Genomic DNA, 55,872 nt, shown 5'->3' on the forward strand with positions numbered 1-55,872 from the left:
TCGGCCAGGCTGCGTACCCAGGTGATGTGCGGCGGTGCCTCGGCCTGCTTCAGGAGCTCCTCGACGAGGAACGCGTCACCGGCGTCGTCCTCGATGAGGAGCAGCGTCAGCGTTTCGTTGAGAGTTGCCGTCACACGCGCCTCTTCATAGAAGTCGGGCTGTTGGGGATTATTCTGCGATGAGCTCTACCCCTTGCGGAAGCGTGCGCTCATGACCCGCTTCGACGACGAAGGAGAGCAGGGTCGTACGGAAGGCCTGCGCCGCCCTCGTCGGCTCCACATCCTTGCGGTGGGCCAGTGCGATGGTGCGGCTCAGCCCCGGTGGCGCCAGAGGAGTGCCGGTCAGCCCCGGCCGTCCGTCGAGCACCATGGACGGCACCACGGCCAGCCCCAGCCCCGCCTCCACGAACCGCAGGACGGCGTCCATCTCGCCGCCCTCCACCGCGAACCTGGGCTCGAACCCGGCCTGGCGGCAGGCCGCCAGCGTCGCCTCGCGCAGGTCGTAGCCGCGCCTGAACATCACCATCCCCCTGCCGCGCAGATCCTCCATACGCAGGTACGGCTTGCGTTCGGGCTTGTGCGAGGGCGTCACCACGACCAGGTTCTCGCGCAGGATCTCCTCGGTCACCAGGGACGGGTCGTCGCCCTGCAGCGGCGTGATGATGAGGGACAGGTCGAGCTGCCCGCGGGCCAGCGCCCTGACCAGGTCGCGTGAGCCGTCCTCCTCGACCAGCAGCTCGATGCCCGGATAGGCGAGGTGGAAGCGGGCCAGGGCGTCGGCCAGCAGTCCGGCGCACAGTGACGGCGTGGCGCCGAGCCGGACCCGGCCCCTGCGCAGTCCGGCGAGCTCGGCCACCTCCTGCCTGGCGGTGCCGGCGTCGGCCAGCATGCGGCGGGCGAGCGGCAGCAGCGCCTCTCCCGCCGGGGTCAGCGTGACGTTGCCGCGCGCCCTGGAGAACAGCGGGGCGCCGAGGTCGCTCTCCAATGCCTTGATCTGCTTGCTGAGTGACGGCTGGGCGACCCGCATCCGTTCGGCGGCCTGGGTGAAGTGCCTTGTCTCCGCGACGGCGACGAAGTAGGCGAGCTGTTGCAGCTGCATGTGATTTTCCTCGCACCGGCTCGTGGGATTTCCTTACGCCGGCCGTACAAACCAAGCATCATAGCCGAAGGCTATGGAAACCAGACCCGTCATGACTTGGACGGATCATGGCTGGATATCTAGCGTCGGAAGACGTGACAGCCACGATTGAGCGAGGCGCCGCTACCGCGCCAGTCTTGAAGCCCACGCCGAAAAAGCCGACCCCCAGCGGAAAGCGCGGCGGATTCCTGCGCTCGTCCAACGGCAAGAAGGCCATCATGGCCGTCACGGGCGCCGCGATGGTGCTCTTCTTGATCCTCCACATGCTGGGCAACCTCAAGATCTTCCTCGGCAAGGACTCCTTCAACGAGTACGCCGAGGCGCTCCGCACACTGCTGGAGCCGCTCGCGCCGTACCGGACGGTGCTGACGATCCTGGAGGCCGGCCTCGTCGTCGCGGTGGTCCTGCACATGTGGGCCGCGATCTCGCTGGCGCGGCGGGCCCACCACGCCCGGCCGGTGAAGTACGTGGCCAAGAAGTCGCAGGCCAAGGGCTACACCACGCACATCATGCGGTGGGGCGGCGTCACGATCCTGCTCTTCCTGGTCTGGCACCTGCTCGACCTGAGCTTCGGCGTGGTGAACCCCAAGGGGTACGACTCCGCGCCGGCCGACCGGATGATCGCCGGGTTCGACCTGTCGCGCTGGTGGGTCACGCTCTTCTACGTCGTGGCCGTCGTCATGGTCGGCCTGCACCTGCGGCACGGCATCTGGAGCATGTTCCAGACCCTTGGCTGGGCCACCCGTTTCAAGGCCCTTCGCCCGGTCGCGGCGCTGGTGTCCGCGGTCCTGGTCATCGGCTTCCTCGCGCCGCCGCTCGCCGTCACGTTCGGAGTGATCAAGTGAAGTACACCGAAGGCCCGGAGATCAAGGACGCCAAGGCGCCCGCCGGCCCTATCGAGGAGCGGTGGGAGAAGCGGAAGTTCGCCGCCAAGCTCGTCAACCCGGCCAACAAGCGCAAGCTCAACGTGATCGTGGTCGGCACCGGCCTGGCGGGCGGCTCCGCCGCCGCGACGCTGGGGGAGCTGGGCTACAACGTCAAGTCGTTCTGCTACCAGGACACGCCGCGCCGCGCGCACTCCATCGCCGCGCAGGGCGGGATCAACGCCGCGAAGAACTACCGCGGCGACGGTGACTCGATTTATCGCCTTTTCTACGACACGGTAAAGGGCGGTGACTTCCGGGCCCGCGAGTCGAACGTCTACCGCCTCGCCCAGGTCTCCGTGAACATCATCGACCAGGCGGTCGCCCAGGGCGTCCCGTTCGCCCGTGAGTACGGCGGGCTGCTGGACACCCGCTCGTTCGGCGGCGCGCAGGTGTCGCGTACGTTCTACGCGCGCGGCCAGACGGGCCAGCAGCTGCTGCTCGGCGCCTACCAGGCCCTGGAGCGGCAGATCGCGGCCGGGACGGTGGAGATGTTCACCCGGCACGAGATGCTCGACGTGATCGTCGACGACGGCCGGGCGCGCGGGATCATCGTCCGCGACATGGTCACCGGGGAGATCGAGCGGCACGTGGCCGATGCCGTCGTGCTGGCCTCCGGCGGCTACGGGAACGTGTTCTTCCTGTCCACGAACGCCAAGGGCTGCAACACCACGGCGATCTGGCGGGCACACGAGCGCGGCGCGTACTTCGCCAACCCCTGCTACACGCAGATCCACCCGACCTGCATCCCGGTGTCGGGCGAGTACCAGTCGAAGCTGACGCTGATGTCGGAGTCGCTGCGCAACGACGGCCGCGTGTGGGTGCCGCTCGTGGGCGGCGACTCCCGGGCGCCCGGCGACATTCCTGAGGACGAACGCGATTACTACCTGGAGCGGATTTATCCGGCTTTCGGGAACCTCGTCCCCCGGGACATCGCCTCCCGCGCCGCCAAGAACGTCTGCGACGAGGGTCGCGGCGTCGGACCCGGGGGGCTCGGGGTCTACCTGGACTTCGCCGACGCGATCAACCGTCTCGGCCGGGACGCCGTGGAGAAGAAGTACGGCAACCTCTTCGAGATGTACGAGCGCATCACGGGCGAGAACCCCTACGAGGCGCCGATGCGCATCTACCCGGCCGTCCACTACACCATGGGCGGCCTGTGGGTGGACTACGACCTGCAGTCCACGATCCCCGGCCTGTTCGTGATCGGCGAGGCCAACTTCTCCGACCACGGCGCCAACCGCCTCGGCGCCTCGGCGCTGATGCAGGGCCTGGCCGACGGCTACTTCGTGCTGCCCACCACGCTCGGCGACTATCTGGCGGCCGGGCCGTTCGGTGAGGTCTCCGAGGATGCCGTGGCCGAGGCCGAGATCAAGGTACGTACCAAGATCGACAGGCTGCTCGCGGTGAACGGCACGCGTACCCCCGACTCCTTCCACCGCGAGCTCGGCAAGCTCATGTGGGACTACTGCGGCATGGAGCGCACCGAGGAGTCGCTGCGCAAGGCGCTGGAGCGCATCCCGGAGCTGCGCGAGGAGTTCTGGCGGGACGTCAAGGTCTCGGGCACCGCCGAGGAGCTGAACCAGGTCCTGGAGAAGGCCGGGCGGGTCGCGGACTTCTTCGACCTGGCCGAGCTCATGTGCCTGGACGCGCTGGTCCGCACCGAGTCGTGCGGCGGCCACTTCCGCGCCGAGTCGCAGGACGCCGACGGCGAGGCCCTGCGGGACGACGAGCACTTCGCACACGTGTCGGCCTGGGAGTACTCCGGGGACGGACCGGTGCTGCACAAGGAAACGCTCGAGTACGAGTACGTCAAGATGACCCAGCGGAGCTACAAGTGAACTTGACTTTGAAGGTCTGGCGCCAGAGCGGCCCGTCAGCTCCCGGCAAGATGACGACTTATCGGGTCGAAGACGTCTCCCCGGACATGTCCTTCCTGGAGATGCTCGACGTACTCAACGAGCGCCTCATCCTCTCGGGCGACGACCCGGTGGCCTTCGACCACGACTGCCGCGAGGGCATCTGCGGCATGTGCGGCATGGTCATCAACGGCGTCGCGCACGGCGAGCAGCGTGCCACCACCACCTGCCAGCTCCACATGCGCCACTTCGAGGACGGCGCCACCATCACCATCGAGCCGTGGCGCGCGGCGCCGTTCCCGGTGGTGAAGGACCTGGTGGTGGACCGGTCGGCGTTCGACCGCATCATCCAGGCGGGCGGCTTCGTCTCGGTCCCGGCGGGCTCGGCGCCCGACGCCCACAGCATCCCGGTACGCAAGGAGGACGCCGACTCGGCCTTCGACGCCGCCACCTGCATCGGGTGCGGGGCCTGCGTGGCGGCCTGCCCGAACGGCTCGGCCTCGCTCTTCACGGCCGCCAAGATCACCCACCTCTCGCTGCTTCCCCAGGGCCAGCCGGAGCGGCTGACGCGGGCCAAGGCGATGGTGGACCAGATGGACGCGGAGGGGTTCGGGGGGTGCACGAACACGGGTGAGTGCACCGCCGTGTGTCCCAAGGGGATCCCGCTGGACACCATCGCGCAGATGAACAGCGACTACCTGAAGGCGAACGCCAAGTAGGGGGCTGCGGGCCGTACTACTTGTTTTTTGTACGGCCCGCCCGTGCCGGCTGGCGGGGCTGCCAGGCGTTGACGCCGTCAAGGTGCGTCGGCCACCACCATGAACAGCGGGCAACTGACCAGGAAGGGCCCGGAGCCGAGGTCGGCGGAGTCCTCCAGGTAGCCCGCCTGCACAGCCCTGGAGAGGGTGCGGCGCAGGCCGAAGAGCTGCTCGGCCGTCTCCAGGTCCCGGATCACCGGGCTGAACACCGTCACCGTCCGTACGGTCAGTCCGGCCTGGTCGGCCAGGCGGGCGAGGCTCCGTCCGATGGCCGGGTTCCTGATCACCTCTGTGGTGATGTATCGGACGAGGCCCGGGCCGGCCGGTGAGTCGATCAGCAGGCCGTGCCAGTCGGGTTCGGCCATGGCGATGGTGGCGCCCGGCCGGGCCACGCGGTGGAACTCCGCCAGCACCCGCCCCGGGTCCGGCACGTGCTGCAGCACCCGGTCCGTACGCGCCCGGTCGACGGTGCCGTCGTCGAGTGGCATCGCGTGGGCGTCGCCGACGCGGATCTCCACGTTGGTACGGTCGGCCAGCCGTAGCCGGGCCTGGTCCGCCATGGCCGGGTCGTGGTCGAGGCCGATCACCGTACCCTCAGAGGTCACGCCGTCGGAGAGGCCGGCCAGGTCGGTGCCGGGGCCGCAGCCTATGTCGAGGACGGTCTGGCCGGGCCGCAGGTCCATCATGGCCAGCAGGTCCCGCTTGTACGCGCGGCCGGGGGCGCTGGCGGCGAGTTGGTCCAGGTACGCGATGGTCGTCATGACCATGAGCCAAGCAGGTCGGTGTGCGGTTTCCGGGGAGAGCGTGTAAAGATCCGGTGCACGGGCATCTTCAGGTCATGGGCGTAGCGGCTATCCCCAGGTCATAGGCGTTGGCCGATGGTGAGGCCGACCGACCAGTGGCGGACGAGTTGTCCGTCCGGGCGTGTGGCGAGGAGGCGGCGTATCTCACGGTAGAGGCGTTCACGTTTGGCCGGGTCCATGGCGATGTGGCCGGAGAACGTGTCGAGCAGAGCGATGTATTCGTCTACCGTGTAGCGCAATCCCCACACGTAGAGTCTCGTTCCGACCACTGTGAAGTGTCCGGAGGCATCGAACTCGGTGGCGATGGGGTCGGGCTGGTTCTCAGGCGGTGGCGGCGGCCACGGGCTGCCATCACCTTCGCCGATTTCGTCGTATACCTTCTGGATTTCGGTGAAGAACGGGTCGAAATCTGCCGGGAACGCGTGGTCGGCGTTCCACACGGCCAGATGGCCGCCTGGGGCGAGCAGTTCGGCTGCTTTCGCGTACTTGACCTTCGGGTCCACCCATTTCCATGCTGTGGCCGCGTACGCGAGATCGAAGCTGGCCCCTGTCGGCGGCTCCCAGTCTTCGAAAGACGACGCGATCACGGAAACGTCGGCGAATTCGGCGAGGCGGCGCCGTGCCTCCGCCGCCAGGGCATCGCCGAGTTCGACCGCGGTGATCCGGAAGCCCATCCGTGCCAATGGCAGCGTGGCTTTCCCCGGACCGCATCCGACTTCGAGCAGGTGCGCGGGTGGCGTGATCGACGTGATCGCCAGCAGGTCGGAATACAGCTCGGCCGGGTAGTCGGGGCGGGCGTCCTGATAGGAGTGAGCGGCGCTGTCGAAGGTGGCTCTCATCAGCCGAAGATCGCGGGACATTCTCCGATGCTGACAGTGCGGCGACGATGCTGTCATCGAGGCACCCAGCTCTGATCGAACGCCGCGTTGCTACGAGGTGACGGCGGTACGCCCGACTTAATGGGAGGCGTTGCGACCGCGTTCCTGCTTACCCTCGGGCGTCATGGACTACCTGACGACCAACCGGGCCAACTGGAACGCACGGGTCCCGATCCATGTCGACAGCGACTTCTACGATGTCGAAGGTTTCAAGGCCAACGGCCGGAGCGTCCTGAGGCCGTTCGAGGTCGCGGAGGTCGGCGACGTGTCCGGCCGCCGCTTGGCGCACCTGCAGTGCCACCTCGGCCTGGACACGCTCTCCTGGGCCAGGCTCGGCGCCGAGGTGACCGGGCTCGACTTCTCCGACGCCGCCATCGAGCAGGCCAGGGCCATCGCCGCCGACTGCGGCCTGCCAGCGAGGTTCGTCACCGCCGACGTGTACGACGCGGTCGAGGCGCTCGGCGAGACCTACGACATCGTCTACACCGGCCTCGGCGCCCTGGTGTGGCTGCCCGAGCTCACCCGCTGGGCGGAGACGGTCGCCGCGCTGCTGGAACCGGGCGGATTCCTCTATCTCGCGGAATTCCACCCCTTTCCCCAAGTCCTTGATGAGGAGACCGGCACGACGATCGCCTACGACTACTTCGACCGGGGTCCGCACATCTGGGAGGAACCGTACACGTACACCGGCGGGCGGCTGATCGAGTCCCACACCTCCGTGCAGTTCCAGCACAGCATCGGCGACGTAGTCAGCGCTGTGGCGGCGGCGGGCCTGCGGGTGGAGTTCCTGCACGAGTACGACCACACCCTCTTCCGCCGCTTCGCCACGATGTCCGGCGACCACACTGGCTACCGCCTGCCGGAGGGCGCGCCCAGGGTCCCGCTCATGTACTCCTTGCGAGCCTCAGCCGGTGGTGCACCTCCTCCGGCGGCGGGTCCGGCCGCCCCAACGATGTGACCCGGAATCGCTCGCAGAACCGTCGCGCCCGCGGGTCGTCGGCCGACACCGCAGCCCCACCTCGGCGCATCCCGACGCCAGATGATCGAGACCTCCTTCGGCCGCCGCGGCAACATCGTCCTTCGGCCGCCGCGGCAACACCGTCGCGATGCCGTAGGAGCGTCCTCAATGCTCCCGTCGGCGGAGGTAATCCGAACACGGCACGGTCATTCGCAGGATGGGTCTGGACGTCGCAAGGTTCGCGCGGTGATTGTCAGACTCGTTCAGTACCATCCGCGGGATGGAGATACCTTTTGTCCGACTTGAGCCCTGGTCGCAGGGTGACCTTGGGTTGCTGCGCCGCCTCAACGCTCCTGAGATGACCGAGCACCTGGGCGGTCCCGAGACCGAGGAAGAGGTGGTCGGGCGGCACGAGCGCTATCTCAAGCTGAATGATCCGGGCTTGGGCGCCATGTTCAGCGTGGTCGTCGAGCCTGAGCTGGAGACGGTCGGCTCGATCGGTTTCTGGGAGCGCGAATGGCAGGGTGAGACCGTTTATGAGACGGGATGGGGGATTTTGCCGGAGTTTCAGGGGCGGGGCATCGCGACGGCGGCCGCCATTGCCATCGCGACCAAGGCTCGGGCGGAGGGCAGGCACCGGCACCTGCACGCCTACCCATCGGTGGAACATCCGGCGTCCAACGCGATCTGCCGCAAGGCCGGGTTCACCTTCGTCGGGGAGGTCGACTTCGAGTACCCGGTGGGTCATCCGATGCGCTGCAACGACTGGCGACTGCGACTGCTCTGATCGGTCGCCCGCCGCTCTGGTGCCCGCCTGCATCGGCATCAGGCTGCGCTGGCTCAGGAAGCGGTGATAACGACTGGCGACCGTGATCGCGCTGATCGGTCGCCCGCCGCTCTGATGTCCGCCCGTATCGGCGTCAGGCCGCGTCGGTCCAGGAGGCGGTGACGTCGAGGCGCTCGCGCCACAGTTTCTCGCCGTCGCCGCCCGGCTCCCACCGGCCGGTGAAGTCGAGCAGGGCACGGCAGCGCGCCACCATGGCCGCGTGACGGTCCGGCCAGGACGGCACCGGGCCGCCGTACGCGTCGAAGAAGGACGACAGGAGCGGTACGTGCTCCGCGTGGTGCATGCGTACGATCCACTCGCACCACGCGAGGTCCTCGATCGGCTCGCCCGGGTGCGCCCACTCCCAGTCGAGGATCGCCGCCGTCTCGAACGTGGCCGGGTCGAACAGCAGGTTCTGCGGCCCGTAGTCGCCGTGCACGATCCCCAGCTGGTGGATGCGGGCGAGCGTCTTCCCGCACCCGGCGAGGACCTCGGTCACGCGGCCCTCGTCGAGCAGGTCCTGGCCGTGCGCCCCGCGTACGTAGCGAGTGGTCACGCTCGTCGGGGTCACCCGGTGTACGGCGGGCACAGGCAGCCGCCCGCGCAGTCGGCGCAGGAACCTGCTCTCGGTCTTGAGGCGGATAGCCGCGTCAGGGCCTTCATAACACTTGACGACCCATGTGTCGTCGCCGACCGTGCTGTTGGTGTACCCGTGCTTCACAGGGATCGATTCTGGCGTACCGGGAAGATCCCCGGAATCACCTGAGCCAGCCTCGATACACGGTGTAAGACCGGGTCGGCGGTAGAATAGTAGGGAAACCGCAGGCACCGGGCGGCTGAACGGCAAAAGCACGACGATGTGTCAGCCCGATGCGAACATGCGTCCTGTAAAGCGCTTCGGCGTGTCCCCGCAGCGCGCTCCCTGCTACCTGCTTGGGGCCAGGCGCAAGGACAGTCCGGCGGCAGCCGTCCGCCCGGATGATCGGCGGGAGCCGTCCGCTGGATGATCGGGTGCCGGACCGTGCCTGCAGGGCCGCCGTGGCCGGAACCGGCCGACCAGGCGGGACCGCCGTGGCACGCCGACACGCCGCCTGCAGCAGGCGCGGGTTGAGCCGCCGGTGCGCAGCCGCTGCATCCGGCAGCCGGCGCGCGGCCGACGCTCGGCGCGGCGGGAGCGCCTCCGCCAGAACGCCTTGGCGGAACGCCTTCGCCGGGAGTGCCGTGGCCGGAACCCCGATCTGGCAGGGGTCGGCGATCCAGGTCGGTGCGGTTCGTCGCGGGCAGGTCGTACACGCAGCCGGCCGCCACGACAACGGACCGGTGGATCCGGTCGGTGAGCACCGCCAAGGTGCTCAGGTCGGAAACCGCTGCACTTGGTCGGTCGGCACCGGTGTGGTGTTCAGGTCGGAGATCAGCGGGTCTGGTCGGTGAGCGCCGCTATGGGTGGTGAGGTCGGAGACTGGTGGACCTGATCGGTCAGCACTCGTTGCGGTGCTCGAGTCGGAAAATGGTTTGCCGGGTCAGCCGGCGCCTTGTCAACCTTGATGAGCTATGCGATCCCTTCCAGAAGCCGATTTCGGCATGCCCGACATCCGCAGCCCGCTCCGGTACCTGTGGTGGAACGCGCGTGCCCAGGCCCCGGCATTGCTGGGCGGCATCGGCTTCGCCACCGCCTGGTGGCTGTTGCAGGCGCTGGTCCCCGCTGTGCTCGGCAAGGGCATCGACGCCGTCACGGCAAAGGACACCGACGCGCTGCTGACCTGGTCGGCGATCATGCTCGTGATCGGCATGCTGCAGGCGTTCACCGGGATCATGCGGCACCGGATGGCGGTCTACAACTGGCTGGCCGCCGCCTACCGCACCGTACAAGTGACCGCCAGACAAGCCGCGCGGCTCGGTGCCACGCTGCCCAAGCGGGTCTCGACCGGCGAGGTTGTCAGCGTCGGCAACTCCGATATCTCCCACATCGGCAACTCGATGGAGATCCTGCCGCGTGGCACCGGCTCCGTCGTGGCGATCATCGCGGTCACCGTGATCCTCATCTCCACTTCGCTGCCGTTGGGGCTGCTGGTGATGTTCGGCGTGCCGCTGATGGCCGTCGCGATCGGGCCTCTGCTCAAGCCGCTGCACAGGCGGCAGAAGGCCCAGCGCGACCTGATGGGCGAGCTGTCCACCAGGTCGGCCGACATCGTGGCGGGGCTGCGGGTGCTGCGCGGCATCGGTGGCGAGCAGGTGTTCGCCGCGCGCTATCGCGAGGAGTCCCAGCGTGTACGGGCTGCGGGCGTCAACGTGTCCAAGGTCGAATCGCTGCTCGAAGGCGCGCAGATCCTGCTGCCCGGAGTGCTCATCGCGGTCGTTACCGGGATAGGCGCCTCGTTCGCGATCGGCGGCGAGATCACCGCTGGTCAGCTCGTCGCCTTCTACGGCTACGCGGTCTTCCTGATCGGCCCGATGCGTACGCTCACCGAGGTCGCCGACAAACTGACCAAGGGCCATGTCGCCGCCCGTCGCGTGGTGCGCATTCTGTCCGTCGAACCCGAGGTGTCAGGGGGCACCGGCACCAGTGAGGGCGGCGTGCTGCGCGACTTCTACAGCGGCGTCACCGTCCAGCCGGGCGTCATGACCGCGATCGCGGCCGCTCTGCCGGAGGACGCCATCGCCATCGCCGACCGGCTCGGCCGCTACGCCGACGGCGACGTCACCTTCGGTGGGGTCGACCTGGCGACACTGCCGATGGCCGAGATCCGTACGCGCATCCTGGTCGCTGACAACGGCGCCCGCCTGTTCACCGGGAGGCTCCGCGACGAGCTCGACGTCCGTGGCGACTCTTCCGGCGAGCTGGACGTCCGTGGCGACTTTTCCGGCGGGCTCGGCGTCCGCGGCGACTCTTCCGGCGAGCTCGATGTCCGTGGCGACTCGTCCGGTGAGCGGGTGGAGCAGGCGCTGTACGCCGCCTGCGCCGAGGACATCATCGAGGCCCTGCCCGACGGGCTCGACGCTCTGGTGGCCGAGGCGGGACGGGAGTTCTCCGGCGGGCAGCAGCAGCGGCTCCGGCTGGCCAGGGCGCTGCTCGCCGATCCGGAGGTGCTCATCCTGGTCGAGCCGACCAGCGCCGTGGACGCCCACAGCGAGGCCCGCATCGGCGAGCGGCTGGCCAAGGCCCGCGTCGGCAAGACCACGTTGGTCTGTACGACCAGCCCGCTGGTGCTCGACCGCACCGACCACGTGATCTACGTCGAGAACGGCAGGGTGCTCGCCGAAGGCACGCACCGCGACCTGCTGGCGACCTCGCCGGAATACACCGCGACCGTGACGAGAGGGGAGGACTGACGATGGCCCGCGAGATCCTGCCGGTCGCCGACCAGAGACAGGTGCGCGCCTACGCCAGGCGGCTGACGCTCAAGTATCCGCGTCAGCTCACTGTCGTGCTCGCCCTGCACGGGCTCGCGGCGATCGTGGGCCTGGCCGTGCCCTGGCAACTCGGCAATCTGGTGCAAAACGTCCAGGACGGCGGCCACGTCAACGTGCTGCTCTTCGCCGTCGGCATCGGCGCGTTCCTGTTCGGGCAGGGCGCTCTGGTGCGTTACGCGGTGCTCGCCTCGGCCAAGCTCGGTGAGAAGGTCCTCGCCGAGCTGCGTGAGGAGTTCGTCGACCGGGTGCTCGGCCTGCCGCTGTCGACGGTGGAGCGGGCCGGCTCCGGCGACCTGATCACCAGGACCTCCCGCGATGTCGACTCCCTCTCCCAAACCGTTCGGCACGCCGTGCCCGAGACGCTGATCGCGATCGTCACTTTCACGATCACCGTGGGCGCGATGGTGCTGGTCAGCCCGCTGCTCATGCTGCCGATGCTGATCGCGGTGCCGCTGCTCTGGATCTCCACCCGCTGGTACCTCAACCGCGCCCGCGACGGCTACCTGCGCGAGAACGCCGCCTACGCGGACATGACCGAGGGACTGGCCGAGACCGTCGAAGGCGCCAGGGCCGTGGAGGCGCTCGGCCTCCAGCGGCGGCGGGAGGCGCGGACCGCGAACGACATCCGTGGCTCCTTCGCCGCCGAACGCTACACGCTGTGGCTGCGCACGATCTGGTATCCCGCCGTTGAGCTGGGCTACGTGATCCCGGTCGTCTCGACCCTGTTCATCGGCGGCCTGTTCTACGCCAACGGCTGGGTGTCGCTGGCTCAGGTCACCGCCGCCACCTTGTACGCGCAGCAGCTCATCGACCCGCTCGACCGGTTTCTCATGTGGATCGAGGAGTTGCAGGTGGGCGGGGCCGCCATGGCCCGGCTGCTCGGCGTCGCGAACGTGCCTGACGACCGGACCGCCTCCACCGCGCGGCCCGAGGGCGAACTGCTGGAGGCCGACGACGTCCGCTACGCCTACCGCGAGGGCCGCGACGTGCTGCACGGCGTGTCGCTGACCGTCCGGCCGGGGGAGCGGCTGGCCATGGTCGGCCCTTCCGGCGCGGGCAAGTCGACGCTCGGCAGGTTGCTGGCGGGCATCCACGGGCCGCGTACGGGCGCGGTGTCGGTGGGCGGTGTGCCCCTGGTCGACCTGCCCCTCGACGACCTGCGCGGCCACGTCGCGCTGGTCACCCAGGAGCACCACGTCTTCAAGGGCACACTCCGTGACAACCTGCTGATCGCCCGTCCGGACGCCGACGACACCGCCGTGCGCGCGGCCCTCACGGCGGTCGACTCGCTCGACTGGGTGCTCGCCCTGCCCGACGGACTCGACACGGTCGTCGGGTCCGGCGGGCTGGCCATCTCTCCTGCCCACGCCCAGCAGCTGGCGCTGGCCCGCCTGGTGCTGGCGGACCCGCACACGCTGGTGCTGGACGAGGCCACCTCGCTCATCGACCCCCGAGCCGCCCGGCACCTGGAGCGGTCGCTGGCGGCGGTGCTCGACGGTCGCACGGTGATCGCCATCGCCCACCGCCTCTACACGGCGCACGACGCGGACCGGGTGGCGGTGGTCGAGGACGGACGGATCAGCGAGCTCGGGTCGCACGATGAGCTGGTGGCGGAGGGCGGCTCGTACGCGGCCCTGTGGAGTAGCTGGCACGGGACCCCGGCCAGCACCCGCTCCCTCGCCACGGACGAGTCGTCAGAGTGGCTGGCACAGCACTCCTGACCGCCGACTCCTGGTCACCGACTCTGGTGACCGGCTACCGGTCATCGGCTCCCGATAGGCGGCCTTTGAGAGTCGATGAGTCGGCTCCGGATGGGCGGCCTTTGGGGGTCGATGAGTCGGCTTCCGGGGGTGGTCAGCACTTCGCTTCAGGGGACGGCAAGGTGCGGTCCGTCAAGTAGCGGAACATGTGGTTGCGGGCGCACTCGTTGAAGGCGAAGAGCGTGTGTCCTGGGCCCTCGTGGCGGATGGTGGCGCTGCCTTGCACCTGCGTGAGAATCCGGGCGACCGCGTCGGACTCGCGCCAGGCCCCAGCGCCCAGCATCGGTGGCAGGCCCTTGGGGAGGGGTGCGGGCGGGTTGGTCACTGATACCGGCCAGCCGATGCAGCCGAGCGTGCCCGTCGCCAAAGTGTTGGCCGCGCCCGCGTTGGGGGCGATCTTGCGGAGTCGGGCGATCGTCTTGTCGAGCTCGGCGCGGCCGGCGGGGCGTGGCCAGTCGGTGCATTCGGTGACGCCGGTCGACTGGTCGGGGTAGCGGGAGCCACGGGCGGGGACGAAGCCGGAGGCGTCGCCGCGTACGGCCTTACGGAGGGCCTCCGCCAGCTTGGGATAGCCGTCGGGACCCTGATGGGCGAACCCCATGGCGAGGGATTGCAGGTCGCCCCCCGTATAGGCGATCCCTGCAGACTTGGCCGGGACCGGGGAGCGGTCGGCCTTGGCGACCAGGCCGCGCCACTGGGCGGACAGCTCTCGGCACTTGCCGGCACCGGCGCACCAGGTGAAGAAGCGGTTGAAGGACGTCTCGTTGTCCTTGGCCATGTTGACCATGTCGGTGGTCCAGTCGGTGCCGCTGTGGCTGATCGTGCCGTCGAGCACCATGGTGCGCACCTGGCCGGGGAAGAGCCGGGCGTAGTCCTGCGCGTAGATCCCGGCGTAGGAGGCGCCGTAGAAGTTGAGCTTGCCGTCGCCCAGGGCCTTTCTGATGGCCTCCATGTCTCTGGCGTGGTCGGCCGAGCTCATGTTGGCGAACAGCTCGGGGTCCTTGTTGCGGCAGGCTTCCGCGTAACCGCGGTTGGTGTCGGAGAGCCGTCCGAAGTCGGCGTCGTTTTTGGGGAGGTCGGGCAGCGGGATTCGGGTCCAGGTGCAGGCCAGCCCGGTGCTGAGGCCGCTGAACTGCGCGCCGTAGCCGCGGGTGTCCCAGGTGATGACGTCCATCCGTTCGCGCAGCTTGGCCCAGAGGTCCGCATAGGTCTGGGTCAAGGCGATGCCGGGGGCACCGGGGCCGCCGTAGGCCACCAGAACCGACCCTTCGGAGGAGGTGCCGGTGGCCTTCAACCGGCCCAGCTTGAGGGTGATCTTGCGGCCGTCGGGTTTCTGCCAGTCGGCGGGGACCTGGAGGTCGGCACAGGTCATCCCGACTTTGTCGTTGGGGCAGGCGGACCAGTCGAGGGTGGCCGCCTGCTGGGACTGGACGCCGGAGCCGAGGAGGGCCATGGCGATGGAGAGGGAGATGTGCTTGAGCATGCGCACGACGATCCCGCAGCGGGGGTTGCGGGCACATCGGACCAGGGGCTGGTCTGGGGGGAGGCGAATCAGCCCGTGGCATGTCATGCCACGGGCTGATGACACCTGCGACGCGGCCCACCCCGAGAGGTCGACCGACGAGTGTCACCTACAGCGCAGGAAGCCGGGCCACGGCCCGCCCCAGGCGGTCACACGCCCAAGGACCTCTTCAGGAACTCCACCTGCAGCAGCAGCAAGTTCTCCGCCACGACCTCCTGCGGCGTCATATGGGTGACGCCCGACAGCGGGAGCACACTGTGCTGCCGCCCCGCCGCCAGCAGCGCCGACGACAGGCGAAGGGTGTGCGCGGCCACGACGTTGTCGTCCGCCAGCCCGTGGATCAGCAGCAGCGGCCGCTCCAGCTTGGCCGCATCGCCGAACAGCGAGGAGTTGTCGTACACGTCCGCCTGCTCGTCCGGATGCCCCAGGTACCGCTCGGTGTAACACGTGTCGTACAACCGCCAGTCCGTCACCGGCGCCCCCGCCACCGCGGCGTGGAACACGTCGGGCCGGCGCAGCACCGCCAGTGCCGCCAGGAAGCCGCCGAACGACCAGCCCCTGATGGCCACCTTCGTCAGGTCGAGGTCGTCAGGGTATTGCTCGGCCACCCCCTGCAGGGCGTCGATCTGGTCCTCCAGCGGGGGCGTGGCCAGGTCGTTGAGTACGGCGCGTTCGAAGGCGGGGCCCCTGCCCGGGGTGCCGCGGCCGTCGGCCACGATGACGGCGAAGCCCTGCTCGGCGAACCATTGGCTCTCCAGGTAGCCGCCGCGACGGTTGAGCACCCGCTGCGCGTGCGGCCCGCCGTACGGATCCATCAGGACCGGTAGCTTCCGCGAGCCCTGCTCGTGCCAGGAGGGCAGTACCACGGCGGTGGAGAGGTCGCGGCGGCCGGAGCGGCCGAGCGAGACCCGCAGGTCGAGGCCGGGGCGTTCGGCCAGCGAGGGGATCGGGATGGCCATGCCGTCACGCCGTACGACCGTGGTGGACACGCCCTCGGTGTCGAGGCTCTGCTCGGTCAGTACGCCCACACCGCCGGACATCCGCCCAGAGAACACGCCGGACCGGGTCGACACGGGCAGCAGCGAGTGGCCGTCCCAGGTCCACAACTGGATCTCGGTGGGGTCGCCGCTCGCGCTGAACAGCACGCTGTCGTGGTCGACGTCGAGCACCGCGCGTACTTGCAGGGTGGGCGGAGTGACGGCGCGGTCACCCACGAACAGGCGATTGCCGCCGTCGGCGGCGGCCACCCAGACCAGCGAGCCGTCGTCGAGGTGCGCGGGCACGCCGGTGACGACGTCGACCCAGGCCGGATCGGTGTCCTCGCGGACCAGCGTGGACACGCCGGTCGCCGGATCGACCGCGAACAGGCGCAGCCTCTTCTGATCACGCGACATGGTCACGATCGACAGCGCATGGGAGCTCCAGGCGGCCGTCGTGAGGTATTCGTCCTCGTACGGCACCGCCACGCGCGACCCGTCGATTCCGAGCACGAACAACTGGGTCACCGCGTTGGGCGTGCCGGCGGCCGGATAGCGCTGGGCCGTCGCGGGCCGGTCCGGGTTGGCCGGGTCGGCGATGTGCCAGGTGTGTACCGGAGCCTCGTCGGCCCGTTCGACCAGGAGCGCGTCGCTCGACGGCGACCACCAGTAGCCGCGCATCCGGTCCATCTCCTCGGCGGCGATGAACTCGGCCAGACCGTACGTGACGGTCGGCGACTCGGGCTCCGCGAGCGTGCGGTCGTCACCTGTCGCGAGGGTGTGCACCCGTAGAGCGCCCCCGCTGACGTACGCGACCCGCTGGCCGTCGGGGGAGATGCGCGGGTCGATGACCGCGCCCGGCGTCTCCAGCCGCCGGGTGTCGCCGTTGGGCAGGTCGGTGACGTACAGGCCGCCGGCCAGCGCGAAGGCGGCCCGGGTCACCGAGGAGTCGGTGCTGTAGCCGACCACGCCGCCCGCCTGCTCGCGGCTGCGCTCGCGCCGGGCGCGCTCCTCGGGCGGGAGATCGCCGTCGTCGGCGTCGAGCGTACGCGGGTCGACCACGAGGCGCTCGACGTGAGTCTCGGTGTCGAGTTCCCATAGGCACGTCACCGGGTCGGTGCCGGACTTCGTACGCAAGAACACGACTTTGCCGCCGTCGGGGGAGATCGTGAAGCCCCTGGGCACTCCGAGGGTGAACCTGCGGGTCCTGGCCGACAGGCGCGGGAAGCTCTCACTCATGCCCTAATCCTGCCAGTACGCTCGAACGCATGACTGACCGACGGCTGCTGCTGGTGCACGCCCACCCCGACGACGAGTCGATCGGCACCGGCGCGACGATGGCCAAGTACGCGGCGGAAGGCGCGCATGTCACGCTCGTGACCTGCACGCTCGGCGAGGAGGGGGAGGTCATCCCCCCGGAGCTCGCCCACCTGGCCGCCGACCGCGACGACACGCTGGGCACGCACCGCATCGCCGAACTCGCGATGGCCTGCAAGGCGCTTGGCGTCGAGGACCACCGCTTCCTGGGCGCGCCGGGCCGTTGGCGCGATTCGGGCATGATGGGCGTCGCCTCCAACGACCGGCCCAACGCGTTCTGGCAGGCCGACCTCGACGAGGCGGCGGGGGAGCTGGTCAAGGTCATCCGCGAGGTACGGCCCCAGGTCTTGGTCACTTATGACGACAACGGGTTCTATGGGCATCCCGACCACATTCAGGCGCATCGCGTTTCGCGGCGGGCGTACGAACTCGCCGCCGACCCACGCTTCGGTGAGGGGGCGCCGTGGCGGATCACGAAGTTCTACCACACGGCCGTCGCCAGGTCGGTGATGCGCCGTACGGCCGAGGCGCTGCGCGCGGCCGACGTCGGCTTTCTCGTCGAGGACGTCGACGACATGCCGTTCGCCAGCCCCGACGAGGTGATCACCACGGAGATCGACGCGCGGCCGTGGGTCGGCAACAAGCTGGACGCCATGCGCGCGCACGCCACGCAGATCAGTGTGGACGACCCGTGGTTCGCGCTCTCGAACAACATCGGCCAGGAGGCGCAGGGCGTCGAGCACTACATCCTGGCGCTCGGCGCGCCCGGCCACGCGATGCCTGGCCCGCCGATCGAGGCGGGCGGGATGGGAGCGCCGCACAACCGCGAGAACGATCTCTTCGCGGGCATCCACTGACCGTCGCGGATGATCTGGTTTCTGGCCTCGCGGACGGTCTCTTGGCGGGCGGTCACTGACCTCGCGAATGATCTCTTCGCAGGCATCCACTAACCTCGTTCTTCATGGAGCAACGCAGCCAGGCCGAGTCGGCGTTGGGTGGGGCCGCCTACGGCATGCTGTTCGTGTTGGGGCTGGTCATGGGCATCGTGGGCGGGTTCACGCAGGCGATTTGGCACGTCGGTCCTGTCCCGTTCGTCGGGATGATCCCGGGCTCGGCGATCGGCTGGCTGCTCGCGCTCTTCGGCGTCTGTTTCGGGGCGGGCAAGCTCATGGGTTCGCGCCTCGGGGTGTCGGTGACGGCGCTCGGGTGGCTGCTGGTGTCCATGCCGTTCTCGCTCAAGCTGTCGCAGGGGGATTTGGTGATCTCCGGTAACGGCCCAGCCGGGTTCGTCTACCTCTACGGGGGCATGGCGGCGGTGGTCGTGGCCTTCTGGCTGGCGCCCTCGTCGGGCGGCGGTTCCTGGTTGTTGCATGGCCAGCAGCCAAGGAACCCGACTTAGAGGCATAAAGTAGCGATCGTGCACCATGGTTCCACAGAGCAGCACGTCGATCGGGACATCTACCGCAAGGTGGTCGGCCGATTCGCCACCGGAGTCGCGATCGTCACGACCAGGCTCGACGGGATCGATCACGCGATGACCGTGAACTCGTTCACGTCCGTGTCACTGGACCCGCTGCTCGTACTGTTCTGCGCGGAGAAGGTGGCCCGCTTCCACGACGCCGTGATGGAGGCGGGTGTGTGGGGGGTGTCGGTGCTGCCGGCCTCCATGGAGGACGCGTCGCGGTTCTTCGCGCATCGGGGGCGAGAGCTCGACGGGCAGCTGGAACGCTGGGCGCACCATCGTGGCGAATCGGGCGTGGCGCTCTTCACCGACGCCGTGGCGACGCTGGAGGCCCGGACGACCTCCGTCCATGAGGGCGGCGACCACTCGATCGTGGTGGGTGGGGTTACCGCGCTCGGTGCCCGCGCTGACGACCGTCCGCTGCTTTACCACCAGGGCCGCTATAAGACGTTATGAGCAGTCTTTTGCGGCCGCCCCGGGTGCATGACTGGGGATTGTCCGGGGGCATGCTCCTCCGGTGGAGGTGGCTGAGCGCCGTGACGTGCGCATTCTTGACCCCGGCCGTGGTCATGCGTGGGCCGGTGCCCCCTATGTGATGGGCTCTGTCGGCTCTACGGGCGGAATATGGGTCCTGTAGCCCCGTGCGCCCATGTCCGTGCGCCCGTGCTCGTGCGCCCATGCTCGTGCGTCCTGCGCGCGTGACTGTGCCTGCGCCCGTGTGCCCCGCGTGTGTGTCTGTGTGCGCGTGTGTATCCGGTCGCGTGTGTGGCCATGTGCTCGTGTGCCTAGTTGCCACGGTGACCGCCGACCCGGCGCCGGAGGGGGAGCCGGGTCGGCGGGTCGGGATTATTGGGCCTCGGGAGCTGGGGTTGTGTCCGTTGGCGCCGGTGCTTCGGCCGCCGTGTCCGTGGGCACCGGTGTTTCCGCCGTGGGGGTCGCCGACGGCGTTTTCGCCGCTGGCGGGCACGTGGGGACCGGGTCTGCAGCGGACTCGGTCGATGTCGCCGTCTCGGTGGCCGTCACGGACGCTGTGTTCGACGCCGTCTCGGGCGCTGTTTCGGGCGTTGTCTCGGAAACCGTGTTCGACGCCGTGACCGACGGGGTCGGGGTCGGGGTCGGGGTGGGTGCTGGTGTCGCCGAGGTAGTCGGGATTGCAGAGTTTGTTGGGGTTTCTGGGTTTGTTGGGGTTTCGGTGGGGGCCAACGGTTCTGCGGTGTTGGGTTGGCAGGTGAAGGTGACCGTGGCGGTGACGGTGGCCGCTGGGGCGGCTTCAGTTACCGTGACCGTGGCCTGCTGGGTGACCGTGGTGGTCGCCGTGGCAGTTTCGGTCACTGTCGCGGTCGCCGTATTGGTTGCCGAATCGCTGGTGCCAGGGGTGCCGGTGATCGTCGCCGTGGCCGTCGCCGTTGGGGTGGCTGTCACGGTGCGAGTGGGCCAGGGCAGGACCTTGACCTTGATGCCGGGTTTGCCCTTGACCTTGTAGCTACCCTTGCCGATCTTCTTGCTCGTCTGGCCGGCACCGGTGGTCACGGGGAGGTCGGTGGCCGTCGTCTTGCACGACTTGGCCTTGCAGACCTTCTGTTTCACGCTGAACCTGGCCGCTCCGTCGTACTTGACGGAGACATCCAGATACGAGACGCCTTTCTTCTTGACGACCTTCGTCTTCGCGGTGTACTTCCCGACTTTAGGGGTGGGGGTCGTCGTCGGGGCGGCGGCGGGTAACGCCACCTCTGCGCGGAGAGGAGGGCCAGTGGAATTGAGGGGATCGGACGCTGACGTCTGGGTGATCGCGACTCCGCCGACCCCGGCCAAGGCCATGGTGCCGACCAGCGCGCCCACGATGGTGAATCTCATAATCCTGCTCTTGGGGGAGATTTCAGGACGCGGATCATTATTCCGTCTTGTCAAGATTGGTCAAGGCTGAAACGCATGAACAGGCGCTATCGGTTCCGGCGGGCGGTGAACTACGTCAACCTCTCCACCCCGCTCGGTCTGCTGATCTCCGTCGTAGGCGGTGCCACGAGGCAGAGTGGGCCCAACGGCCTCGTCCTCGCGTTCGGCTACCGCTACCGCTTCCCCATCGCCGGGGCCTTCACTGTCGGAAATGTCGTCCTGACTAGGCGCGACTCGCTCGAAGACCAGCTCATCCGGCACGAGGGCCGGCACGCCACCCAGTGGGCCTGGTGCGTCGGCCTGCCGATGCTCCCGCTCTACTTGGTGGCCATGCTCGTGTCCGTAGTGGTCTGCGGGCACCAGGCCTCGTACAACGTCTTCGAACGGCTGGCCGGACTCGACGACGGCGGCTACCCACGCGCACCCCTCTGGTGGAGAAGGGGCGGGGGCCGGGATCGGTTGGGGTGAGCCGCCCGCCTCTGGTGGGGGCGGGGCGGGGGCGATTGGGGTGATCCGTGTACCCCTCTGATGGGGAAGGGGCGCAGGTCACGATTGGTCTGGGTGACTGATCCGCTACGTAGGGCAGAGCGACGCGTATGACGCAGACGATCGAAGTCCCGCACTGGCCGGACAGCTTCAAGGACCGCCTCACCGCCCCCCTCCCTGAGTTTCGTGAGTTGCTGAGCGTCACCTGGCACGGCGCGTTCCGTCCGGACATCGGTGACGCCGACCAGATCCCGGTGCTGCGCAACGGCGGTCTTCCTCGGGCCGCCACCGGCGAGACCATGGTGACCTGGGTGGGTCACTCCACGTTCGTCCTGCAGATCAGAGGGTTAACGATCCTGACCGATCCGGTGTGGTCGCGCAGGATTCCCGGAGTACGGCAGCGGCTGACGCCTCCGGGTGTCGCCTGGAGCGACCTGCCGAGGATCGACGCCGTGGTGATCAGCCACAACCACTACGACCACCTGGACGCGCCCACCATGCGCAAGCTGCCGAGGGACACACCGATCCTCGTGCCAGCCCGGCTGAAGCCCTGGTTCGACCGGCGCGGCTTCACCCGGGTAACAGAGCTGGATTGGTGGGAGTCCACGTCGATCGACGGCGTCACGTTCGACTTCGTACCCGCCCACCACTGGAGCCGGCGGACCGTCTGGGACACGTGCAAGACGCTTTGGGGTGGGTGGGTGATCGACGGCTCTGTCTACTTCGCGGGCGACACCGGCTATGGAGACCGGCTGGCGCAGATCGGGGACAGGTTCGGTGGGCTGGATCTGGCGCTCATGCCTGTGGGGGCGTATGAGCCGCACTCGTTCATGAAGGCCGCGCACGTCAACCCCGAGGAGGCGGTGCAAGGCTGTCTGGACGTCGGGGCGCGGCGGATGGCCACCATGCACTGGGGCACGTTCGTGCTGTCGGGGGAGCCATTGCTGGCGCCGGTCGAGGCCGCACGGTCCGCCTGGCGCGCCCAGAGCTTGCCACGAGAGGGCCTGTGGGATCTGGCGATCGGGGAGTCACGTTCCTTCATCTCCTGATGTGTGTGGGCTGTGCGCTGGCGGGCGGGGAGTCACGTTCCTTCGTCTCCCGATGCGTTTGGGCTGTGCGTCTGGGGGCGGAGGAGCGTGCCCAGAGTCAGGGCGCCGATGGCCAGGCCTGAGATCGCGCCCGCGCAGAGCACCGAGGCGGTTGACGGGCTGACGATGGTGATGCCGAAGAGGGCCAGGGCCGAGATGATCGCGGAGACGGTGATATACGTCCAGATCGCCAGTCGTACGACACGCAGGCGGGTTTGCTCGGACGGGTGGGTGCGGGAGAGGAGCCAGGCCAGGGCGGGCAGGAGCAGCACACCGTGCATGAGGATGGCGTGGGCGGGTTTGAGCGAGCCGGCCACGGTGTAGGCGAGCTGCTGAGAGCCGGTCAAGGCCTCGAACACTCCGCGGGCGATCATGATGCCCCCGAAGGCCATTGCCGCCAGGAACGTGCCGAACCCGGCCTGGACGGCCAGACGCATGCTGGGCGATCCGGCCAAACGCGCGATGGGTGCCCCACTGGGAACCGTGTTGGATGTGGTGAGATTCGTGCTGGGGGACCCACCGATACCTGTGCTGGGTCCGGTGTGATCCGTGGTGGGCGACCCACTGAGACCTGTGCTGGGCCCAATGAGACCCGTGCTGGGGGTGCCGCCGAGGTCCGTGCTGGGCGACTTGCCGGTATTCGGATGTGATGGGCGGAAGGCGCTGACCGTCATGAAGATCGCTATGGCGATCAGGGTGAAGCCGCCGGCGGCCAGTGTTCTGGCGATGAGCGAGTCCACGTCGGTGGACATGTTGAAGTGCGAGGGCACGCCGCGCCACGCCTGCACGCTGATGAGGGCGACTTCCACGACCGAAGCCGCCGCGAAGACGCCCAGGAAGACGTTGCGCCTGCGTAGTCGGATGAACTGTGACACCCAGGTGAGCGAAAGCACGCTCAACCCGAACGAGACCCCGAACGTGAACGGTTTGCGCCACGACACGGGGCCGTCCCACGGGCCACCGTCGAGTACGAGCACGCCCAGGTGGACGAGCCCGGAGACGATCAGGAGCAGTCCGATCACGTACCAGAGGCGAGTCATGTTCGCCATGGTGACGTGGAGGAGGGGCGCGGGCGTCAGCCCAGGGTCTTGATTCCACATACGGCTGTGGTCGTAGCTGCCAGGTCAGGGGATGAGGCACAGGGGTTGAGGAGCGCCCCACCAGGACAGGGAGCAAGGGGCAAGGGGCAAGGGGCGCCTCGGCAGGGTCGGGGAGCGCCCAGCAGGCCAGGAGTGGGCCGCAAAGGTCAGAGAGTGAGCCGCCAGGTCAGGAAGCGGGCCGCCTGGTCAAGGGGCGGGCCGCCGCCTGGTCAAGGAGTGAGGCGCAAGGTGTGGACGGCAGCCTTCTTGACGGTTGCCGGTTTTGAGTACATCGGGAGTAATTGTCCCTTCGCCCACAGCGGTGCCTGGTCCCAGTAGTTGTCGTGGAACGCGTGCCCCGAAGCCCCCGTCAGGTTGATCCATTCGGACTTGTCCAGATCGCCCAGGTCGATGATCATCCGCATCGACGGCACCGAAGTCACCGCGTAGTCGCGCTGCGCGTTCCAGCCGGTGGCGTTCGGGGCGTCCTTGCTGCCCGGTACCTCGAACGGGCCCCGGTTGAAGAGTGCCTCGATGGGCGCTATGCCCGATGTGCCGAGTGAGCCGTTGGTGAGCGTCAACTGGTGCAGGTCGCCCCAGCGCCAGGCCGTGACGTCCGTGCCGAGCCGGTCGGACACCTCCTGGTAGGCCGAGGCCAGTGCCTGCTGGACGATGTCGTCGCGGGTCTCCGTACGGCCCTTGGTCGTGGTGTCGTCCCAGTACGGGTCGTCGGGGGTTTCGAGCAGTCGCTTGATCACCTCGTACCAGCGGTCGCCGCCGCTCGGCCTGGCACCGGTGGGCAGGTCGTCGTCGAACGTCAGCTTGAGCAACTGCCGCCAGACCGCGTTGAAGTACGCCGCGGGAGCCGAGTCGACGCCCTGTGAGCCGTCCCAGTCCTTCAGCGACTGCCTGGCCTGTACGGCCGGACCCGCCAGAGGCACCCGCATCAGGGCGGGGACCAGGGTCTTGGCCAGGCCGTTCTGGGTGTCCTGCTGGATCTTGGACATGGTCGTGGCGTCGACCTTGCCCTTCGCGATCTCCTGGTTGAGCCGGTCGATGATGCGCTGGGAGCGATAGCCGTACGCCCAGTCCTTGGTCAGCAGCGGCCGGTACTGCCTGGGGTCGATGACGGCGTTGTTGGCCGTCACGATGTAGCCGTCGGAGGGGTCCTCCATGGAGGGCAGCTGGTCGTAGGGGATGGGGGCGGTGCGCCAGTCGTACTCGCCGGTCCAGCCGGGCACCGGCCACGTGCCGTCGCCCTTCTGGCGTACGGGGATCCGGCCGGGCGCCTGGTAGCCGATGTGGCCCTCGGTGTCGGCGTACACCAGGTTCTGGGCCGGCACGTCGAAGAGCGCGGCCGCGGCGCGGAACTCCTGCCAGTCGGTGGCCGAGTTCAGTGCGAAGATCGCGTCGACCGTGGTGCCGGGCGTCAGGGCGGTCCACTGGAGGGCCACGGCGTTCGCACCGTCGCTCGGTTTGACGTCGCCCATCACCTCGTTGATCAGTGGGCCGTGCCGGGTGCTCCTGACGTTCAGTGTGACCGTGGCGCCACCGGCCACCTTGATCTCTTCCCGCCGGGTCTCCAGCTTCACCGACTCGCCCTTGTACAGGTACGTGTCGCCCTTCACCCGCTCCAGGAACAGGTCGGCCACGTCGGGGCCCAGATTGGTGAAGCCCCAGGCGATCTTGCCGTTGTGGCCGATGATCACGCCGGGAACGCCGGAGAAGCTGAACCCGGTCACGTCGTACGCGCAGGATTCCGTGATCTTCCGGCAGTGCAGCCCGACCTGGTACCAGACGGACGGCATCTGCGCCGACAGGTGCGGATCGTTCGCCAGCAAGGGCTTGCCGCTGGCCGTGTGCTCGCCGGAGACCACCCACGAATTCGACCCGATGCCCTCGCGGTCCGCGGCGCTCATCGTGCCGGGCACCGCGTCGAGCGCCTTCGCGGCCTGGGCGAGCGCCCTGGCCGCGCCCTGGCCTGGTGTCGTGGCCTCCTGCGGCGTGGTGCCGCGTGGCGTGGTCTTGCGTGTCGTGGTGCCATGCGGAGTAGTGCCGCGTGGAGTGGTGCCGCGTGGGGTGGTGCCGTCCGTTGTGGTGCCGCGTGGAGTGGTGCCGTCCGTTGTGGTGCCGCGCATGGAGGTGTCGCGTGCGGGCAGACGGTCGCGCTGGTCGAAGCGGTCGTCGGCGATCGTGCCCTGGGTGACGATCGGCATATGGCTGTCGTACGGGTAATCCGGGTAAAGCTGCTCAACCCGGGCCCGAGGCAGCTTGGTAAGCGCCAGAGCGCGGTCGATCTCGTCTTCCATGTTGGAACGCAGGTCCCAGGCCATGGCCTTGAGCCAGGCGACGGAGTCGAGCGCGGTCCACGGCTCGGGCTTGTAGGACCCGTTCTGCACCTTGAGCACCGAGTATTCGAGGCTCCGGTCGGAGGCGTTGGGGTTGGCCTGGAGCCAGGTGTTGACGCCCTTGGCGTACGCGTCGAGGTAGCGGCGGGTGCTTTCGCCCAGCTCGGGCAGCTCCTGCTCGGCCACCTTGCGCCAGCCCATGGTCCGGATGGCCTTGTCGTTGTCGAGCGTCGCCTTGCCGAACAGCTCCGACAGCCGCCCTGAGGTCACGTGCCGCCGGAAGTCCATCTCCCAGAACCGGTCCTGCGCGTGGACGAACCCCTGAGCCATGAACAGATCCTCGGCCGTGTCCGCGTAGATCTGTGGAATTCCCGCTTTATCGCGATAAATCTCCACATTCCCGGTTAAACCGGGTAGCCGCACGGCTCCGTCCACCTGAGGGAACGACCGTCGCACCGTGTACACGAGCACCCCGGCGAGCACCAGCGCGAGGACGAGGACCACGGTCAATGCCCGCGCCACCCACCGGAACGGCCAGGGCATCCAGGCGTAGGGCCGCAACCTCACGAAGACCTCCATCTCTCGCGCAGCCCCTCAAGTCTGACAGCCCACGATCACTACTCCCGCCCCACGAGCCCCTCCTGAAACACCGGCGCCTACGGGGTTCCAGCACATGGAGACGGCCTGCCAGGGGCAACGAAAGACCGACTGCGCCAACATCGAACTATCGAGACACGGGCCGATGCTCCCGTCTTCAGGCGGGATGGTGTGGGCGCGGGCGTGGCGAGGTAGGCGGCTCGGTGCAGCGTCAAGCATCCTGGCTGCTGCGTAAGCAGCAGGCGAGGAGCACGTCAGTCCCACACCTGTCCGGAGGGCGTATCAGAAACCCGGACACCCATGCTCACAAGGGACTCGCGCAGCCGGTCCGACGCCGCCCAATCCCCCGCCTCCCGAGCCCGCGCCCGTTCGGCCAGCAGTTCCGCCGCCCCCGGCGGCAACGCCGGCCGTCGGGACCGCCCGATCTCGACGGCCAGGTCCAGCCCCAGCACCTGGTCCAGATGCAGGAACGACTCCAGCTTCGCCCCCGGCGCCACCGACTCGTCCCGCTCCAGCTCCCGAAGCGCACGTAGCGCGGTCGGCGTGTCGAGGTCGTCATCGAAGGCCGACTCCGCCCGCCGCACGTAGTCGGCCGCCATCGGCGCGCTGGGCGACTCCGACCACTCGGCCACCCGTGTCCGCCACCGCCGTACGGTCCTGTCGGCCGCGTGCAGGGTGTCCCAGGTGAGGTTGAGCTGCTGCCGGTAGCGGTGTTCCAGGAACGCCAGGCGTACGGCCAGCGGATCGAGGCCCGCCTCGGTCACGTCCGACAGCAGCACCACGTTCCCGGTGGACTTGGCCATCTTCCGCCCGTCGAACAGCAGGTGCTCCCCATGCACCCAATGACGCACCACCTCGTGGCCGGCCGCCGCGTTCGACTGGGCCCGCTCGTCCTCGTGGTGGGGGAAGCGCAGGTCGATGCCGGCGGTGTGGAGGTCGATGCGCTCGCCGAGGAAGTGCAGCGACATGGCCGAGCACTCGATGTGCCAGCCGGGGAAGCCGCGGCCCCAGGGGGCCTCCCAGGACAGTTCGCCGTCGGAGGGCTTCCAGAGGGCCCAGTCGGCGTGGAAGCGCTTGCGGGGGTCGGTGGCGTCGGGGCGGAGGGAGTCGAGGCGGTTGCCGGAAATTTCGCCGTAAGTGGGGAAGGACGTGGCGTCGAAATACACCGCTCCGTCCGGCAGCGCGTACGCGTGTCCCCGCTCGATCAGCTTGGCGATCAGCTCGATCATCAGGTCGATCGTCTCGCTCGCGCGGGGCATGTGCTCCGGCGGCCGCATGTTCAGGGCGGCGGTGTCCCGCTTGAAGGCGTCCTCGTAGTAGCGGGCCAGGTCACGCGGCGAGCGGCCCTCGGCCCGCGCCCGCATGAGCACCTTGTCCTCGCCGGCCTCCGAGTCGTCGGCCAGGTGGCCCACGTCGGTGATGTTCTGGCAGACCACCATGCGTACCCGCTGCCGCTCCAGGACCCGCCGGATCAGGTCGGACAGCAGCTGGGAGCGCAGGTTGCCGACATGCGCGTGGCGATAGACCGTCGGCCCGCAGGAGTACATGCGCATCGCGCGGGCGGGGGCGATCTCCTCGACCTGCCTGGCGCGCGTGTCGTAGATCCGCAACATCCCCCGAGCCTAGCCCCCGGCCGCCAAGAAACGTCAGCCACCCAAAAAGCCGACGATGTCCCGGTCTCCCCGCTCCCGCAGCCGCGCCAGCACCTCATCACGCGTCGCCGTGTCCGGCAACCCGATGCGCGCCCCGATCAGCCGCAGCCCCTCCAACTCCGAGGTGACCGGAGCGGTGTAGCCGATCAGATAGAGCGCCCGGTTCAACGGCGGCATCCCCGGAGCCGCCGCGGGCAGGTAGCGGGTCAGCAGCTCGCCCCCGTCGGACACGGTGAGGAAGACGTGGTCGCCCTCCCCGGCCTTGAAGTCCGCCAGCACGTTCCTGATCGACCCCATGGTCGGCTGGTTGTGCCAGCTGATCACCACGTCCCCGGAGGGTGTCGCGGCCGTGAGCTGCCCGCCGGGAGCCATCCCCAGGTACGCCGCGAACCCCGTCGGCAGCGGCGACCCCGATCCGCGCAGGTGCTCGGCGTTGACGTCGACGCGATGCCACCAGCGGCCGTCGCGGCTGCGGAAGCTGCGCCGGGTCTCCGACACGTCCCTGCGCGGCTGGTACGGCTCGGCCTCACCGGTCGGCGAGGTGCCCGCCACCCGGATCCAGCCCCGCTGCGTCCGCTCGAACCCGGGGCCGCCCGAGTAGGCGCGCACCGAGCTCTCGCTGACGTCGTAGCGGGAGGTGAGGTTCGAGACGATCGTGCTGACCGACGCCTCACCGCCGGCGCGCTCGATCTCCCTGGCGATCATCTCCCTGATCCCCAGGTATTCGTCGCCGCCCCATCTGGTCAGCCCGTACTTGTTCCGGTCCACGCGGCGGAACCGCTCGTCGGCGGTGAGCTGGTTGCGGATGCCGACCAGGCTGTAGTCCTCGCCGATGCGCTCCTGGATCTCCTCCGGCGTCATCGGCCGCCCGGCCACCGCCAGGACCGCCTCCGTCTTCTCGTTGATGCTGCGCGGCCACGGCACCACGTGCTGGTCCAGTACGCGCAGCTGCGGCACGGCCAGGATCCACCGCTCGGCCACGTCCTCGCGGATGCCGAGCTGTGTGACCATGGTCACGGCCTCGCCTATCGGCCGTGGCCCGTCGGTGAACAGCTGGCGCGTCTTCTCCCTCAGCTCGTCCGCGCCGCCCGCGATCAGCCAGTCGTCGGCCTGCTCGTACCCGGTCAGCAGCGTGCGGACGAACCGCCAGGCGGGGATGCCCAGCGTGCGCAGCTCGCCGCGGTGCCACGGCACGGCCGCGGCCAGGTCGTCGGCGGGTACGGCCGAGCCGAGCCGGCCGCGCAGCCAGGTGACGTGCGCGACGAGCGAGACCGCCTCCGGGCCGCCCAGCCAGGCTTCGACATGGTCGCGCAGGTCGCGTTCGATCTGCCGGATCCGCTCCCGCGTGACCGAGAAGCGCTGCGCCAGCTCGTCGAGCGTGGCCCGCTGCGAGGCGTACAGGCGGTCGCGGGCGATCGCCCGCTGCCGCTCGTCCAGCGCCGCGAACAGGCCGTCGATCAATTCGGGCAGCGGCTTGTCCGGCCGCGCCACGGCCGCGGCGACCGGCTCGGACGGAGGTTCGAGCAACCGCTCGAACACCCCGCTGAACAGCTTCTGCACGACGTCCTTGCCCAGCATCTCCGGCGTACGCTCGGCCTCGGCAGGGTCGGAGAAACGCAGCAGCGGCAGGATGTCGCCGATCAGCAGGTGCCCCCAGCAGGCCACGGCGAGATCGGCGAGATGGCCCGCCACGGTCTGCGTAGTGATGACGGCGCACGCGCGGTCGAGGGGGATCGTCTGCCACCACGCCTCGGGAAGCTGGGGCTCCTCCACGATCGGCGCTATCTGCACAGGAGAAGTCCAGCGCAGCGGTGGCGCGAGGTCGCTCAGGCTGAGGTTCATTGAGGTCCAACCGGCAATGGGAAGATATCCGCAGTTCAGACTATGTGATCAGAGCGACAGAAAAGGGCTACCTCTTCCTGAATGGGAGATATAGAGCATGGATCGAGCCCGCGTGCAGGCTACATACAGCATGCTCCGTTCCCGTTGCAGTGCTCTCGCCCGGGCCCCCGGTTCGTCGGGCGGCGGTTCGGGCACCACGCCCTCCGCCACGCCGATGAGCGCGACCCGCTCGAACTCCAGCCCCTTCAGATTCTGGAACGCCGCCACCCGCACGTCCGCCCGCCCGAGCGCCTTACGCGCCTCACGGACCAGCTTCGAGGTGCGCGCGCCGACGGCGATCTCATCGGCCGGGACACCGTCGTCCAGCCAGGAGACGACCGTGGCCACCAGCCCGGCCAGCTCCGCCTCCGGCGAGTCGTAAGCCCTGAGCACCGGCCGCTCGCCGTTGCGCAGCGCGCGGAACCCGTACAGCGGGGACATGCCCTTGACCAGCCCGTCGGCGGGACTGCCGCCGCGCAGCCGGACCGCGAACGACAGCAGCTCCTGCGGCAGCCGGTAGGACACCTTGAGCGTGTGCTGCAGAGCCGGGATGCCCACCGAGCCGAGCGTCACGCGCGTGTCGGTGATCCGCTGGTGCGGGTCGCCGACGATGAACAGGTCGTCGTGCGCCCGCGGCGCCACCGCCCGCAGCAACCGCCACTGCGACGGGCTGATGTCCTGCGCCTCGTCCACCACGACGTGCCGGTACGGCTTGCGGCCCGGCTCGATGTCGTCGAGCAGGTCGCCGGTGGCCCTCGACAGCAGCCGGAGCGCCTCGTCGGTCAGCTCGGCCAGCGTACGCGCGCCGGGGCCGATCAGCGCCGGGCGCCGGCCCTCCGCGCTGGCCACGATGCGCATCGCCAGCCGCTCGGCGTTGTCCACGTCGACCCGCTTGCGCGTCACCCCGTCGTCGATCAGCCGGTCGAGCCGGTCTGACAGATCCTCGCCCAGTCCCTGCGAGTACGTCACCAGCAGCACCGGCCCGCTCCCGTGCGCGGCCAGATGGGCCGCCCGATGCAGCGCGATGATCGTCTTGCCGGTGCCCGCCCCGCCGATCACCAGCACCGGGTGCTCGTAGCGCGCGGCGCGGGCCAGCCGGTGCTGTTCCGGACGCGGGAAGGCGCACCATTCCGGCGCGTCGAGGATCCGTTCCAGCTCCACCTTGTCCGCGGCGAACACCGCCCGGTCCGGACTGCGGCGCAGCGCCGCATGGAAGTCGTTTACATCGATGCGGTCGGCATCCGCGTCCGTGGCGCGGCAGGTGTCCAGCTCCCGCCAGGCTTCGGCGAGCGTGCCGCCCCGGGCCAGCACCGCGAGCGGCACGTGCTGAGTCGGGGGGAGCAGCGGTTCGAGCGCCTCCACGTCGGCCTCGTTGCTGATGAGCCGCACCAGCGGCAATGCGCGTACGTCGATGCCCAGCGCGAGCAGATCACCATCGCAGATCGGGGCGAACAACCCCGAAGCACTCGCCGATCGCCGTAACGCGGGCTCGACCCGTTCGAGCGCCTCGGCGTCCCACTCCTCGACGACGCCGATCACCGGGTTGATCCCGTAGCGGTAGCGCTGCGCGTACGACCAAGCCTCGGGGTCCGGGAGCACGGTACGCAGCCAGTACACGTCCCGCTGGCGCACCACCACGCCCCGGTGGCCCGAAGTGAGGCGGAGCGTCGCGATCCGCGGGTCCCTGGCACCCCTGACCCGCTCGGGGTGCGGGGCGCCCGAGACGTTCAGCAGCAGGCGGCGGAGTGCGACCACGGCGTCCCTGCGCACCGGCTGTGCCAGTGCGCTGAGGTCCCGGGGGAAGTCCGGGGCGATCGCCAGCCGCGGCACGGCTCAGTCCAAGAGTTGCAGCAGGTCGCGGTCCCCGCGTTCGCGGAGCCTGGTGAGCAGGTCGGGCAGTCCGACAGGTCCGGTCATCCCGATCCTGGTAGCGATCACTCTGGCGGCCTGGTCGCGGGTCCCGCCGGGGGCGGTGTAACCGACCAGGCGCAGCGCCTTGGTGATCTTCTCGGCCCCCTGCGCGGCCACCGGCAGGTGCCTGGCCCGCAACACGCCCTCGTCCGACAGCGTGAGGAACAGGTGCCCGCCCTCCTTCGCGCCGACGTCCGCGAGCAGCCGCTCGACCGATTCGAGCACCGGCCTGCCGTGCCAGACCATGGTCAGCTCGCCGGCCGCGCTCCGCACGGTCCTGCTCTCTCCCGGCGACAGTCCGAGGTACGTGGCGAACCCCGTGGGCAGCGCGCACTCACCGCCGCCGAGCTGCTCGGCCGTCACGTCGATCCGCAGCCACCACCGGCCGTCCGGCTGGCGGAAGCACCGCCTGGTCTGCGAGACGTCCTTCAGCGGCTGGTACGGCTTGGCCGGCTCGTTCGATGCCCCGTTGCCCTCGCCCACCACGACCTCGGCCGGAGCGAACGCCTGGAACTGCGGCGTCCCCGGCGGCGGCGACGGTATCGGGGGCACCTGGGCGAACGCGGACGCCGGGGGGACCTCAATGATCTGCGGCTTCGAAGGAGCCGGCGGCTCAGAGGGCCTGGCGGGCGCCTCCGACGGCAGCGTGGCCAGCACGAACTGCCAGGCGGGGACCTCCAGCGCGCGGATCTCCCGGGCGTGCCAGTCGGCCGCGCCGATCAGCTGGTCCCTGGGGGCGGCCGGGCCGATCGTCCGGCGCAGCTCGTCCAGATGCGCCCGGTACGGGGCCGCCTCCTCGCTGGCCAGCCACTGGCCGAGGCGGGCCCGCAACTCGGTCTCGGTGGCGGAGATGTCGGCGGGCGGCACGGCGAACAGCTTGGCGAGCTGGTCCACGGCGGACGGCTGGTCGGTGAAGACCCGGTTCTGGGCGACGGCCCAGCTCTTGTCGTCCAGACCGGCGAACGCGGCCTCGATCAGCTCGGGCAGCTCATGTCCCGCAGGCTCCGCCGGCTCCGGCTCCTCTGGTTCGGCCGCCTCGAAGTCCGGTGTGTCGTACTTGGGTTTCGCCTCTTCGGGAGCGGGCTCAGGCTCAGGTGCGGCTTCGGCGTCCTGCGGTTCCGGCTGCGCGCCCTCGGCTTCGAGCGCGGCGGCCTCCTCGGCGGCGGGCTCCGGCGCGGGCTCGTCGGCGGCGTCCAGGACGGGCTGGGGCTCGGGCTCGGGCTCGGCGGCCTCGTCGACGACCGGCTCGTCGTCGGCGTCGAGCACCGGCTCCTCGGCCTCCACGGCGTCCTCGGCCTTGTGAGCGGCCACCGCCTCTTCGGCGTCCGGCGCTTCCTCGCGCTCCGGTGCCTGCTCGGCGATCGGTGCCTGCTCAGCGACCGGGGTCTGCTCGGCGACGCGAGCCTCCTCGACGACCGGCTCGGCGCTCGGCGGCGCCTCCACAGGCAGCGCGACCGGCACAGCCTCGGGCGCGAGGGCAACCGGGGCCGGGGCTGAGGCTGGGGCGGATACCGGCGCCGACGGGCGCTGGAGCTGGGGTGCGAGGTGTACCAGGGCCGCGGAGAACAGCGTGTTGAGCACCGGACGCGCCTGGATGAACGGCTGGTCCACCAGCTCCCTGCCGGTCAGCGCGAGCAACCCCGACCACGACCCGGCGCGGTCCAGCGCGATCGCCACCTGCGGCTCATCGGCCTCGTCCGGATCCAGGACGTGCAGCGCCGGCAGCACGTCGCCCACAGCGGCGGCCGGCCAGTGCTCAAGCGCGATCTCCGTGAGCAGCTCGGCCAGCGGCTCGGGGCCGATGGCCGCGAGCACGAGCGGCATGGGCAGGCTGCGCCACCAGGCGTCCGGAAGCTCCGGCTGCCCGGTGAGCAGCGTGATCGTGGACGCGTCGCTCCACCTCAACGGTGGTACGAGGTCGCTCAGGCAGAAATTCATCCCGTTCCGTTCACCAGCCCCTCACGCCGCCGTGTCGTCGCAAGGCTCCTCAACTTCGTCAGCGGTGCAGCCTTACTCTCTCCGCCACTCTTTCCGCCGCCCACGAACAGACCATAGTCCGGCAAAACTCCCCTACGCATCATCCACTACGTATCAGCGCCGGACGGCGGCGAAGCGTAGACGGACGTAGTCGGCCATCCAGCCCGTCTCCCTGCGCAGAGCGGGTGCGGCGAGCTCGTTGACCCGCTGGAGCAGCGGCTCGACGATGTCCTTCGGCAGCCCCTCGATGACCGAGGACGCGAACATGCGTACCCAGTCGGCGGCCCCCTGCGGGCACTCCTCGAGCGGCGTCGGCCGGTCGAAGTACTCCAGCAGCCGGACCACGAAGCCCTCCTGCTCCAGCCGGCGGGCGTACTCGGCCGGCGTGGGGAAGTACCAGGGCAGGTCGGGCTCGCGCAGACCGTACTCCCGCCAGGCGGTGTGCATGGCGGCGGTGAGCTCCGCGCAGTTGCCCGCGCCGCCCATCTCGGCCACGAACCGGCCGCCGGGCGAGAGCGCCTCGTGCACGTTGGCGATGACGGAGACGGGGTCGCGGCTCATCCAGTGCAGCGCGGCGTTGGAGAAGACGGCGTCGTAGGCCAGCGCCACGCTGAAGTCGTGCCCGTCGCCGACGATGAAGTCGACACCCGGATAAAGGGCCAGGGCCTTCTCGATCATGGCGGGGGAGCCGTCGATCCCCAGGACGTCGGCACCCCGCGACGCGATCTGGGCGGTCAGCACCCCGGTGCCGCAGCCGAGGTCGAGCACGCGCTCTCCCGGCCGCGGATCGAGCAGGTCCACCAGGGGCGCGCCCTGCGTCGAGACGTAGCCGAAACTGCCGTCGTAGGCGCGACTGCTCCACCGCTCCAAGCTCGGTGTGTCGTATCGCAAGACGATCAGCTCTCATTCGTCAGACAAGGGCCCCCTGTGGCCGTGCTGTCTGTTCACTTTAGAGGTTGATTGTCTCCGCGACATATCAAGTCACAATGGTCTCATCGCACACTTTGCGTCCATCGCTTCTTGAGGTAGGACTTTCCGGCATCTGTCTGCGGAATCGTGAGGAGCACCGGCGGCCCGGGGGCGACGGGCATTTTGGCTGCCTGCTCGGCGTCGAGCGTGCCGCGCATCAGCATCGCCTCGCCGCGGGCGGGGCGGGCCCAGCCCTTCTGCAGGAGGTTCTGGCCCTCGTCGGAGAAGAGGAACTCCTGCCAGAGACGGGCCGCGGCGGGATGTGGCGCGTCCTTGCTGATCGCCTGTACGTGGTAGTCGCCGAGCGGCGCGTCACGCGGGATCGTCACCTTCCACGCCTCCGCGTCGCGGGCGCTGCGGGCGGCGTTGAGATGGTCCCAGTCCACGATCACGTTGGCCTTGGCCGGATCGGTGAGCCGGCCCGCCTGCTTGAGCTTCGCGAACAGCTCGACACCGCGCTGCGGCTGTGGCACGCCCGACACCAGCGAGGCGGCCATCACGCCGTCGAAGGCCGCCGCGGAGTGCAGCGGGTCGCCGTCGAGCGCGACCAGGTAGCCCGGCTTGGCGGCCAGATCGGCGAAGGAGGCGGGGGCGGGGACCTTGCGCGGGTCATAGCCGAGCGACATGTAGGCGCCGTAGACGCCGTACCAGGCGCCCGCGGGGTCCTTGATGTGGTCGGGCAGGTCCTGCCAGCCCTGCACCTTGTACGGGGCGAACTTGGCGGCATCGGCCACCGCGACGTCGAGGGTGAGGTCGAACACGTCGGGTTTGAGCTGGGCGGCGGCGTCGATCTCGCGCCGGCTGCTGGCGCCGGGCTCGAGCTCGTTGACCTTGATGCCGTACTTGTCGGTAAAGGCGTCGATGATCGCGCCGTAGTTGACCCAGTCCCGGGGAAGCCCGATCACGGTGAGCGAGCCTTCCCGCTTGGCGGTCGCGGCGAGGTTGTCGAGGGTCGTGAAACCCTGCTTCATGGAGGCGGCCTTGACGTTCACCGGCGGCAGCGGCTTCTCGGCCGGGGGCGACGACACGCCGCATCCGGCGCTTGCGATGAGGACGGTTACGGCGGCGCAGATACGTACGGTCACACGACGAATACTCGCCGTTACTTCCGTTCAGGTCGAGGAGGCGCGGCCGGAACGACCTTGGCCGCCACCAGCACCTCTTCGGAGATCTCCACCAGAGTGCCGTCCCTCTTGCGGACACGTAGCACGCCGCCGTCCCAGGATTCGAGAATTCCGACGGCGTCACGGAAGCCTTCCGGAACCCGTCTGCGGGTGGTGATCCGGGCGCCGACGTCAGCGGTTGTGATCGCGATCACGAGGCGAGCGGCCACGAGTTTGCCACCCTCCGTTTCGGCCAGTTGGCAAGCACGGCAATACTAGGGCTAGCAGACCGCCGTCAGAGTCATGCCATGGTGCGGAGAGAAGGAGCTCGAGGTGACCTACGTCATCGCGCAGCCTTGCGTGGACGTCCTGGACAAGGCGTGCATCGAGGAGTGCCCCGTTGATTGCATTTACGAGGGCGAGCGCATGCTTTACATCCACCCCGACGAGTGCGTGGACTGCGGCGCTTGCGAGCCAGTGTGCCCCGTCGAGGCCATTTTCTACGAAGACGACCTTCCCGAGCAGTGGAAGGAGTACTACAAGGCGAACGTCGACTTCTTCGAGGACCTGGGTTCGCCCGGTGGCGCCTCCAAGGTCGGCAAGATCGACAAGGACCACCCGGTCATCGCCGCGCTGCCGCCGCAGGCTGAAGAGCACTAGCCCGCACCCCGCAGCGGGGCGCCCGAACGGCGGGCCCCGCTGCCGGGCGTACGGCGCGCACGCCTGAGAGGTGGAGACGTGCACGCCTGAAACCTGGAGAACCGTGAACAACCTGCCCGACTTCCCTTGGGACCGGCTGGAGCCGTACAAGGCGCGTGCGCTGGCCCACCCCGACGGCATCGTCGACCTGTCGGTCGGCACGCCCGTCGACCCGGTGCCGCCGCTCGTCCAGAGCGCGCTCGTCGAGGCCGCCAACAGCCCCGGCTACCCGCTCACCCACGGGACGAAGGCGCTGCGGGAGGCCGCCGCCGGCTGGCTGCGCCGCAGGCACGAGGTCACCGTCGAGCCGAGCGACGTGCTGCCGCTGATCGGCTCGAAGGAGTTCGTCGCCTGGTTGCCCAGTTACCTGGGCGCCCGGCGGGTCGTCTTCCCCGAGCTGGCCTATCCCACCTACGACGTGGGAGCCCGGCTGGCCGGAGCGGAGGCGACCGCCTCCGACGGCCTGCTCGCGCTGGGGCCCCAGCACGTGGACCTCGTCTGGGTCAACTCGCCCGGCAATCCCACGGGCCGGGTGCTGCCCGTCGAGCACCTGCGCAAGGTGGTGGCCTGGGCGCGCGAGCGCGGCGTGGTCGTCGCCTCCGACGAGTGCTACATCGAGCTGGGCTGGGAGGAGCGACCCGTCTCCATCCTGCATCCCGACGTCTGTGAGGGCTCCCACGAGGGGCTGCTCGCGGTCCACTCGCTGTCCAAGCGCTCCAACCTGGCCGGTTACCGCGCCGGGTTCGTGACCGGCGACCCGGCTCTGGTCAAGCGGCTCCTGGAGATCCGCAAGCACGCGGGGATGCTCATGCCGGCCCCCGTACAGGCCGCCATGACGGCCGCGCTGGGCGACGACGCGCACGCCGAGGAGCAGCGCGAGCACTACGCCAGGCGGCGCCTCCAGCTGCGGCCGGTGCTGGAGAAGGCGGGCTGGAGCATCGAGCACTCGACCGCCGGGCTGTATTTCTGGGCGACGGACGGGACCAGTTCCTGGGAACAGGTCAGTAAGCTCTCCGAAATCGGTATTTTGGTTGCTCCGGGGGAATTCTACGGATCGGCAGGTGGGCGGCATATCCGCATCGCCATGACCGCCACTGATGAACGCATCAGTGCGGCGGTGCGCCGCCTCCAGTAGGATCCCCCGCGAAGCAGGGCACACATAAGTTGATAACGGCGTTTGCTGAGGCAGACCGCGAGTGGAGCGAGCTGATCGATGAGCATGACCTTCGTGGTCGTACTCGGGCTGAGCATCGCCACCGTCCTCCTGCTGCTGGGTGCCTTCCTGGCCACCATGCGCCAGGACAGGAAGGGTCGCGCGACCGCACAGCCGGTCGAGATAGCGGCCACCGAGGCCCCACTGCCGGCACCGGTGAGCATGTCCGGGTACACCGGATCCGACTATGTCGATCCCCGCACCATCAAGGTCGGTGACCGGATAGAGGTGCACGGATCGCCCGCGCGGGTCCTCGGCGCCATGTACATCTCGTGGCAGGGCATGCAGTGGGTCGAATACCGGCTGCGTGACAGCTCCCGCCGCATGCAGTGGCTGTCGGTGCAGGTGCGGCAGGCCGAGGGCGAGCCGTCGCACCTGGAAGTGCTCATCTGGACCGAGGTGCCCACCGAGGGCATGGTGCCCGCCAAGAGCATGCTGATCATGGAGGGCGTCGAGTTCCATCCGATCGAGCGGGGCACGGCCGCGTTCAGGTCGGAGGGCAACACCGGCAACGCCGAGCGGGGCCTGCTCGACTTCGCCGACTACCGCGCCTCCGACGGGCGGCTGCTCTCCTTCGAGCGGATCCAGGGCGGCCGATGGACGGCCAGTTACGCCAGGCCGCTGCCGCCCGGCTCGATCAGCATCGTCAGCCGCGCCACTTCCTAGGGCGGATCGCCTAGGAGATGTCCACCTTGCTGTCGGTCGCCTTGCCGCCCGACTGCCAGCCCTCCAGGTTCATGTCGTTGGTCCAGGTGGCGCCGTTGAAGCCGACGTGCTTGAGTCCGTACTTCTGCGCGTGGGCCACCGACCATGCGGCGATCAGCCAGCCGCGCTTGCGCGTCGAGATGGACGGGTCGCCGAGCGCCCGGGCGAGCTGGCGCCGCGCCTCGGCGGTCTTGGCCTGAGGGGCGGGCGTGCCCGTCTTGGGCGGTGGGTACCAGCAGTGCACCGCCTTCGGAACACGCCCGGTGAACGCCGCCGCGAGGATCCTGGCGTCCTCCTCGTGCTGGGCGTAGGCGTAGCCGCCCGCCGAGCGCTGCACGGCCTGGGCGGCGTCCTCCAGCGGGATCTTCCGGTAGTTCTTGACCTTGACCAGCGCGGCGAAGAACCGGTTGGTCGCGTAGACGGGGTCGAGGAGCTGCTTGCGCTTGCCCCACCCCTGCGATTGGCGCTGCTGGAACACGCCGACGGAGTCGCGGTCGCCGTAGTCGAGGTTGAAGAGCTTCGACTCCTGCAGCGCGGTCGCGTAGGCGATCACCACCGCTCGTTCGGGCAGCTTGCGGCGCTCCGCGACGGCCGCGATGGTGGCCGATATCTGGGCCTGCTCGATGTCGAGATCCCGGTCGCCCACGGGGGTCTTGACGCTGCAGTGGGCTTCCGGAATGGCCAGCGGCTCCGTCTTTTTGAGCAGGTGATAGAGGCCGACGGAGATCCCCACCGCGAGCAGCAGAACGATGACCGCGATGGTGATGACTCCGCGGGAGAAGCGCAGGCGCACGCTGAAAAACCTACCCGGCCAGATAAGCTCCGTGGCCATGAGGCACGTGAGCGGTGTGTCACCGATCGTATCCGCGGTGGACGAGCTGTGGGCGCGTCGCGAGGAGCTGTCACCCCGCGACCTCGACGCGCGCAAGGTGGTGGTGAGCGCGATCGACCTGCTGGACAGGGGACAGGCGCGGGCCGCGCGGCTGACCGACGGCGAGGTGGTCGTGGACGAGCGGGCCAAGCGGGCGATCCTGCTCAGTTTCCAGGTGCTCGGCCTGGCCAGGTCGCAGGTGGGCGACTTCCAGCACCACGACCGGCATCCGCTCAAGACCACGCTCGATGGGGTGCGGGTGGTTCCGGGAGCGATCGCGCGCTGGGGCTCCTATCTGGCACCCGGCGTGGTGCTGATGCCGTCGTTCACGAACATCGGCGCGTACGTCGGCGAAGGCACGATGGTCGACACCTGGGCCACGGTCGGCTCCTGTGCCCAAATCGGGAAAAACGTTCATTTGTCCGGCGGTGTGGGGATCGGCGGTGTGCTGGAGCCGCCCAACGCCGTGCCGGTGATCGTGGAGGATGACGCGCTCATCGGCAGCCGTGCGATGCTGGTCGAAGGCGCCCGGGTGGGACGCGGCGCCGTCATCGGGGCGGGCACGATCCTGTCGGCCTCCATCCCGGTGATCGATGTGCAGACCGGCGAGGAGCTGGCCCGCGGCCGCGTACCCGACTGGTGCGTCGCCGTCGGCGGCACCCGCCAGAAGGAGTTCCCCGGCGGCACGTTCGGGTTGCCCTGCGTGCTGGTGATCAAGCGCCTGGAGCCGGGGCAGCGCCACGACAAGGCAGCGCTCAACGAGGCGCTGCGCGAACACGGAGTGAACACCTGATGCTGGACCTGACGCAGGACGTACGGACGCTGACCGCGGCCATCGTGGACATCGAGTCGGTGAGCGGCGACGAGAAGACGCTGACCGACGCGGTCGAGCGGGCGCTGGCGGCGTTGCCGTACCTCAAGGTCGACAGATCGGGTGAGACGCTCGTCGCGCGCACGGAGCTGGGCCGCGCCGAGCGGGTGCTGATCGCCGGGCACCTCGACACGGTGCCGGTCGCCGGTAATCTGCCCAGCCGCGTCGAGGGCGACCTGCTCTTCGGCTGCGGCACCTCGGACATGAAGGCGGGGGTGGCGGTCGCGCTCAAGCTGGCGGCCACCGTGCCCGCGCCCAACCGTGACGTCACCTATGTCTTCTACGACTGCGAGGAGATCGAGGCCGAGCGCAACGGGCTGACGAGGGTGGCGCGCGAGCACCCCGACTGGCTGGCGGCCGACTTCGCGGTGCTCATGGAGCCCACCGACGGGGTGATCGAGGGCGGCTGCCAGGGCACCCTGCGGGCCGAGATCACCATGGCCGGCAAGCGCGCGCACAGCGCCAGGTCGTGGCTCGGGGTCAACGCCATTCACGGCATCGAGCCGGTGCTGGCCCGGCTCAACGCCTATGAGGCCCGGCAGCCCGTGGTCGACGGGCTCGCCTACCACGAGGGTCTCAACGCGGTCGGCGTGCGCGGCGGCGTGGCGGGCAACGTGATCCCGGACGAGTGCGTGGTCACGGTCAACTACCGGTTCGCGCCCGACCTGTCGATCGAGCAGGCGCAGGAGCACGTACGCGAGGTGTTCGACGGGTTCGAGGTCCGCTTCACCGACGGCGCCCCGGCGGCGCGGCCCGGCCTCACCCACCCGGTGGCGGCGGCCTTCACCGCCGCGGTCGGCGGCACGCCGCGGGCCAAGCTGGGCTGGACGGATGTCGCGCGCTTCTCCACACTGGGGGTGCCGGCGGTGAACTACGGTCCCGGTGACCCGAACCTGGCGCATCAGCAGGGGGAGTACGTGTCGCTTCCGAAGATCGTGGAGAGCGAGCGGGCTCTGCTGAACTGGCTGACAAAGTGAAAGTGGCTTTCCTCGCCGGCCATTTGGCGGGGAAAGCCACTTTCAGTCCCGAGCAGCACCCTCGGCAGTTAGACGCAGGCAGGTCGAAATCTGGTTCCTGCTTCTTACAAGATTTTTTACGCGGGTTCTTAGTGCCATCTACCAGGGCATTTGCCGCAGAGGCCCTCTAACGGGTGACTAGTCCTCGTTGTGCGCGGGGTCGCCCGGCGTTGGGCTAGCGTGACCGCATGGAACAGACACGTCCGGAACGCCGTCAGGGGCAGGCCGTGATCCGCGGCAGTCTCGCGCTTCAAACCACCCATGATCAGCGGCTGCTCGACCGTCAGGGCCCCGCCGACTGGGTGCACATGGACCCGTGGCGAGTGCTGCGCATCCAGGCGGAGTTCGTGGAGGGATTCGGGCAGCTGGCCGAGCTGCCCCCGGCGGTCACCGTCTTCGGCTCCGCCCGCACGCCCGAGGGCTCGGCCGACTACGGCATGGGCCGCGCGCTCGGCCATGCGCTGGCCCAGGCCGGCTATGCGGTCATCACCGGCGGCGGCCCCGGGATCATGGAGGCGGCCAACCGGGGTGCTCTGGACGTGGCGGGCGGCATGTCGGTGGGGCTCGGCATCGAGCTGCCCTTCGAGCAGAAGATGAACGACTACGTGGACCTCGGCATCGAGTTCCGCTACTTCTTCGTCCGCAAGACGATGTTCGTCAAATACTCGTGCGGCTTCATCGCGCTGCCCGGTGGGTTCGGCACGCTCGACGAGCTGTTCGAGGCGCTCACGCTGGTGCAGACACAGAAGGTGACCTCCTTCCCCGTCGTGCTGATGGGCTCGGAGTTCTGGGGCGGCCTGATGGACTGGATCAAGAGCACGCTCCTGGACACCGGCAAGATCGCTGAGCAGGATCTCGGCCTCATCACCATGACCGACGACGTCGAGGAGGCCGTACGCCTCATCGTCGACGCCGACCTCAAGCGGTCCGAGCAGCTCCGGGAGGAGAAGAGCGCCGTCGCCGCCCAGCCGGCCGAGCCCCAATAAGCTCAAATATGTGAATATCTGCGTGTTTTGCGCCTCAAGTCAGAAGATTGACGAGAAATACCTCCAACTCGCCACAGAGGTCGGCGTCGAGCTCGCCCAGCGTGGCCACACGCTGGTGAGCGGCGGCGCCACCGTCTCGTGCATGGGCGCCATCACCGCCGCCACCCGCGCCTCCGGCGGCCGCACCATCGGCGTGATCCCCCAGGTCCTGGTCGACATCGAGGTCGCCGACACGGGCTCCGACGAGCTGATCGTCACCACCGGCATGCGCGAGCGCAAGGCCGCCATGGACGAACGCTCCGACGCCTTCCTCGTCCTGCCCGGCGGCATCGGCACGCTGGAGGAGCTCTTCGAGATCTGGACGGCCCGCGTCCTCGGCATCCACGACCGTCCGCTGGTGATCCTCGACCCGTGGGGCCTGTACACGCCGCTGCGGCAGCTCATCGAGAACATGTACGACGCGGGCTTCACCCGGGCCAACGTCTTCGACGCCATCTCCTGGACCACCACGGTCGAGGAGGCGTTCGCGCACCTGGAGGCCACCAGCACGCCGGTTCGGCCCAGCGTCGAGGAGCTCGGCGAGGCCACCGGCTGACCCGTCCCGGGGAGTCCCAAGACGTAACAGGCGCGGCAAGTGCGGGACTCGTGCCTCGATCGTATGAGTACGATGCCAATGTGCTGGTCGTACTCGCCATTGCCGCGCTCGCCATTCTGGCCTGCGTGGTCCTGGTCTCCCTCGGAAGGGGCGGGGAGCTGACCGAGTTCCCGCCGGATGTGCCGCCTCTCGACCTGCCCGAGCCCGGGCAGCTCACGGCGGTGGACTTCATGGCGCTGCAGCTGCCGGTCAACCTGGTCGGCTACCACACGCAGAGTGTCGACGAGACCCTGCGCAGGGCGGCGACGGCGATCAGCGCTCGGGACACCAGGATCGCGGTGCTCGAACAGCGGGTCTCCGAGCTGCTGTCGAGCCGGCTGTACGCGCGCCAGGAGGTCTACGCGGCTCCGGGCGCCGGCCTGCGCACCGACCATGAGCCACCGGCCGCGCCCCGGGACCTCTCTCAGGAGGGAGACTCGGCGGCCGAGCCGCACGACCTGGGAGACCAGCACGCCGAGCCGCCCACGGACGAGCCGCAGGACGCGTCGGCGATGCCCGGCCAGCCGGACGTCGCGGCAGAGCCGGACGCTGTGGTGAAGCCGGAAGACGACGCCACGCCATCCGAGGCGCCGGCCGATCGCACGGCCGCGTTCGACGCCTCGGCCGCGGCAACGGAAGACGAGCCGGTCCGCGACGGTGAGCTGGTTCGCGATGGTGAGCCGGTCGCGGTCCAGCCGAGTGACGACGGGGAGCCGATCGCGGCCCAGCCGAGCGACAAGGGGCTGGAGCGCGAGGGTGAGCCGGTGCGGGTGGCGCCGGGCGAGGACAGGGACGAGAGCAAGTGACGCAAGTGCCCGAAGTGATCCGCTGTACCTGGCCAGGGATGGCGGACCCGATCTACATCACCTACCACGACGAGGAGTGGGGCCGCCCGGTCCGGGGCGACGACGGTGTCTTCGAGCGGGTCTCCCTGGAAGCCTTCCAGTCGGGCCTGTCGTGGCTGACGATCCTGCGCAAGCGCGAGAACTTCCGCGCCGCCTTCGACCAGTTCTCCATCCCCAAGGTCGCCGCGTACACCGAGGAGGACGTGACCCGGCTCCTCGGCGACCCCGGCATCGTGCGCAACCGCGCCAAGGTGGAGGCGACCATCGCCAACGCGCGGGCCGCGCTCGACCTGCCCGGCGGCCTGTCCGACCTGGTCTGGCAGTACGCCGACGCCGAGTCCCCGGTCCCCAGGTCGATGACCGACGTCCCGGCCATCACCCCGGCCTCCAAGGCCCTGGCCAAGGACCTCAAGAAGCGCGGCTTCAGATTCGTCGGCCCGACCACCGCGTACGCCCTCATGCAGGCCATCGGCCTGGTCAACGACCACATCGAGGGCTGCGTCGCCCGGCAGGCACAGCCGTAGCGGATTCAGCGGCCGTGGAACGTCGGCAGCTCCTTGGCCAGGAAGGCCCGCGTGGCGTCGAGGTGGTCCTGGGTGGCCACGCACTCGTCCTGCAGGTCGGCCTCCACGGCCAGGGTCTCGGGCAGCGAGTGCGTCGCGGCGTAGGCCAGCGCGCGCTTCGTGGCCGCGAACGCCCTGGTGGGCCCCGCCGCCAGTCGTACGGCCAGCTCATGGGCGGTCTTGAGCACGTCGTCGGCGGGCACCACGCGCGTGACCACGCCCAGTTCGAGCGCGCGGGCCGCGCCGAGCGGCTCGCCGAGCAGCAGCAGCTCGGTCGCCCGTCCCAGACCCACCAGGCGGGCCAGCGTCCACGACGCGCCCGAGTCGGGCGCCAGGCCCACCCCGGCGAACGCCATCGCGAACTTGGTCTTGTCCGAGGCCACCCGCAGGTCGCAGGCGAAGGCCAGCGAGGCGCCCGCCCCGGCGGCCACGCCGTTGACCGCCGCCACGACCGGCTTGGCCATCGTGGTGATCAGCTCGACGATGGGGTTGTAGTGCGCGCGGACCGTGTCGGCCAGGCCGCGGCCCGCCTCCAGGTTGTCGGCGTGCTCGCGCAGGTCCTGGCCCGCGCAGAAGGCCCGTCCCGAGCCGGTGAGCAGCACCGCGCGCACCTCGGGGTCGGCGGCGGCGCGGCGCAGCGCGTCGAGCAGGGCCGCCTTCACCTCGGCTGTCAGCGAGTTCATCGCCTCGGGCCGGTCGAGAGTGATGGTGGCGACGGCATCGGTCACGTCATAGCGGATCAAGGCAGCTCCCTGTCGACGAACGCGGCGGCCGCGGGCAGCAGGCGGACCGCCTCCTGCTCGAAGTAGGCCCTGGCCTTCTCGCCCGGCCAGGCGGACGGCAGCAGCTCCGGGGGGAGGCCAGGGTCCCGGAACAGGAAGTTGCGCCATCCGTGCACGAGTTTGCTCCTGGTCGCGAACACCTGATCAGCCGGGGCGCCGCCGGGCAGCGCGCCGACCAGAGTGACAGCTTCCGACAGCCAGTGCTCGTACGCCGCGCCGATGGCGGTCAGATCCCAGGCGCGGGCCACCAGCTCGCGCGGGTCGCCCTCAAGCGCCGCGTCGAACCTGTCGGCGCGCACGCCCTCGCCCTCCAGCAGGTTGTCCAGCTCGATCGACGAACGCGGGCCGATCCACGTCGTCTCCGACAGCGCGGCGTACCCCAGGAAGGTCAGGTCGGCGCGGATCCGTTCCCTGCGCGGACGGTCCTTGACCGGCTCGAGGACGATCAGGTGCCACCGGCCACGCCAGCTCAAAGTTCCGGCTCGGTAAATTCTCAAGGCGGCTTCGTCCAGACGTCTGACGCACTTCGGCGTAAGTCCGTAACCGGCGCCCTGGGGCAGCCTGACGGGCTGCAACCAGCCCTGCCGCACCATGCGGGAAACGGCCGTCCGCACGGCCGGGGCGGCGATTTCGAGGGGCTTCATGAGCCGTACGAGCGCGGCCACGGACGCCTGTCCACCGCGCGAGCGCAGGTGGTCTCCATAGAGGTCGAACAGAGCGGCGCGAGCATGCACGAAGTCCAGTTTGGCCGCCTTCGCCAGCATGGACAACGCATTCTGGGAGGAGATCGTTACCCATGAGCGCTCTCGATGCGGGAGAATAGGACATCACAGATGACGTGAATGCGTCGGCCATCCTCAGGGGCGGCCGGAAACCGCGGGCCGCGGGAGCCCAAGGCAGGAAGGGATGCACGCATGGCGGCGATGAAGCCGCGGACCGGCGATGGTCCGCTGGAGGTCACCAAGGAAGGGCGCGGCATTGTCATGCGGGTCCCCCTGGAGGGTGGCGGCCGGCTCGTCGTGGAGATTTCCGCCGACGAGGCGAAGGCGCTCGGCGAAGCGTTGAAGAACGTCGTCGGCTGAGAGCTCCCGAGACACAGGTCGTTCCACGGCCCTGGCGTGCGTCCGCGCCAGGGCCGCTGACGTTTGAGGGGGATTTCCGTGCCCATTGAGACCACGGCATCGGTGGTGGCCGACGTACCAGCGGACGTCGAGCTGCTCGCCGTGCCCTATGACGCCGATCTCGCTCCCGCCGTCGAGCTGGATCTGCACGTGCCGACGGCCGCCCTGTTGGCGCACTATGACGCCAAGGGAGAGGCGGGTGAGGTGGTGGAGGTCCCGGTGGCGCGGGCGGACGGGGTCGGCCGGGTGCTCCTGTACGGGGTCGGCGACGGCTCGCCGCGCGCCCTGCGCAAGGCGGGCGCCGCGCTCACCCGCAAGGCCAAGGGCAGGGAAGCGCTGGTCGTGGTGACGCCGGCGGGCGACGTGACGGCCTTCACCGAGGCCGCGCTGCTGGCGGCGTACACCTTCAAGATCGGCGAGCCGGGCAAGCCGTCCGTGCGGGCGCTGACGTTCGTCGGCGCCGACGAGGACGCGGTGCGGCGCGGCCAGACCGTCGCCCAGGCGGTGGCGCTGGCCCGAGACCTGACCAACACGCCCGCGTCGGTCAAGAACCCGCTCTGGCTGGCCGAGCGCGCGGCCGAGCAGGACGTGCCGGTACGCGTGTGGGACGAGGAGCAGCTGCAGGCGGGCGGCTTCGGCGGCATCCTGGCCGTCGGCCGGGGCTCGGCCAACCCGCCCCGCCTCATCCAGCTCTCCTACACCCCGCCCGAGCCGAGCGATCGGCATGTCGTGCTGGTGGGCAAGGGCATCACGTTCGACTCGGGCGGCCTGTCGCTCAAGCCGAACGAGAACATGAAGACCCAGAAGACCGACATGGCGGGCGGCGCCGTGGTGATCGCCGTCATCTCCGCGCTCGCCCGGCTGGGCGCGCCCGTGCGGGTGACCGGCCTGATCGCGGCGGCCGAGAACATGCCTTCCGGTACGGCCCAGCGGCCCAGCGACGTCATCAAGCACTACGGCGGCCGCACGGTGGAGGTGCTCAACACCGACGCGGAGGGGCGGCTGGTGCTGGCCGACGCGCTCGCCTACGCCGACGCCGAGCTCGACCCGGACGCGGTGGTGGACATCGCCACGCTCACCGGGGCGATCACCGTCGCGCTCGGCCGCGGCTACGGCGCCGTCTACGCCACCGATGACGATCTCGCCCAGGGGCTGGTCGAGGCGGGGCAGGCCAGCGACGACCGGCTGTGGCGGATGCCGCTGATCGACGACTACGCGCCGGCGCTGGAGTCCTCGATCGCGGACCTGGCCAATGTCGAGAGCGGTTCCACCTATGGGGCCGGGTCGATCACGGCGGCGTTGTTCCTGAGGGAGTTCGCGGGCAAGCGGCCGTGGGCGCACCTGGACATCGCGGGCGTGGGACGCAGCACCGTGAACGAGGGCGTGCTCACCAAGGGCGCGACCGGGTTCGGGGTGCGCGTGTTGCTGGAGTGGCTGACGCGCTAGGACAACGTGTGTTCGGCGCTATGAGGCGGTCTTGACGGCGGCGAGCAGGCCGTCGCCCAGGGGCATCAGCAGCGAGCGCAGGCGGTCGTCGGACTGCACCAGCTTGCCCAGTTCGCGCAGCGCGACCGTGTCGGGGTCGCGCTGCGCCGGGTCGGCCACGCGGTTGTGCCACAGGACGTTGTCGAAGGCGACGATGCCGCCCACCCGCAGCAGCCTGACCGCCTCGGCCAGGTAGTCGGCGTACTCCTGCTTGGCCCCGTCGGCGAAGACCATGTCGTAGCCGCCGTCGGAGAGCCGGGGCAGTACGTCGAGGGCCCGGCCGGTGATCAGCCGCACCCGCCCGCCGGAGAACCCGGCCTCCGCGAACGCCTGCCTGGCCAGCCGCTGATGCTCCGGCTCCACGTCGACACTGGTCAGTGTGCCGTCGGGACGCATGCCGCGCAGCATCCAGAGACCGGAGACGCCGCAGCCCGTGCCGATCTCGACGACCGACTTGGCGTTGACGGCCGTGGCCAGGAAGCAGAGCGCCGCCCCGCCCCCGGGAAGGATGGGCGTGGCACCCATTTCCAGGCCGCGCAGGCGCGCCGCGTGCAGGATCTCATCCTCATGATGGAACTGCTCCGCATAGGCCAGAGTGGCCTCTACCGGACTGGTCATCGGCCTCCTCCCCCCACTTTCGTGCGATTGGTCACCGATCGCAGCCTAGGGGAGACACGCCGGGACGGGAACTCAAGACGGCCGTGAGGCGTTGCAGGTTTAAACGGGCTTTGCCGGTCCGGAAGGCAGGCAGTACGCACGAAGGGACGAAACCAGGCACTATGGCGGTAGCGGTGGTCCCAATGAGAGGAGTTCTGGTGGACGAAAGTGACCACCAGGCCGATACTCCCGTGTCTGACTGGACGCCTCCCACCTGGGAGGAAGTGGTGCGGACTCATTCCGCACGTGTATACCGGCTGGCGTATCGCCTGACCGGCAATGTCCACGATGCCGAAGATCTCACCCAAGAGGTCTTCGTGCGGGTCTTCAGGTCCCTGTCGAGTTACACCCCCGGAACGTTCGAGGGCTGGCTGCACCGGATCACGACGAACCTGTTCCTCGACATGGCGCGGCGCAAGCAGCGCATCCGGTTCGAAGGACTCGCCGACGACGCGGCCGAACGGCTGCGCGGGCGCGAGCCCTCACCGGCGCAGGCGTTCGACGACGCGCACCTTGAGCCGGACATCCAGGCCGCGCTCGACGCGCTCGCACCGGAGTTCCGGGCCGCGATCGTGCTGTGTGACATCGAGGGTCTGTCGTACGAGGAGATCGCGGCCACGCTCGGCGTCAAGCTGGGTACGGTCCGAAGCCGTATTCACCGTGGCCGGGCGCAGTTGCGGGAGGCGCTCGATCACCGGGCCCCCCGTAATTCCCAACTCCCCCCGCCATCATTCCCGTCGGGAACCCGTGGGGAGGAAGTCTGATATGTCGCATCTTGGAGAACGCGTTTCCGCGCTCGTGGACGGTGAGTTGAATCACACCGAACGCGACCGCGCTCTAGCCCATCTGACCTTCTGTGGCGACTGCAGGCGGGAGGTCGAGTCGATGCGGGCGCTGAAGTCGCGCCTGCGCTCGCTCGACGGCCCGGTGATGCCGGCCGATCTCACCATGTCGTTGCTGCGGATGTCCGAGCCCGGTGGCCCGTTGCCCCCCAGGGAGCGGCCTTTCCCTACCCGGACGTTCGGCGGAGTGCCCATCCCTGGGCCGCACAGCATCGCTCCGCTGGACAACCGCCCGCGCAGGGACGCGACTGGTGGCGGTTCGGGCCCTGGTCGCGGGGGTAGGCGGCGCGGCGCGTACGTGGCGGTCGGCGTGGTCTCCGCGGCCGTCGCGCTCGGCACCTTCTTCGCCGTCTCGGGGGTCGGTCAGAGCGCCCAGGCGCCGCCGGTCGAGCTGTTCGAGCAGGCGCGGCACACGCCCACTTCGTCGCCGACCACTACTCTGCCCACCGCCACGCCCTGATCTCACGCCCACTCTCAGGAATGCCTGGGATACTCGAGTGGCGTAGTCGACGGCGTCAGGGGCATACGATTTGAGTTCGGGAATCTGTCAGGTGTCCACATATGTTGGCTCATTGCCTGACAATTGCTTTACGACTCTCGTATGCCGTTCACGCCAGGATTGCGGTGTCCGAGGCAAGGAGTGGTGAGATCTAGATGACCGACGAGACGCGCCCACCAGAAGGACGCATGCCGTCGGACTTCCCTGAGCCACAGGGGCGGCCGGAGTTCCTGCCGGCCGACGACCAGGCCGAACAGTCTGGATGGCGGTCCGAGACGGCCTCCTCCGAGAGCGGCCGGTGGGGTGACCCGTCAGGCCGCCCCGGAGACACCGCGTCCTATGGCAGCCCCTCCTACCCGCCTCCGGCCTCGTACGCGGCTCCGGCCTCGGGCCAGGGACCGGCTGAGGAGCCACCGCCGCCCAACAGCACCCGCACCTACGAGAGCCCGTTCTTCGGCAACTCGGCGGGCCCGCCGCCGTTCGGTGGCGGCGACAAGCGCCCGCCCCCGCCGCCCAACGCGCTCGGTATGGGCGCGGGCTGGGCGCCACCGCCCGGCGGCCTGACGTCGGCACCCGCTCCCAGGCGCGGCCCCGGCACGGGCGTCCTGATCGTCCTGGCGGTCGTCATCGCCCTGGTCGCCTCGGGGCTCGGCAGCGTCGGCACCTACCTGCTGACCAGGTCGGGCGGCAGCGGCACCAACCCTTCCTACAGCCTCGGCCCCATCCCGAGCGGCGCCACGAACCGGGCCCCCGACTCCGTCGCCGGAGTGGCCGCCCGCGCCCGGGCCAGCGTGGTCTCGCTGGAGGTCAACGCCAGCAGCGCCGAGGGCGTGTCGGGCTCCGGCTTCCTGATCAAGGACGGCTACGTGGTCACCAACAACCACGTGGTCGCCCCGGCCGCCAAGGGCGGCGACATCCAGATCATGTTCAACAACCGCAAGACCACGAAGGGCCGCATCGTCGGCCGTGACCCGGGCTCCGACCTGGCCGTGGTCAAGCCGGAGGAGACCTTCGGCACGCCCGAGATCACCCTCGGCAACTCCGAGGACGTGGTCGTGGGCGACCCGGTCATCGCGATCGGCTCCCCGCTCGGCCTCACCGGCACGGTGACGACCGGCATCGTCAGCTCCCTGAACCGCCCGGTCATCGCGGGCGACGAGAGCGGCACCAGCACCGAGGAGCCCGCCTACATCAGCGCGATCCAGACCGACGCCGCCATCAACCCCGGCAACTCGGGTGGCCCGCTGGTCAACGGCAAGGGCGAGGTCGTGGGCGTCAACTCCGCGATCGCCACGTTGAGCCGCTCCATGAGCAGCCAGGGCGGCAGCATCGGCCTCGGCTTCGCCATCCCGGTCAACCAGGCGCGCCGCGTCGCCGAGGAGATCATCACGACCGGCAAGGCCAAGCGCCCGAAGATCGGCATCGTCCTCGACAAGGACTACAAGGGCCAGGGCGTACGCATCGCCTCGGGCCCGACGGAGGGTCGGCAGCCGGTCGACGCGGGCGGCCCGGCCGCCAAGGCGGGCCTCAAGGCGGGCGATGTCATCATGGAGATCGACGGGCTGATGCTGCAGGACGGCAACGAACTGATCGCCCTGATCCGCAGCAAGTCTCCGGGCTCCAAGATCACCATCAAATACCAACGCGCCGGCCAAGACCGCACCGCCACCCTTACAGTTACTGCGGATGACACCCCGGCTCCGACGCCGTCCTGATCGTCCTGGTTCCTCCAGAATCGCCGTGTGGGTGCGCCTCTGCCAAAGGGGCGCTCCTCCGGTGGAGGTGGCCGGGCGCCGTGACGAGACGGTGAGACCGCCCGCGTGGTCTTGCTGAACCGAGACGGGGGCTGGCGACCTGGCCGGGGCGGTTTGGCCTTAGTCTTGAGGGGTCGGGTTGTCCCCGGTTTGGTTGGACTGCGGTAGGAGCAAACGGTGTTCGGACTCGGGTGGATGGAGATCTGCGCGCTGGTCGTCATCGCGCTGCTCGTCTTCGGTCCCGACAAGCTGCCTCAGGCGGCCTCGCAAGCCGGCAAGACGCTGCGCAACCTGCGCCGGATGGCCAACAGCGCACGCGACGACCTGCGGGCGGGCCTGGGCCCGGAGTTCTCCAACTTCGACCCCAGCGACCTCAACCCCAAAAACTTCGTCCGCAAGCACCTGCTGGAGGACGAGGACGATTGGGCCAACAAGCCCCAGCAGCTGGAGCCCGTCACCACCTCTTACGATCCTGAGCCGGTCGACGAGCTGGGCTACGGCGAACTGCCTCCCTACGACGCGGAAGCGACCTGAGCCTGGGTACGGCGCGGTCGTCTACGACCGGACCTAGACCGTGGTGCCGACTCCTGGGAGTGCCGGGTGAGTCAGTCGGGTCCGACGGCGCGGTTCAACAGGGCCATGAGCTGCCGCAGTTCGCTGTCGGTCAGCGCCGCCAGCGGGGTCTTCTCCAGCGCCGTCCGGACCAGTTCGTCGCGGACCTCGCGGCCCTTGGCGGTCAGGACCAGGACGCGAGAGCGGCGGTCGGCCGGGTCCACGGCGCGCTCCACCAGGCCCCGGTCGGTGAGCTGGTTGGTGATGAAGGTCAGGTTGGGGGCGTTGCAATAAAGGCGTTCGGCCATCACCTTCATCGAGGGTGGCGGCTCTTCCGGGTCGATGGCCCAAAGCGCGTGGAACGTCGCCGGTGTCAGTTGGTGCCCGGCCAGCGCGTGCCCGATCAGGTCGTTGGTCCGCATCCAGATCTCGTGGGTCGCGGCCACCACCGCGGTGAGCTCGGGCGTGGTCATATCGCCATCCTATAGACGTTTCGCGAATTGAAGGATCGTACTAGCGTCGATGCTTCGAGGCTTGAAGCAGCGGCGGTCTGGCGGGCGGCGGCGTCCCACCGGCCCCGTGTGCCCCTTCGGTCAGGCGTAGCACGACCGGCCCTGCGCCCCCAGCACCGGAGTGGGCGCCCGCACCCACGGAGCTACCGCAGTTCCGGCGTCATCGCATTCACCGCTTGAGCAATTGTCCTTGTCGTGCCGGACGATGAGCCCCCAGCCGGGCAGGGCCGCGGCCGGGAATCCTCACGTGGTCGCGGCCGTTGTCAGCGATGTGGGGCCGATCAGGTCCCGCCCGGACGAGACGCGCCGTACCCGGCCTGCAAAGACGACGCTCCTTGAAAGAAAGGGGCTGTCATGGCCTGGGTCATGATCATTGTCGCCGGTCTGTTCGAGGTCGCCATGGCCTATTCGCTCAAGCACAGCAATGGATTCTCCGTACTGCTGCCGAGCATCGGCTTCTTCGTCTTCGCCGTGCTCAGCTTCGGCCTACTGGCATTGGCGCTCAAGACCCTCGAGATCGGTACGGCTTACGCGGTCTGGACAGGCATCGGTGCCGTCGGCACGGCCGCTCTCGGCATGATCGTGCTGGGAGAAAACGTGTCCCTCCTCAAGATCGTCTCGATCGCGCTGATCCTTCTCGGTGTTGTCGGTCTCAACCTGGCGGGTGGCGGCCACTGACGCCTTGGCACCAGGTGCCGGTCCGAGGCCCCCGGGGGCGTCGTCGCGGGTGCACACGCCCGTGGAGCTGCGCGGGCGTGCGGTAATGATCCTTTCTAGTTCGCCGGTCCGCTCGCTAGGTATTTCTTCTCTACTCTGTGCTACTGTGTAGTGGTACTCGGTACTACAAAGTACTAGGGGAAATCGAAGAGGAACCACGATGGACGACCTGACGGAGATGCTGAAGGGCACGCTTGAGGGCTGCGTGCTTGAAATCATCGGCAGCGAGGAGACCTACGGGTACGCCATCACGCGTCGGCTGAACGAACTCGGCTTCGCCGACGTCGTCGAGGGGACCGTTTACACCATCCTGTTGCGGCTGGAGAAGAACAAGCTCGTCCAGGTGACGAAACGACCGTCCGGGCTGGGCCCGCCGCGCAAGTTCTATGCGCTCAACGACGCGGGGCGCGAAGAGCTCGCGAGGTTCTGGGCGAAATGGGAGTACGTCACATCACGGATCGACAAGCTCAAGGAGGGCGGGAGATGAACTTCTGGGAGGCCATGACAGGCAGCGATCTCACCAGGGACTGGAAGGCGTTCGAAGCCCGGGCCGCGACATTGCCGGCCGAATACCGGGCGGCGTGGGAAGAGATCAAGGGTCATCTTTTTCCCTACGGGGACTTCTCAGGTCGCAACCTGATGCCGATCCTCGACAGCGCCCTGGGGCTGCTCGAAGAGACAGCGGCCGATGAGCAGAGCATTCACGAGGTGCTGGGTGACGACATCGCGGGCTTCTGCGCGGCGCTGGTCGGCGGAGAAGGGGCTCGGGGCTATCGCGACCGGTGGCGCGAGCAGTTGAACAGGAACGTCGCAAGGAAACTGGGCCGGCTGGGAGGCTGACGTGGGCATCCAAGACATCATCGAGGGCAAGAAGCAGTGGCGGGCGCACATGGCGCGGGTCAAGGCGCTCCCGCCGGACTACCGGATCGTCTACAAGGAGATTCAGAAGTACCTCTTCAAGGTCGGACCGATCGACTTGTTTGACGGGTCCCTGCTCTCAGGGATCCTCGATTTCTTCGAGGAGGGCGTCGCGGCCAACAGGGGAATCCTGGAACTCATCGGCAACGACGTCGCTGCCTTCTGCGACGACCTGATCAAGGACTCGCGCACCTACGCGGACATCTATCAGGAGTCCATCAGCGGGGAATCCGGGACGGCCGAGAAGTAACACCCGTCGACCGGTGCCAGGCGGAGTTCTTCGGGCCTCTGGCCATCGACAGCCCGCTTGCCGCCGCGCGCGCCGAGTCGCGCCGCTTGTCTCCCGCCGAAGCCGGCGTCGCGGTCGCCCGCGGCGCTCGGCTGGTGGACACCCGCCCGCGCGTCCAGCGGGCGGCCGACGGTGAGATCCCGGGCCCGGGAGGGCTCTGTGGACGCCCAATCGCCCCTAGGGAGGCGTACCAGGCCGCGGCGGATCGGGCCTGCCGCGGTGTTGTGTCAGCGTCCGTGTCAGCACGGCAACGGGCTGGTATCAGCGCATTCGGCGATGGTGGACGCCATGAACAGTTCAGCGAACGCACTCGTGATCGCGGGCGCTTCCGCCTCGTCCGCGACGATCGAACTCTCCAGTGAGCCGGCGGAGCCCGTCTTCGCCTAAGGGATGACGGACTCGCTCACGAACAGCGATCAGGCCGCCCGCACCCACACGCACAATCCTCCGCTATTCGGTGTTGTTAAGTACTAGTAGTCAGTGCTACTTTGTACTGGTAGCCAGCAACGCTAAGTAGCAGCCCGGGGGATCTACGAGCGGAACCGCTTCGCCACTGCCATCGAGCGCGCCGCCGGCGAGAACACCACGACAAAGGACAGGACAGACTGATGACGACACAGCAAGCTGCGGCGATCCAGGTGCAGGGCCTGGAGAAGGCGTACAAGGAACTGCGGGTGCTGCGCGGCGTGGACTTCGACGTGGCGCGGGGCAGCATCTTCGCCCTGCTCGGCTCCAACGGGGCCGGCAAGACCACGGTCGTGAAGATCCTGTCCACGCTGCTCAAGGCCGACGCGGGGACGGCACGGGTGAACGGCTTCGACGTCGCCACCCAGGCCGCGGACGTACGCGAATCGATCAGCTTGACCGGGCAGTTCGCCGCCGTCGACGAGATCCTCAGCGGGCGGGAGAACCTCGTGCTGGTCGCCCGGCTGCGGCATCTCAAGAAGCCCGGCGAGATCGCCGACGACCTGCTCGCCCGCTTCTCGCTCACCGACGCGGGCGGACGCAAGGTCGCGACGTACTCCGGCGGCATGCGCCGGCGCCTGGACATCGCGATGAGCCTCATCGGGAACCCGCCGGTCATCTTCCTCGACGAGCCGACCACCGGCCTCGACCCCCAGGCCCGCATCGAGGTCTGGCAGGCCGTCAAGGAGCTCGCCGACCGCGGCACAACGGTGCTGCTCACCACGCAGTACCTGGACGAGGCCGAACAGCTCGCCGACCGGATCGCGATCCTCCACGAAGGCCGGATCATCGTCAACGGCACCCTGGACGAGCTCAAGCAACTGCTCCCACCCGCCAAGGTCGAATACGTCGAAAAGCAGCCGACCCTCGAGGACGTCTTCCTCACCCTCGTCGGCACGAAGGCATAAGGAACAAAAATGAGCAAGCATTTCTTCACCGACACCACCGTCCTGCTGGGACGATCCCTGCGCCACATCACGCGCAGCCCGGACACCATCATCACGACCGCGATCATGCCGATCGCCATGATGCTGATGTTCGTGTACGTGTTCGGCGGCGCGATCAGAACAGGGTCGGATTCGTACGTGAATTACATGCTGCCCGGCATCCTGCTCATCACGGTCGCCTCGGGCATCGCCTACACCGCATACCGGCTGTTCATGGACATGAAGGGCGGCATCTTCGAGCGCTTCCAGTCCATGCCGACCGCGCGCTCGTCGGTGCTGTGGGCGCACGTGCTGACCTCGCTGGTCGCCAATCTGATCTCGCTCGTGGTCGTGACGCTCGTCGCCCTGCTCATG

At 69.1% G+C, this 55,872-nt stretch carries 55 protein-coding genes and 1 riboswitch (2 of these 56 only partly in view); of the genes, 33 read left to right on the plus strand and 22 right to left on the minus strand.

Annotated features, from left to right (window positions below; all coding sequences use genetic code 11):
* Together AB0C30_RS16780 and AB0C30_RS16785 are read right to left on the minus strand one after the other, a co-directional pair.
* Window positions 1-134, minus strand: partial view of a fused response regulator/phosphatase gene (locus AB0C30_RS16780; RefSeq protein WP_357944150.1) — the 5' portion only. 1,003 nt of this gene lie to the left of the window's left edge; 134 of the gene's 1,137 nt are visible here — the first part of the coding sequence; its start codon is at window positions 132-134; its stop codon lies off the left edge, out of view.
* A 34-nt stretch (window positions 135-168) separates the two neighbouring features.
* A complete protein-coding gene (locus AB0C30_RS16785) occupies window positions 169-1,098 on the minus strand; it encodes a LysR substrate-binding domain-containing protein (protein WP_357944152.1) in 930 nt (309 codons plus the stop codon).
* A gap of 176 nt (window positions 1,099-1,274) precedes the next feature.
* Between AB0C30_RS16785 and AB0C30_RS16790 the strand changes: the two genes are divergently transcribed.
* The 3 genes from AB0C30_RS16790 to AB0C30_RS16800 are packed head-to-tail and all read left to right on the plus strand — an operon-like array spanning window position 1,275 to window position 4,638.
* A complete protein-coding gene (locus tag AB0C30_RS16790) occupies window positions 1,275-1,982 on the plus strand; it encodes a succinate dehydrogenase cytochrome b subunit (protein ID WP_357944154.1) in 708 nt (235 codons plus the stop codon).
* On the plus strand, window positions 1,979-3,901 hold the full coding sequence (locus AB0C30_RS16795) for a fumarate reductase/succinate dehydrogenase flavoprotein subunit (RefSeq protein WP_357944156.1): 1,923 nt from the start codon (window positions 1,979-1,981) through the stop codon (window positions 3,899-3,901). The genes AB0C30_RS16790 and AB0C30_RS16795 overlap by 4 nt, the downstream gene beginning before the upstream one ends.
* Window positions 3,898-4,638: a succinate dehydrogenase/fumarate reductase iron-sulfur subunit gene (locus AB0C30_RS16800; protein ID WP_357944158.1), complete on the plus strand. Its 741-nt coding sequence runs from the start codon at window positions 3,898-3,900 to the stop codon at window positions 4,636-4,638. Before AB0C30_RS16795 ends, AB0C30_RS16800 begins: the two co-directional genes overlap by 4 nt.
* Window positions 4,639-4,715: 77 nt before the next feature.
* On the opposite strand, the gene AB0C30_RS16805 is transcribed toward AB0C30_RS16800, so the two are convergent.
* Window positions 4,716-5,438, minus strand: coding sequence for a methyltransferase domain-containing protein (locus tag AB0C30_RS16805; RefSeq protein ID WP_357944160.1), 723 nt, complete (start codon window positions 5,436-5,438; stop codon window positions 4,716-4,718).
* 101 nt (window positions 5,439-5,539) lie between these two features.
* On the minus strand, window positions 5,540-6,340 hold the full coding sequence (locus AB0C30_RS16810) for a class I SAM-dependent methyltransferase (protein WP_357944162.1): 801 nt from the start codon (window positions 6,338-6,340) through the stop codon (window positions 5,540-5,542).
* 142 nt (window positions 6,341-6,482) lie between these two features.
* On the opposite strand from AB0C30_RS16810, the gene AB0C30_RS16815 reads away from it, so the two are divergent.
* Together AB0C30_RS16815 and AB0C30_RS16820 are read left to right on the plus strand one after the other, a co-directional pair.
* Window positions 6,483-7,316 (plus strand): class I SAM-dependent methyltransferase, encoded by an 834-nt coding sequence (locus AB0C30_RS16815; RefSeq protein WP_357944165.1) that lies wholly within the window; start codon window positions 6,483-6,485, stop codon window positions 7,314-7,316.
* Window positions 7,317-7,596: 280 nt separating this feature from the next.
* Window positions 7,597-8,103, plus strand: coding sequence for a GNAT family N-acetyltransferase (locus AB0C30_RS16820; protein WP_357944168.1), 507 nt, complete (start codon window positions 7,597-7,599; stop codon window positions 8,101-8,103).
* 133 nt (window positions 8,104-8,236) lie between these two features.
* Here AB0C30_RS16820 and AB0C30_RS16825 read toward each other — a convergent pair whose 3' ends face one another.
* Window positions 8,237-8,863, minus strand: a complete 627-nt coding sequence (locus AB0C30_RS16825) for a phosphotransferase (protein ID WP_357944170.1) — start codon at window positions 8,861-8,863, stop codon at window positions 8,237-8,239.
* 830 nt (window positions 8,864-9,693) lie between these two features.
* Here AB0C30_RS16825 and AB0C30_RS16830 point away from each other — a divergent pair.
* A complete protein-coding gene (locus AB0C30_RS16830; RefSeq protein ID WP_357944173.1) occupies window positions 9,694-11,472 on the plus strand; it encodes an ABC transporter ATP-binding protein in 1,779 nt (592 codons plus the stop codon).
* A 2-nt stretch (window positions 11,473-11,474) separates the two neighbouring features.
* A complete protein-coding gene (locus tag AB0C30_RS16835; RefSeq protein ID WP_357944176.1) occupies window positions 11,475-13,274 on the plus strand; it encodes an ABC transporter ATP-binding protein in 1,800 nt (599 codons plus the stop codon).
* A gap of 133 nt (window positions 13,275-13,407) precedes the next feature.
* On the opposite strand, the gene AB0C30_RS16840 is transcribed toward AB0C30_RS16835, so the two are convergent.
* Together AB0C30_RS16840 and AB0C30_RS16845 are read right to left on the minus strand one after the other, a co-directional pair.
* Window positions 13,408-14,796 carry an alpha/beta fold hydrolase gene (locus AB0C30_RS16840; protein WP_357944179.1) on the minus strand — a complete coding sequence of 463 codons (1,389 nt, stop codon included), beginning with the start codon at window positions 14,794-14,796 and terminating at the stop codon, window positions 13,408-13,410.
* 188 nt (window positions 14,797-14,984) lie between these two features.
* Entirely contained in the window at window positions 14,985-17,051 is a 2,067-nt protein-coding gene (locus AB0C30_RS16845; RefSeq protein ID WP_357944181.1) for a DPP IV N-terminal domain-containing protein, read from the minus strand.
* A 29-nt stretch (window positions 17,052-17,080) separates the two neighbouring features.
* On the opposite strand from AB0C30_RS16845, the gene mshB reads away from it, so the two are divergent.
* The 3 genes from mshB (at window position 17,081) to AB0C30_RS16860 (ending at window position 19,047) form a co-directional block, all read left to right on the plus strand.
* Complete coding sequence (mshB, locus tag AB0C30_RS16850) at window positions 17,081-17,986, plus strand: N-acetyl-1-D-myo-inositol-2-amino-2-deoxy-alpha-D-glucopyranoside deacetylase (RefSeq protein ID WP_357944184.1); 906 nt, start codon at window positions 17,081-17,083, stop codon at window positions 17,984-17,986.
* Window positions 17,987-18,090: 104 nt separating this feature from the next.
* Window positions 18,091-18,528, plus strand: coding sequence for a DUF6113 family protein (locus AB0C30_RS16855; RefSeq protein ID WP_357944186.1), 438 nt, complete (start codon window positions 18,091-18,093; stop codon window positions 18,526-18,528).
* A gap of 18 nt (window positions 18,529-18,546) precedes the next feature.
* Complete coding sequence (locus AB0C30_RS16860; RefSeq protein WP_357944188.1) at window positions 18,547-19,047, plus strand: flavin reductase family protein; 501 nt, start codon at window positions 18,547-18,549, stop codon at window positions 19,045-19,047.
* Window positions 19,048-19,437: 390 nt separating this feature from the next.
* On the opposite strand, the gene AB0C30_RS16865 is transcribed toward AB0C30_RS16860, so the two are convergent.
* A complete protein-coding gene (locus tag AB0C30_RS16865) occupies window positions 19,438-20,445 on the minus strand; it encodes a hypothetical protein (RefSeq protein ID WP_357944191.1) in 1,008 nt (335 codons plus the stop codon).
* Window positions 20,446-20,520: 75 nt separating this feature from the next.
* Here AB0C30_RS16865 and AB0C30_RS16870 point away from each other — a divergent pair, with 75 nt between their 5' ends.
* Both AB0C30_RS16870 and AB0C30_RS16875 read left to right on the plus strand, forming a co-directional pair.
* Window positions 20,521-20,952: a hypothetical protein gene (locus AB0C30_RS16870; protein WP_357944194.1), complete on the plus strand. Its 432-nt coding sequence runs from the start codon at window positions 20,521-20,523 to the stop codon at window positions 20,950-20,952.
* Window positions 20,953-21,080: 128 nt separating this feature from the next.
* Window positions 21,081-22,019 (plus strand): MBL fold metallo-hydrolase, encoded by a 939-nt coding sequence (locus tag AB0C30_RS16875; RefSeq protein WP_357944196.1) that lies wholly within the window; start codon window positions 21,081-21,083, stop codon window positions 22,017-22,019.
* Between the two features lie 32 nt (window positions 22,020-22,051).
* Here the strand turns inward: AB0C30_RS16875 and AB0C30_RS16880 are convergent, their stop codons facing one another.
* From AB0C30_RS16880 to AB0C30_RS16920, 9 genes are all read right to left on the minus strand, one after another.
* Complete coding sequence (locus tag AB0C30_RS16880; protein ID WP_357944198.1) at window positions 22,052-23,098, minus strand: hypothetical protein; 1,047 nt, start codon at window positions 23,096-23,098, stop codon at window positions 22,052-22,054.
* 269 nt (window positions 23,099-23,367) lie between these two features.
* Window positions 23,368-26,052 (minus strand): penicillin acylase family protein, encoded by a 2,685-nt coding sequence (locus AB0C30_RS16885; RefSeq protein ID WP_357944201.1) that lies wholly within the window; start codon window positions 26,050-26,052, stop codon window positions 23,368-23,370.
* Between the two features lie 284 nt (window positions 26,053-26,336).
* Window positions 26,337-27,695, minus strand: a complete 1,359-nt coding sequence (cysS, locus tag AB0C30_RS16890) for a cysteine--tRNA ligase (protein ID WP_357944204.1) — start codon at window positions 27,693-27,695, stop codon at window positions 26,337-26,339.
* A 33-nt stretch (window positions 27,696-27,728) separates the two neighbouring features.
* Window positions 27,729-29,576: a sigma factor-like helix-turn-helix DNA-binding protein gene (locus AB0C30_RS16895; protein WP_357944207.1), complete on the minus strand. Its 1,848-nt coding sequence runs from the start codon at window positions 29,574-29,576 to the stop codon at window positions 27,729-27,731.
* Between the two features lie 48 nt (window positions 29,577-29,624).
* Window positions 29,625-31,445, minus strand: coding sequence for a UvrD-helicase domain-containing protein (locus AB0C30_RS16900; RefSeq protein ID WP_357944209.1), 1,821 nt, complete (start codon window positions 31,443-31,445; stop codon window positions 29,625-29,627).
* Between the two features lie 3 nt (window positions 31,446-31,448).
* Window positions 31,449-33,464, minus strand: coding sequence for a hypothetical protein (locus AB0C30_RS16905; RefSeq protein WP_357944212.1), 2,016 nt, complete (start codon window positions 33,462-33,464; stop codon window positions 31,449-31,451).
* A gap of 153 nt (window positions 33,465-33,617) precedes the next feature.
* Window positions 33,618-34,394 (minus strand): class I SAM-dependent methyltransferase, encoded by a 777-nt coding sequence (locus tag AB0C30_RS16910; protein WP_357944215.1) that lies wholly within the window; start codon window positions 34,392-34,394, stop codon window positions 33,618-33,620.
* A 101-nt stretch (window positions 34,395-34,495) separates the two neighbouring features.
* Window positions 34,496-35,557 carry an ABC transporter substrate-binding protein gene (locus AB0C30_RS16915; protein WP_357944218.1) on the minus strand — a complete coding sequence of 354 codons (1,062 nt, stop codon included), beginning with the start codon at window positions 35,555-35,557 and terminating at the stop codon, window positions 34,496-34,498.
* A 17-nt stretch (window positions 35,558-35,574) separates the two neighbouring features.
* Window positions 35,575-35,805, minus strand: a complete 231-nt coding sequence (locus AB0C30_RS16920; RefSeq protein WP_357944220.1) for a hypothetical protein — start codon at window positions 35,803-35,805, stop codon at window positions 35,575-35,577.
* Window positions 35,806-35,908: 103 nt separating this feature from the next.
* On the opposite strand from AB0C30_RS16920, the gene fdxA reads away from it, so the two are divergent.
* The 3 genes from fdxA (at window position 35,909) to AB0C30_RS16935 (ending at window position 38,153) form a co-directional block, all read left to right on the plus strand.
* Window positions 35,909-36,235: a ferredoxin gene (fdxA, locus tag AB0C30_RS16925; protein ID WP_357944222.1), complete on the plus strand. Its 327-nt coding sequence runs from the start codon at window positions 35,909-35,911 to the stop codon at window positions 36,233-36,235.
* 103 nt (window positions 36,236-36,338) lie between these two features.
* Window positions 36,339-37,409 carry a succinyldiaminopimelate transaminase gene (dapC, locus tag AB0C30_RS16930; protein ID WP_357944225.1) on the plus strand — a complete coding sequence of 357 codons (1,071 nt, stop codon included), beginning with the start codon at window positions 36,339-36,341 and terminating at the stop codon, window positions 37,407-37,409.
* Between the two features lie 78 nt (window positions 37,410-37,487).
* Complete coding sequence (locus AB0C30_RS16935; protein ID WP_357944228.1) at window positions 37,488-38,153, plus strand: DUF4178 domain-containing protein; 666 nt, start codon at window positions 37,488-37,490, stop codon at window positions 38,151-38,153.
* Between the two features lie 10 nt (window positions 38,154-38,163).
* Here AB0C30_RS16935 and AB0C30_RS16940 read toward each other — a convergent pair whose 3' ends face one another.
* Entirely contained in the window at window positions 38,164-38,985 is an 822-nt protein-coding gene (locus AB0C30_RS16940; RefSeq protein WP_357944230.1) for a hypothetical protein, read from the minus strand.
* Between the two features lie 37 nt (window positions 38,986-39,022).
* Between AB0C30_RS16940 and AB0C30_RS16945 the strand changes: the two genes are divergently transcribed.
* From AB0C30_RS16945 to AB0C30_RS16970, 6 genes are all read left to right on the plus strand, one after another.
* Window positions 39,023-39,856, plus strand: a complete 834-nt coding sequence (locus AB0C30_RS16945; protein ID WP_357944232.1) for a 2,3,4,5-tetrahydropyridine-2,6-dicarboxylate N-succinyltransferase — start codon at window positions 39,023-39,025, stop codon at window positions 39,854-39,856.
* Complete coding sequence (gene dapE / locus AB0C30_RS16950; RefSeq protein ID WP_357944234.1) at window positions 39,856-40,911, plus strand: succinyl-diaminopimelate desuccinylase; 1,056 nt, start codon at window positions 39,856-39,858, stop codon at window positions 40,909-40,911. The genes AB0C30_RS16945 and dapE overlap by 1 nt, the downstream gene beginning before the upstream one ends.
* A 227-nt stretch (window positions 40,912-41,138) precedes the next feature.
* Window positions 41,139-41,936 carry a TIGR00730 family Rossman fold protein gene (locus tag AB0C30_RS16955; RefSeq protein ID WP_357944237.1) on the plus strand — a complete coding sequence of 266 codons (798 nt, stop codon included), beginning with the start codon at window positions 41,139-41,141 and terminating at the stop codon, window positions 41,934-41,936.
* A 10-nt stretch (window positions 41,937-41,946) separates the two neighbouring features.
* Window positions 41,947-42,531: a TIGR00730 family Rossman fold protein gene (locus tag AB0C30_RS16960; protein WP_357944238.1), complete on the plus strand. Its 585-nt coding sequence runs from the start codon at window positions 41,947-41,949 to the stop codon at window positions 42,529-42,531.
* Between the two features lie 80 nt (window positions 42,532-42,611).
* The gene (locus AB0C30_RS16965) at window positions 42,612-43,376 is read left to right on the plus strand and encodes a hypothetical protein (protein WP_357944240.1); all 765 of its coding nucleotides are present in this window, start codon (window positions 42,612-42,614) and stop codon (window positions 43,374-43,376) included.
* Between the two features lie 5 nt (window positions 43,377-43,381).
* Window positions 43,382-43,939: a DNA-3-methyladenine glycosylase I gene (locus AB0C30_RS16970; RefSeq protein ID WP_357944614.1), complete on the plus strand. Its 558-nt coding sequence runs from the start codon at window positions 43,382-43,384 to the stop codon at window positions 43,937-43,939.
* 5 nt (window positions 43,940-43,944) lie between these two features.
* On the opposite strand, the gene AB0C30_RS16975 is transcribed toward AB0C30_RS16970, so the two are convergent.
* Window positions 43,945-44,721: an enoyl-CoA hydratase-related protein gene (locus AB0C30_RS16975; RefSeq protein WP_357944243.1), complete on the minus strand. Its 777-nt coding sequence runs from the start codon at window positions 44,719-44,721 to the stop codon at window positions 43,945-43,947.
* A complete protein-coding gene (locus AB0C30_RS16980; protein WP_357944246.1) occupies window positions 44,718-45,524 on the minus strand; it encodes a PaaX family transcriptional regulator C-terminal domain-containing protein in 807 nt (268 codons plus the stop codon). The genes AB0C30_RS16975 and AB0C30_RS16980 overlap by 4 nt, the downstream gene beginning before the upstream one ends.
* A 150-nt stretch (window positions 45,525-45,674) precedes the next feature.
* Between AB0C30_RS16980 and AB0C30_RS16985 the strand changes: the two genes are divergently transcribed.
* Window positions 45,675-45,842, plus strand: coding sequence for a DUF3117 domain-containing protein (locus tag AB0C30_RS16985; protein ID WP_020545024.1), 168 nt, complete (start codon window positions 45,675-45,677; stop codon window positions 45,840-45,842).
* Between the two features lie 78 nt (window positions 45,843-45,920).
* A complete protein-coding gene (locus AB0C30_RS16990) occupies window positions 45,921-47,327 on the plus strand; it encodes a leucyl aminopeptidase (RefSeq protein ID WP_357944248.1) in 1,407 nt (468 codons plus the stop codon).
* Window positions 47,328-47,345: 18 nt separating this feature from the next.
* Here AB0C30_RS16990 and AB0C30_RS16995 read toward each other — a convergent pair whose 3' ends face one another.
* Window positions 47,346-47,984 carry an O-methyltransferase gene (locus AB0C30_RS16995; protein WP_357944250.1) on the minus strand — a complete coding sequence of 213 codons (639 nt, stop codon included), beginning with the start codon at window positions 47,982-47,984 and terminating at the stop codon, window positions 47,346-47,348.
* Between the two features lie 161 nt (window positions 47,985-48,145).
* Here AB0C30_RS16995 and sigE point away from each other — a divergent pair, with 161 nt between their 5' ends.
* The 4 genes from sigE to AB0C30_RS17015 all read left to right on the plus strand — a co-directional run bounded on the left by sigE (window position 48,146) and on the right by AB0C30_RS17015 (window position 51,652).
* Window positions 48,146-48,787 (plus strand): RNA polymerase sigma factor SigE, encoded by a 642-nt coding sequence (sigE, locus tag AB0C30_RS17000; protein WP_214639755.1) that lies wholly within the window; start codon window positions 48,146-48,148, stop codon window positions 48,785-48,787.
* Window position 48,788: 1 nt separating this feature from the next.
* Complete coding sequence (locus AB0C30_RS17005; RefSeq protein WP_357651909.1) at window positions 48,789-49,325, plus strand: zf-HC2 domain-containing protein; 537 nt, start codon at window positions 48,789-48,791, stop codon at window positions 49,323-49,325.
* Window positions 49,326-49,519: 194 nt separating this feature from the next.
* Window positions 49,520-51,079 (plus strand): trypsin-like peptidase domain-containing protein, encoded by a 1,560-nt coding sequence (locus AB0C30_RS17010; RefSeq protein ID WP_357944252.1) that lies wholly within the window; start codon window positions 49,520-49,522, stop codon window positions 51,077-51,079.
* A gap of 216 nt (window positions 51,080-51,295) precedes the next feature.
* On the plus strand, window positions 51,296-51,652 hold the full coding sequence (locus tag AB0C30_RS17015) for a sec-independent translocase (RefSeq protein WP_357944255.1): 357 nt from the start codon (window positions 51,296-51,298) through the stop codon (window positions 51,650-51,652).
* Between the two features lie 71 nt (window positions 51,653-51,723).
* On the opposite strand, the gene AB0C30_RS17020 is transcribed toward AB0C30_RS17015, so the two are convergent.
* Entirely contained in the window at window positions 51,724-52,143 is a 420-nt protein-coding gene (locus AB0C30_RS17020; protein ID WP_357944258.1) for a MarR family winged helix-turn-helix transcriptional regulator, read from the minus strand.
* A gap of 308 nt (window positions 52,144-52,451) precedes the next feature.
* Window positions 52,452-52,517, plus strand: a riboswitch (guanidine-III (ykkC-III) riboswitch).
* A 19-nt stretch (window positions 52,518-52,536) separates the two neighbouring features.
* On the opposite strand from AB0C30_RS17020, the gene AB0C30_RS17025 reads away from it, so the two are divergent.
* From AB0C30_RS17025 to AB0C30_RS17050, 6 genes are all read left to right on the plus strand, one after another.
* Window positions 52,537-52,860, plus strand: a complete 324-nt coding sequence (locus AB0C30_RS17025) for a multidrug efflux SMR transporter (RefSeq protein WP_357944260.1) — start codon at window positions 52,537-52,539, stop codon at window positions 52,858-52,860.
* A gap of 199 nt (window positions 52,861-53,059) precedes the next feature.
* Window positions 53,060-53,386 carry a PadR family transcriptional regulator gene (locus tag AB0C30_RS17030; protein ID WP_357944262.1) on the plus strand — a complete coding sequence of 109 codons (327 nt, stop codon included), beginning with the start codon at window positions 53,060-53,062 and terminating at the stop codon, window positions 53,384-53,386.
* The gene (locus tag AB0C30_RS17035) at window positions 53,383-53,739 is read left to right on the plus strand and encodes a DUF1048 domain-containing protein (RefSeq protein WP_357944264.1); all 357 of its coding nucleotides are present in this window, start codon (window positions 53,383-53,385) and stop codon (window positions 53,737-53,739) included. The genes AB0C30_RS17030 and AB0C30_RS17035 overlap by 4 nt, the downstream gene beginning before the upstream one ends.
* 1 nt (window position 53,740) lies before the next feature.
* Complete coding sequence (locus AB0C30_RS17040; RefSeq protein ID WP_357944267.1) at window positions 53,741-54,067, plus strand: DUF1048 domain-containing protein; 327 nt, start codon at window positions 53,741-53,743, stop codon at window positions 54,065-54,067.
* A gap of 647 nt (window positions 54,068-54,714) precedes the next feature.
* Window positions 54,715-55,479 (plus strand): ATP-binding cassette domain-containing protein, encoded by a 765-nt coding sequence (locus tag AB0C30_RS17045; protein WP_357944269.1) that lies wholly within the window; start codon window positions 54,715-54,717, stop codon window positions 55,477-55,479.
* A 9-nt stretch (window positions 55,480-55,488) separates the two neighbouring features.
* Window positions 55,489-55,872 carry the 5' portion of an ABC transporter permease gene (locus AB0C30_RS17050; protein WP_357944271.1) on the plus strand. 378 nt of this gene lie beyond the right edge of the window, so the window shows 384 of its 762 coding nt (coding positions 1-384); the start codon lies at window positions 55,489-55,491; its stop codon lies off the right edge, out of view.

This window comes from Nonomuraea sp. NPDC048901 (genome assembly GCF_040649695.1).
In the GTDB taxonomy this organism is placed as follows: Bacteria; Actinomycetota; Actinomycetes; order Streptosporangiales; family Streptosporangiaceae; genus Nonomuraea.

Coding starts and splice junctions, on each gene's coding strand:
- AB0C30_RS16785 (WP_357944152.1), bottom strand. CDS start 1,098: ATGCAGCTGCAACAGCTCGCCTACTTCGTCGCCGTCGCGGAGACAAGG.
- AB0C30_RS16805 (WP_357944160.1), bottom strand. CDS start 5,438: ATGACGACCATCGCGTACCTGGACCAACTCGCCGCCAGCGCCCCCGGC.
- AB0C30_RS16810 (WP_357944162.1), bottom strand. CDS start 6,340: ATGTCCCGCGATCTTCGGCTGATGAGAGCCACCTTCGACAGCGCCGCT.
- AB0C30_RS16815 (WP_357944165.1), top strand. CDS start 6,483: ATGGACTACCTGACGACCAACCGGGCCAACTGGAACGCACGGGTCCCG.
- AB0C30_RS16820 (WP_357944168.1), top strand. CDS start 7,597: ATGGAGATACCTTTTGTCCGACTTGAGCCCTGGTCGCAGGGTGACCTT.
- AB0C30_RS16830 (WP_357944173.1), top strand. CDS start 9,694: ATGCGATCCCTTCCAGAAGCCGATTTCGGCATGCCCGACATCCGCAGC.
- AB0C30_RS16835 (WP_357944176.1), top strand. CDS start 11,475: ATGGCCCGCGAGATCCTGCCGGTCGCCGACCAGAGACAGGTGCGCGCC.
- AB0C30_RS16840 (WP_357944179.1), bottom strand. CDS start 14,796: ATGCTCAAGCACATCTCCCTCTCCATCGCCATGGCCCTCCTCGGCTCC.
- AB0C30_RS16845 (WP_357944181.1), bottom strand. CDS start 17,051: ATGAGTGAGAGCTTCCCGCGCCTGTCGGCCAGGACCCGCAGGTTCACC.
- mshB (WP_357944184.1), top strand. CDS start 17,081: ATGACTGACCGACGGCTGCTGCTGGTGCACGCCCACCCCGACGACGAG.
- AB0C30_RS16855 (WP_357944186.1), top strand. CDS start 18,091: ATGGAGCAACGCAGCCAGGCCGAGTCGGCGTTGGGTGGGGCCGCCTAC.
- AB0C30_RS16865 (WP_357944191.1), bottom strand. CDS start 20,445: ATGAGATTCACCATCGTGGGCGCGCTGGTCGGCACCATGGCCTTGGCC.
- AB0C30_RS16870 (WP_357944194.1), top strand. CDS start 20,521: ATGAACAGGCGCTATCGGTTCCGGCGGGCGGTGAACTACGTCAACCTC.
- AB0C30_RS16875 (WP_357944196.1), top strand. CDS start 21,081: ATGACGCAGACGATCGAAGTCCCGCACTGGCCGGACAGCTTCAAGGAC.
- AB0C30_RS16880 (WP_357944198.1), bottom strand. CDS start 23,098: ATGACTCGCCTCTGGTACGTGATCGGACTGCTCCTGATCGTCTCCGGG.
- cysS (WP_357944204.1), bottom strand. CDS start 27,695: ATGTTGCGGATCTACGACACGCGCGCCAGGCAGGTCGAGGAGATCGCC.
- AB0C30_RS16895 (WP_357944207.1), bottom strand. CDS start 29,576: ATGAACCTCAGCCTGAGCGACCTCGCGCCACCGCTGCGCTGGACTTCT.
- AB0C30_RS16905 (WP_357944212.1), bottom strand. CDS start 33,464: ATGAATTTCTGCCTGAGCGACCTCGTACCACCGTTGAGGTGGAGCGAC.
- AB0C30_RS16935 (WP_357944228.1), top strand. CDS start 37,488: ATGAGCATGACCTTCGTGGTCGTACTCGGGCTGAGCATCGCCACCGTC.
- AB0C30_RS16945 (WP_357944232.1), top strand. CDS start 39,023: ATGAGGCACGTGAGCGGTGTGTCACCGATCGTATCCGCGGTGGACGAG.
- dapE (WP_357944234.1), top strand. CDS start 39,856: ATGCTGGACCTGACGCAGGACGTACGGACGCTGACCGCGGCCATCGTG.
- AB0C30_RS16955 (WP_357944237.1), top strand. CDS start 41,139: ATGGAACAGACACGTCCGGAACGCCGTCAGGGGCAGGCCGTGATCCGC.
- AB0C30_RS16980 (WP_357944246.1), bottom strand. CDS start 45,524: ATGCTGGCGAAGGCGGCCAAACTGGACTTCGTGCATGCTCGCGCCGCT.
- AB0C30_RS16985 (WP_020545024.1), top strand. CDS start 45,675: ATGGCGGCGATGAAGCCGCGGACCGGCGATGGTCCGCTGGAGGTCACC.
- AB0C30_RS16995 (WP_357944250.1), bottom strand. CDS start 47,984: ATGACCAGTCCGGTAGAGGCCACTCTGGCCTATGCGGAGCAGTTCCAT.
- sigE (WP_214639755.1), top strand. CDS start 48,146: ATGGCGGTAGCGGTGGTCCCAATGAGAGGAGTTCTGGTGGACGAAAGT.
- AB0C30_RS17005 (WP_357651909.1), top strand. CDS start 48,789: ATGTCGCATCTTGGAGAACGCGTTTCCGCGCTCGTGGACGGTGAGTTG.
- AB0C30_RS17010 (WP_357944252.1), top strand. CDS start 49,520: ATGACCGACGAGACGCGCCCACCAGAAGGACGCATGCCGTCGGACTTC.
- AB0C30_RS17020 (WP_357944258.1), bottom strand. CDS start 52,143: ATGACCACGCCCGAGCTCACCGCGGTGGTGGCCGCGACCCACGAGATC.
- AB0C30_RS17025 (WP_357944260.1), top strand. CDS start 52,537: ATGGCCTGGGTCATGATCATTGTCGCCGGTCTGTTCGAGGTCGCCATG.
- AB0C30_RS17030 (WP_357944262.1), top strand. CDS start 53,060: ATGGACGACCTGACGGAGATGCTGAAGGGCACGCTTGAGGGCTGCGTG.
- AB0C30_RS17035 (WP_357944264.1), top strand. CDS start 53,383: ATGAACTTCTGGGAGGCCATGACAGGCAGCGATCTCACCAGGGACTGG.
- AB0C30_RS17045 (WP_357944269.1), top strand. CDS start 54,715: ATGACGACACAGCAAGCTGCGGCGATCCAGGTGCAGGGCCTGGAGAAG.